This is a genomic window from Kribbella italica, from assembly GCF_014205135.1.
In the GTDB taxonomy this organism is placed as follows: Bacteria; Actinomycetota; Actinomycetes; order Propionibacteriales; family Kribbellaceae; genus Kribbella; species Kribbella italica.
The window spans coordinates 7,492,717-7,549,607 of sequence record NZ_JACHMY010000001.1 but is presented as its reverse complement, the minus strand read 5'-3'; the positions used below and the strand labels follow the sequence as shown (position 1 = coordinate 7,549,607).

Sequence of the window (56,891 nt, the reverse complement as noted above, 5' to 3'; positions counted from 1 at the left end):
TCGCGCAGCAGGATCCAGACCGCGCCGGCGGCGTACGTGACGACCGCCCAGGCCAGGAAGTAGCCGAGCATCGGCCGGATCCCCGAGCGCGCGACCAGGCGGAACGCGTCCCGCACCGGCCGCCAGCGGTCGCGCCAGTCGGACACCATCGAGTTGCCGGCCACCTGGACCAGCCGCGGCGTCCGCTGCCAGCGGTTGCTGATCCGGTCGAAGCGCCAGCGCAGCTGCTCCACCCGCGCGGCCTTCGGCATCGCCCGGCCGTAGATCACCGCGGTCATCGTGATCCACATCAGCGGCAGCACCGCCGCGCTCCACAGATCACCGATGCCCGCGGCAACAAAACCGGTGACGGCGTCCCAGATCTCCCGGATCCGCTCGACGCCGAGCACGTGGTCGAGCACCCAGCCGTACGCGTCCTGGCCCCACTCCCACAGCCGCCGCTCCTCCAGCCAGCCCTTGGGCGACGGCAGGTACGCCGAGGCCTGGTACGCGACGACGAAGATCCAGAGCGCCTCGAGATAGGTGACGAACAGCTTGCGCACCGGCCCGCTCTTGCGCTTGTTCTTGAACGCCAGCCGCAGCAGGTACGCCGCGACGCCGAGCCCGATGAACAGCCAGGTCGACAACGCCTGCAACCCGGTCGGCGCCTGCGTGACCGTCCCACCGCTGAACGCGGTGGCGGCGTCGTCCATCAGGTTGTGCACGGCCAGCTGGTACTCGTAGTTCAGCGCCTCGGCCTGCAGGAACTTGTACGCCGCGTAGAAGGCCAGGAACGGCAGCAACGCCGACGCCAGCGCGTCGACCGCCCCCGCCTCCTTGCCCGGCTCGACGCCGTCCGGTGCGAGCACCCCCTCGGACACGGCCCGCCGGTGGTACGGCAGCTCACGGCGCAGCACCAGGAACATCGCGACGTACATCGCCAGCGAGATCACCACCAGCAACGCCAGCACGGCGATCCCCGCCGCCTGAGCCTGCGCCCCGGCCCGCACCGCAACCCACAACACCCCGCGATGCAGCAGCTCGGCGACCAGGAAGACGGCCAGCAGCCGAGGCCAAGCCCGCCCGAACAACCCCGCCGCCCGGCCCACCGTAGTGAGCAGGGTCCCCGTGTCCTGTGCCACAACCGCGCAATCTACCGGCCAGGGAGGCCTTCCCTACCGTAATCGGGTAGCCGCGGGACGTTTCGGTTGGCACGATCAGCCGGTGAACGAACGCGCCTTGAGCTTCGGATCCGTCGCAGCCACCTACGAGCGCTACCGGCCTGGGTATCCACCTGAGCTGGTGAACGCGGTGCTGGAGTACGCAGCGACGCCGGGCGCGGGCCTGGGCTCGCTTGAGGCCGGCTCCGGCTCGGTCGGCGCAGTCCTGGGCTCGCTGGACGCCGGCGCGCTCGACGCCGGCCCCGGCTCCCGCCGTACGCCGGTCCGAACGGCGCTGGAGATCGGTGCCGGGACCGGCAAGGCCACCCGCGCGTTCACCGCCCGCGGCATCGCGGTCACCGCGACCGATCCCGACCCCGCGATGCTCGCCGAGCTCCGCCGCCAACTCCCAGCAGCGTCCAGCTACCAGAGCGCCTTCGAAGACCTGCCCCTCGGCACGACGTACGACCTGGTCTTCGCAGCCGCCGCCCTGCACTGGACCAACCCCACCGCCCGCTGGGAGCGAGTCTCAGCACTCCTGAACCCGCAGGGCGTCTTCGCCTCCTTCGGCGGCTCCCTCGACCTGGCCGACCCGGACGTGGCGCAAGCAGTCCGCACCATCACCCTCCGCTACCTCGAGACCGACAACATCCCGTCCCCCGACGGCACCCCCGAAGACAGCCCGATGCAATGGCCCGGCACCGAACTCCTCCGCTCCCCACTCTTCACCGACATCCGCCAGTCGACCATCGACCGCCGAGTCACCATGCCCGGCCACGAGTACGTCGCCCACCTGTCCACCATCTCGGCGTACCTGCAACTCCCCGAGCCCACACGCCTCCAGGCCCTCACCGAAGTCCTCCAGATCCTCCCCCTAGAGGTAACGATGAACGCCGACCTAACCCTCCACCTGGCCAGGCGCACCACGTAGCCCACGCCGACCACCAACCTCACCCCTGACCCGCCCGCCCAAGCCGCCCCAGTCACTCACAGGCCCCAAGCACCCCCACCCGCCCAAGCCGACCCAGCCACTCACAGGCCCCAAGCACCCCCACCCGCCCAAGCCGACCCAGCCACTCACAGGCCCCGAGCACCTCCACCCGCGCACCCCGCACCCCGCCACCGGCCCCCAGCCCCCACACCCACCAGGCACGCCCGCACCCCACACTCTTGTCACCCGGCCGCCGCGGCCTCAGCCCACGCCGAGCTCCCCGGCCGCATCGCAGGCAACCTCCACCACAGCGGCGTACCGGAAAATCAGCCGCCGGCCGACCAGCAGGGCAAGCGACTCCAGCCACCGGCGCACCCCGCCGCGGCCATCGGCTCAACCGGCCATCGGCTCAGCCGGCCATCGACTCAGCCCCCGGCGAACGGCGGCAGCGCGTCAACCAAAGCACCGTCCTCGAGCGCCGCAGTGAGCTCCACGCGCTCGCCATCGACCAGGAACGTGCAGATGCCGAGCACCCGCGCCAGCTCCGGGCGGTCGGCCGAGACCGTGCCCACGAGCTCCTTGACCGAGTCGGCCCGCGCCGTCGCGGTCGACTCCCCGGCCGCGGCGCGCGCGGCGGCGAAGTATCTGATCGTCACTTCCGGCATGTGGGAGACGCCTCACTCATCGAAGGGTTCCTGGAGTATTATGTCAGCTTGCTGTTCCACACCAGTGTGTCTCGGGCCCCCGGCAATGACGCCGTTGGGGCCTGACGTGCTTCAGGACCGGATCGCTCACCCGCGCTCCGCCGACCCGCACAAGGAGACAGCGTGAGCACGTTGTTGCTGCTGACGAACGCGCTGCAGGCCTCCACCGAGGTCCTGCCCTCTCTCGCCCTGCTCCCGCACCAGATCAGGATCCTTCCCTCCGAGGTCGCGGCGCTGGTGGACGCACCCGACGCCGACGCGGTCCTGCTCGACGCCCGTCGTGACCTGGTCACGGTCCGCGGTGTGGCACGGCTGATCCGGACCACCGGCATCGACGTACCGCTGTTCCTGGTCGTCACCGAAGGCGGCCTGACCGCGGTGAACGCCGACTGGGGTGCCGACGACGTCCTGCTCGACACGGCCGGCCCCGCCGAGATCGAGGCCCGGCTGCGCCTCGTCATCGGCCGCCTGGCCGCGGCCCGCAACGAGGACCCCGAAACGACGCTGATCCGCAGCGGTGACGTCGTCATCGACGAGGCGTCGTACACGGCGAAGCTGAACGGGCGCGCGCTCGACCTCACGTACAAGGAGTTCGAGCTCTTCAAGTTCCTGGCCCAGCACCCCGGCCGCGTCTTCACCCGCGAGCAGCTGCTCCAGGAGGTCTGGGGCTACGACTACTTCGGCGGCACCCGCACGGTCGACGTCCACGTCCGCCGCCTCCGCGCCAAACTCGGCCCCGAGCACGAGTCCCTGATCGGCACCGTCCGCAACGTCGGCTACCGCTTCGTCATCCCACCCACCACCAAAGACCGCGAACCCGCCGACTCCAGAGCCTGAGCCCTCGCTGCCTGCCTAGCAGGCTAAGCCGGACTCCCTCGGCTCTCGGCCGCTGCCACCAGCTCCCGCCCTCAGCGGCACCCGTACCACCGCCTGTCGCCTCCCCGGCTCCTGGCACCCTCGGCTCGCAACTGTCGCTTGGCTCCGCCCAATCGGCACCGGGCTACGGTTCTCCGACGCCCGACTCCCGACTCCCGCCGTACGACTCCCGCCGCCCGACTCCCGGCTCCCGCCGCCCCGCCGCCCCGCCGCCCGGCACTCGAGCTCTTCTCCGGCCGCCGCGGCCTCAGCCCCTGCGGCGTGACCGGCCGGGCCAGGCCTCCCGCACCACAGCCGTCCGATCAACCTCAAAAACCACAGCAGCCCCACCAGCCCCACGGCACCTACTTCCCACCCCAGCAACGGATCTGGCCCCGACCGCCTGCACAAGTTCAGGCTTGGACCGGCGTGTAGCCAGGGTGCTACCTTGCGTATTCGGTCTGTTCACGAAAGGTGACCGATGGCGCACGCTCCGACTTCGCACCGCCGCGGTGGTGGTGCTCACGCAACGCATCGCAGCGATCCGTCCGACGGACCGATCCAGACGACCACCTGGCTCGGCCTGACCTTCGCCCTGGCTCTCGGCCTGCTGCTCAGCAGCCGCGAGCACGTCGGCGTCCACGCGGCAGGGATCACCCTGCTGGTGATGCTGGTCCCCCTCACCCTCGCCGTCTTCGCCACCGGTGTCCGCCGCGGCATCGGCTCCGGCCGCGCCGCCATCGCAACGGGCGTCGCCCTGGCCTTCGTCGTCCTCAAGTTCGTCCTCTGACCCGAGCCCTGTACGCCGTCACTCGGGACAGGGCCGGGTAGCCACCACCACGCCGTACGCCAACGCCCAGGAACACACCCGCCCGGATCACCTTCGCCAGAAGGCGACCCGGGCGGCCGTCGTACCGGGCCTCACTCAGCAGCAGGCCCGGTCATCGTCAGGAAATGCTGATCCGGTCCGTCGGGCCGGGGGTGTACGGGTCGTGCGCGGCCAGGTACGCCGCGAACGCGTCGATGTCGAGCCCGCCGAAGAACTTGTTCGTCGCCGTGGTGAACGCCGGGAACCCGTCGCCACCGTCGGAGAGGAAGTTGTTCGTCACGATCCGGTACGACGTACCGTCCACGATCGGCTGACCGGCGATCTTCACCGTCGCAGCGTCCACCTTCGCGCCCGGCGTACCGGCCGGCTTGTAGGTGTAGGTGATCCCGGCGACCTGCAGCACCTTGTTCGCGGCCTGGTTCGCCCCCGAGAACTGCTGCTCCAGCAGCGCCTTGATCTGCGTCCCGGTCATGTCCATCGAGACCAGGTAGTTGTTGAACGGCTGCACTGTGAACGCCTGCCCGAACGACACCGCGCCACCGGTCGAGGCCAGGTCGGCCCGGATCCCGCCCGGGTTCATGAACGCGACCACCGGCGTCTTGCCGCCGGTCACCGTCGAGGGATCGGCCAGCTGCGCGTCCGCGATCAGGTTGCCCAGCGGGGACTCCTGCGAGTCGTCCGGCGTACGGACCACCGACGGCGTCGTGATGTGCCCGATCACCTTGGACTCGATCGGCGCGACCAGGCCCTGGTACTTGGTGATCAGCTTGGTCAGGTCACGGTTCTTCGGCACGTCCTGGGTGACGATCAGGTTGTTGGCCAGCGTGTTCAGCCGGTCGACGTCCTTGGTCGCGTTGTTGATGCTGAGCCGCACCTGGGTGACGACCTTGCCGAACGACGACGCGCTGGTGACGAGCCGCGGCTTGCCGGCCGGGTCGTTGATCGAGCAGTTGTACGCCGTGTGGGTGTGGCCGGAGATGACCGCGTCGATCGCCGGGTCGAGGCTCTTGGCGATGTCGGTGACCGGGCCGGAGATCCCCGGGCAGCTGTTGAACGCGCGCGGGTCGCTCGGGAACCCGCCCTCGTGCAGCAGCACGACGATCGACTCGATGCCCTGCCTGCGCAGCTTCGGGACCAGCGCGTTCGCGGTCTCGACCTCGTCGGTGAACGTCAGCCCCTCGACACCGGACTTGGTGACGATGTCCGGGGTGGCCTCGAGCGTCATACCGATGAAGGCGACCTTCTGGCCGTTCTTGAACTTCTTCACCGTGTACGGGTCGAGCAGCGTCTGCCGGGTGTTCTCGAAGAACACGTTGGCCGACAGGTAGTCGAAGTCGGCGCCCTTGAACTTGGCCTTCTTGTCCGGGCAGGAGTTCTGGTTGTTCTGCCCGTCGCCGTCGTTCAGGCAGCCGCCGGTCTGCATCCGGAGCAGCTCGTGCCAGCCCTCGTCGAACTCGTGGTTGCCGACCGAGGCGGCGTCCAGGCCCATCTCGTTCATCGCCTCGATGGTCGGCTCGTCGTGGAACGCGGCCGACAGCAGCGGGGACGCGCCGATCAGGTCACCCGCGGCGACCGTGACGCTCTCCTGGCCCTGCGCCTTCGCCGCGGCGCGCAGGTTCTCCAGGTGGGTGGCCAGGTACTCCGCGCCGCCGGCCGGAGTCCCGTTGACGTTGCCGCCGGAGCTCGTCGCCGGGTTGGGCGCGAGGTTGCCGTGGAAGTCGTTCAGCGCCAGCAGGTTGATCTGGGTGTGCGTCGGCTTCGGTTTGGCCGGCGCAGCCTGGGTCACGGTTCCCCCCGTGGCCAAGCCGAGTGCCACCGCGGCACCGGCAGCCAGCAGGGCAACCGCCCGCGGACCCCTGAACCACGTCTTGTCCCGTCCTGTGAAGGCCATGTCTACTCCGTTGTAGTTTCGGTCCGCAGTGGATGCGGTGCCGCGAAATTACCCGACACGGAGTGGACCGTCCAAGGACCTGGCGATGAACTGGGTAGGACCTTTTACGGTATTCACGTGACCCTCGACGCAGTTCCCTCACCGTTGCCCTCGGCCACCGCGGCCGCCGTCACCGAACTCGCTCGCCTGGCCGCGCAGAGCGACGACGTCAATCCGCTGTCCGAACAGACGCTGCTCCACCTCGACGGCGAGCATCACGGCGACCTGCACGTCCTCGCGTACGCCGGCGAGCCCGGCACCCTGGACGTCGCCGGCCTGGCCACCACCCCCGGCGACCTGGTCGGCTACGCCGCCCTCGGCCCCGACGGATCCGCCGAACTCGTCGTCGCCCCGGCGGCCCGCCGCCAAGGAACCGGTACGGCGCTGCTGCGCACCCTGATCGACCACGGCGGCGACAAGCTCCGCGTCTGGGCCCACGGCCGCCTCCCCGGCGCCGACGAACTGGCCGCGCTGTTCGACCTGAAGGTCACGCGCGAGCTGTACTTCTTACGCCGTACGAGCGCGCCTCTGCCCGAGATCACCTGGCCGGACAACGTCGACGTACGCGCGTTCGTCCCCGGCCAGGACGACGCCGCCTGGCTGAAGGTCAACGCCGCCGCCTTCGCCTCCCACCCCGAACAAGGCGCCTGGACCCAAGCCGACCTCACGGACCGCTTCCACCAGGACTGGTTCGACCCCGAGGGCTTCTTCCTCGCCGTCGACCGCACCACCGGCGAGGTCGCCGGCTTCCACTGGACCAAGATCGAGCACAACGAGGGCGAGGTGTACGTCGTCGGCGTCTCCCCCACCCACCAGGGCTCCGGCCTCGGCAAGGCCCTCACCCTCCAGGGCCTCCACCACCTCCAGGAAACCCGGTCCCTCGACGCCATCACCCTGTACGTCGACGGCACCAACACCCCAGCCCGCCGCCTGTACGAATCCCTCGGCTTCACCACGACCGCCCTGGACGTCCAGTACGCCCTGTGAACGGTGTCACACCGAAGTCATCCACTCACATCGCGTCATAAACCCGCCCCACCCCCGTCCCACCACCAACCAGGAGCCGTCCGAGCCTCTCACCCCCCAGCCGGGCGGCTCCTGGCCCCACCCGGTTTTCCACAGCTGCAGCTTTTGCCACCGCACCCGTCCCCCACGGACAGTTACGATCGACCAGTCGACTACGGAGGGCTGACGAACGTGACATTCCGCAACAGACTGGCTGCCACCATGACAGCGATCTGCATGACCGCTGCCCTCTCAGCCTGCTCGAACGACAGCCCCGAGGCGGGGCGCCCTGAGACAGCTCCGCCCGTGCCGACTGGATCCATGACCTCAGAGGGCACTGCGCCGACCTCAGGTCCGTCTGAGCAGTCGAGCGCTCCTCCGGACCGTCCTGCGACGGCTGAGGGCCTCTCGTTGTCTGCTGCCGAGGCGTTTCTGGGGCACTACCTCGCCTTGCTGAACTTCGCGTACACGACCGGCGACACCTCACCACTGTTGGCTGCCAGCGACAAGGGTTGCGTGGGGTGCAAGGGGACAGCCGACTATCTCGCCAAGGTCAACGGAAAGAACGGTGGTCTTTCCGGCGACTACGCCGACCGATTGGTCGAGGTCAAGGAGATCTTCAAAGGCGCGTCCGGCAGGATCGGCGGGTCCTTGGCTGTTCAGTCCGGAAACTACGTCGAGCGAAGCTCCCCGTCGGCTTCGCCGGTCCAGAAGAAGGCCCACACCGAGACATGGCAGTTCACACTCAGCGCGGCCGGCAACGCTTGGGTGATGTACGAAATAGAGGCTGACGGATGACTGTCAAAGCCATCGGAGCGGTAGCGGCGTTCGCGACCGTTCTCTCGGGGACCGTCTGGACCGCGACGGTCACGTCCGCGACTCCGAACCAGGCGATGACGATCGGGCTCGACGAGCGGGCACTGACCAGAACGCCGCCGCCGAAGCCCAAAGGCAAGATGAAGCTCATCAAGTCCGGTGGGACGGTCACCCTCAGCAAGAAGGAGCAGGACCGCCAGGAACCCAGACCTGACTCGAACAAGAGCGATTCCAAGAAGTCAGAGTCGAAGATCCGTACGCCGGCCGCGCAGAAACGCATCACGCCGTTCCGCCTGAACATCGGGATCTGCGGGTTGCCCGCAGCCGATGGGGGTGGGCGGATCGGGCCTGCTCGTTGTGAGGAAGCCGAGCGGTTGGAGCCGGAGCAGCCGACGCCTTCGGTGGGGGTTCGGCGGGATTTGCCTCGGCCGGAGGATGTCACCTGGGAGCAGGTGCTGGCAGAGACCAAGAACGTTGCGTTTCCCGGGTTGGAGGTGAAGGTGCAGCCGGCCGGGAAGACCTTGGTGAATCTGGACACGATCGTCTACACCGACCAGGCCAAGGTCTCGAACACGACGGTGACGTTGCTGGGGTTCCCCGTTCTGGTCGAGGCGACGCCGATGAGTTACACGTGGCGGTTCGGGGACGGGACGACCGTGACGACCGAGTCGCCGGGGAAGCCGTACCCGGCGAAGGAGATCACGCACAAGTACCTGAAGCGCGGGTCGGTGGGCATCACGCTGACGACCAACTACGCAGCCCGCTTCAACGTCGACGGGACCGGGTGGCAGTACATCGCGGGCACCGTCCCGATCACCGGACCCGCGACACCCCTGCAGATCCAGGAAGCCGTGCCGGTACTGGTGGATCCGCCGAATTGATGAACAGTCGGCGGACCCGGATGGCGGCTTGCGTCCCTTTCCTGACCGCGGTTCTTGCGGCCTGTTCGACTGCCGGCCCGGAGGCAGGCTCCGCGAACACAGGCGCGCCGTCGAGGAACAACCCGACACCTTCGAGTACGTCGGCCGCGAGCCCACCTTCTGTACCCGAGCGCCCTGACAGCGCTAACGGCCTGAGCCTCGCCGCTGCCGAAGGGTTCGTTCGGTACTACAGCAGTCTCTTGAACTACGCGTCCGCCACCGGGAACGCCGCGCCCATGCTGGGCGCAAGCGATCCCGGCTGCGAGAACTGCAAGGGGTACGCGGACTTCGTCAGGAAATCCAACGGCGCCAACGGCCTGATGAAGGGCGACTACGCCGAGAGGGTCGGCGAGGTGGCCGAGCTGGTCCAGGGCGAGAGCGGGCGGGTGGGCGGCTCGGCGACGATTCAGGTCGGCCTTTACGTGAGCCGCCGGACGCCGACAGACACGCCGTTCACGAGTAAGGCGACGACGTACACCCGTGAGTTCGCGCTGTCGGCACGGAGCGCGAACTGGGTCATGTACGAGATGAAATTGGTCGAGCGATGATCCACAACAAAGCGGCAGCATCCGTTGGCATCGCGTTCGCGGCCGCGGCTCTCGCCGCCTGTTCGCATGGAGGGCCTGTGGCAAGCGGACCGGGCACCGCACCGCTCGGTTCAACCGACTCATCTGCCACGCCCAAATCCAGCAAGCCAGCGCTGAGCACGCCACCTCCCCGGCCTGCGCCGGCAGCAGGCACCAGCTTGGCTGCTGGGGAAGCGTTCATCGCCCACTACCTAGACCTGCTGAACCACGCGTCCGCCACCGGCGACCCTGCACCGTTTCTCGCGGCGAGCGACAAAGGTTGCCTTGGATGCCAAGGGCTGGCCGACTACACCCGCAAGGTCAATGTGAAGAACGGCGCCGTCAAGGGCGACTACAAGGACAAGTTGATCGCCGTGAAGGAGATCTATCGCGGCGAGTCCGGCCGATTGGGCGGATCGGCGACGATCAGGTCGGGGATCTACGAAGAGCGGCTCACGCCGACCGCATCCCCGGTTCTTCAGACGAGCGCCGACGGCACTCTGGAGTTCACTTTCTCGAGCAGCGCGGGGAACTGGGTGATGTACGAGATGCAGATCACCTGACTCCACGGAGCTAGGGGTTGAGGACCGACTTCACATAAGCGTGGATGCGCAGCTGCGCGGCCCGTGTGGCGCCGCCCAGGGTGAGCATGTTGGTGAAGCCGTGGATGAGGGTGGGTTCTTGGTGGTGGGTCGTGGGGACGCCCGCGGCGGTCAGCGCGTCGGCGTATTCGTTGCCTTCGTCGCGGAGGGGGTCGAAGCCGGCGGTGACGACGTACGCCGGGGCCAGGCCTTCGAGTGGGCCGAAGAGGGGGGAGACGCGGGGGTCGGGGCGGAGGGTCGGGTCGGGGGTGTAGTGCTCGCGGTACCAGAGGATCTCTTCCTCGGTGAGGAAGAAGCCTTCGCCGAAGAGATCTCTGGACGGGCGGCGGCCGACGAGGTCGACGGCGGGGTAGATGAGGAGCTGCAGCGCCGGGGCAGGGATGTCCCGTACGACGCACTGCTGGGCGACGACCGCGGCGAGGTTGCCGCCCGCGGAGTCGCCGCCGACCGCGACCAGGGCAGGGTCGGCGCCCAGGTCTTCGGCGTGCTCGATGGCCCAGCTGAAGGCGGCGACGGCGTCCTCGGCGGCGACCGGGGCGGGGGCTTCGGGGGCGAGGCGGTAGTCGACCGACAGGACCCGTACGCCGGTCTCGGCCGCGACGTCGCGGCAGTACGCGTCGTGGGTGTCGAGGTCGCCGACGACCCAGCCGCCGCCGTGGAAGAAGACGAGGAGCCCGCGGCCCGCCGTACGGGGGACGTAGAGGCGGGCGCCGAGCTGGCCGTCGGCGCCCCGGACGGTGAGTTCGGTCACGCGCTGGACCTCACGGAGTGGTCCGGACACGAGGGCGGTCCCCCGCAACAGACCCGCGCGCGCCGCGGCAACGGACTTCGGGAGGCCGCCGCTGCCGGGGAGCAGAGCCTCGAGCCGGAGCAGCAGCTGCAGGTCGGGGTCGAGAACGTTGCCGTCGATCTCGATCGGAGCGCCGGCCAGGCGGCGGCGGACCGCCGGGGGCAGGGCGTAGACCGGGGTCAGGGCATGGCCCTGGACCGCCTTCTGGACAGCGGTCAGTCCGGTCCGCAGCAACGCGTCCACTCGTGGGTTCACAAAGCGTGACGCTAGCAACAATCAGCGAGATCGCGCAGAGACGACCCTGACATGCGTCCAGCCACCTACCGTTCACCAAAGGATGGGATGCTGGTCAACGTGGCAGGAGACTTGTTGGCGTCGCACAACCGGGAGTACGACGTCGAGCCCCCGTACGACATCACGGAGGCCGGCGACCTTCCCGAGGACCGGTTCTCGGACCGCGAGCTGAGCTGGCTGGCGTTCAACCAGCGCGTGCTCGAGCTGGCCGAGAACGACCGCGTGCCGTTGCTGGAGCGGGCCAAGTTCCTGGCCATCTTCGCCAGCAACCTGGACGAGTTCTACATGGTCCGCGTGGCCGGCCTCAAGCGCCGCATCGCGGCCGGCGTTGCTGTCAAAGCCGCCAGCGGCCTGATGCCGCGCGAGGTGCTCGACCGCAGCCTGAGCCGCAGCCGCGAGCTGATGGACCGGCAGGCCGAGACCTGGCGCAAGGTCGTGCTGCCCGCCCTGGTCAAGGAGGGTATCGACATCCTCCGCTGGGACGAGCTGGAGCACGCCGAGCGCGAGGCGATGACCCAGTTCTTCAAGGACCGGGTCTTCCCGGTCCTGACCCCGCTCGCGGTCGACCCGTCGCACCCGTTCCCGTACATCTCCGGCCTGTCGCTCAACCTGGCCGTCGTGGTCCGCAACCCCGACTCCGGCGGCGAGCACTTCGCCCGGGTGAAGGTGCCGCCGCTGCTGCCCCGGTTCGTGAAGGTCGCCGAGGGCCGGTTCGTCCCGCTCGAGGACGTCATCGCCACGCACCTCGGCCAGCTGTTCCCGGGCATGGAGGTGACCCAGGTCCACACCTTCCGGGTCACCCGCAACGAGGACCTCGAGGTCGAGGAGGACGACGCGGAGAACCTGCTCGCCGCGCTCGAGAAGGAGCTGCTGCGGCGCCGGTTCGGCCCGCCGGTCCGGCTCGAGGTCGAGGAGTCGATCGACCCGAAGGTCCGGGCGTTGCTGGTGTCCGAGCTGGGCGTCACCGAGGCCGAGGTGTTCGAGGTGCCGGGTCCGCTGGACCTGCGCGGCCTGTTCGACATCGCGTCGCTGGATCGGGCCGAGCTGAAGTACCCCGGCTTCGTCCCGTCGACGCACCCGCACCTGGCCGAGGTCGAGACCTCCAACCCGGCCGACATGTTCCACGCGCTCAAGCAGCGCGACGTACTGGTCCACCACCCGTACGACAGCTTCTCGACGAGCGTGCAGCGCTTCATCGAGCAGGCCGCGGCCGACCCGCACGTGCTCGCGATCAAGCAGACGCTGTACCGGACCAGCGGTGACTCGCCGATCGTCGACGCGTTGATCGACGCCGCCGAGGCCGGCAAGCAGGTGCTGGTCCTGGTCGAGATCCAGGCCCGGTTCGACGAGCAGGCCAACATCAAGTGGGCCCGTCAGCTCGAGCATGCCGGCTGCCACGTCGTCTACGGCGTGATCGGCCTGAAGACGCACTGCAAGCTCTCGATGGTGGTCCGCGACGAGCCGGACGGCCTGCGTCGCTACGCCCACATCGGCACCGGCAACTACCACCCGAAGACTGCCCGGATGTACGAGGACCTCGGCCTGCTGACCAGCGACAAGGTCGTCACCGAGGACATCGCGCACCTGTTCAACCACCTGTCCGGCTTCGCCCGCAGTACGGGCTCGCGCCGGCTGCTGGTCGCTCCGCAGTCCGTACGTCGGGGCCTGCTGGACCGGATCGAGCGCGAGGTCCAGCACCACCTGGCCGGTCGCCCGGCCCGGGTCCGGATCAAGGTGAACAGCCTGGTCGACGAGGCCCTGTGCGACGCCCTGTACCGTGCGTCGCAAGCCGGTGTCCCGGTCGACCTGTGGATCCGCGGCATCTGCACCATCCGTCCCGGCGTACCGGGGCTGTCGGACAACATCCGCGTCCGCAGCATCCTCGGCCGGTTCCTGGAGCACAGCCGGGTCTTCTGGTTCGACAACGGCGGCGAGTCCGAGGTGTGGATCGGCTCGGCCGACCTGATGCACCGCAACCTGGACCGCCGGGTCGAGGTGCTGGTCCAGCTCAAGCAGCAGGACCAGATCACCGAGCTGCGCGAGCTGTTCGACCTCGGCTTCGACGAGCGGACCGGCTCGTGGTGGCTGCAGCCCGACGACACCTGGCAGGCCCGGCTCACCGGTCCGGACGGCGAGCCGTTGCGTGACCTGCAGGAACGCCTGATCGCGACCCGCGGCAGGCGCCGCCAGGCCGACACCCCGTAGGTCGATCGAAGGCTGGAGACGATGAGCAACCCGGCGACCGTGATCGCCGCGGGTGGTGTCGTGTGGCGGGAGCGCCGCGGCACGCGCCAGGTCCTGCTGGTGCACCGCCCCAGGTACGACGACTGGTCCCTGCCGAAGGGCAAGCTGACCGCGCACGAGCACGTGCTGTCCGCGGCGCGGCGCGAGATCGAGGAGGAGACCGGTCTGCGGGTCGTGCTCGGCCCGTCGCTCGGCATCCAGCGGTACGACGTCCGCAAGAACGGCGGGACCGTGCCGAAGCTGGTGCACTACTGGTCCGCCGAGACCCGCGGCGACGGCGAGTTCGTCTCGAGCGACGAGGTCGACCGGGTCGAGTGGCTCGAGGTCGACCAGGCCGCGGCGCGGCTCAGCTACCCGCGCGACGTGGACATCCTGCGCAACCTCGAGCCCGCCGTACCGGTGGTCGCGTCGCTGGTCCTGATCCGGCACGCGGAGGCGATCAGGCGCAAGGACTGGGACGAGGACGACACGGACCGCCCGCTGACCGATCGCGGCCGGGGCACCTCCGAGCGGCTGGTCGACGTACTGGCCGCGCTCGGGGTGGACCGGGTGCGCAGCAGCGACGCGGAGCGGTGCGCGACCACGCTCACGCCGTACGCCGCGGCGATCGGCCGCAAGATCCACCTGCACCCGGAGATCTCCGAGCGCGGGTTTGAGGCGGACCCGCAGGCGATGGAGGGCCTGGCCGGCACCGCGTGGAAGCACGGCCACGTGACCGTCATCTGCTCGCACCGCCCGGTGCTGCCCGCTCTGGCGCGTGAGCTCGGGCTCCCCGTCGGCAAGTACTCCCCCGGCGCGTTCGTCGTCGCGCACCTGCTCGCCGACGGCCGCGTCGCCCACGAACGCTTCAGCGCGCCGTAAGGGGGTGTGACTCCGAGCGACCCCGCCAATGCAAAGAGATCGTCACAGTCGGGGTCGCCGCCGAGTGCGGCGGGCCCTGCCGGGTATGTTCCTACCGAGGAAACCGGCGCCCTACCGGGAGCCGGCGGCACGGAGAGGCCGGGACCGCACCATGACATCGATGCGCGAACTGACCCTGATCGGGATCCGGATGGAGTCGCCCAACCGGGCGCCCGTGATGATGCTGCGCGAGACCGAGGGCTACCGCTACCTACCGATCTCGATCGGTTCGGTGGAAGCGACCGCGATCGCGTACGAGGAGCAGGGCCTGCGCCCCTCCCGGCCGCTGACCCACGACCTGATGCGCGACCTGATCGAGGCGTTCGGCGTGCACATCGAGGCGGTGGAGATCGTCGAGTTGCGCGACGCGGTCTTCTACGCCGAGCTGGTGCTGGCCAACGGCGCCCGCGTGTCGGCCCGGCCGAGCGACTCGGTCGCGCTCGCGGTCAGACTCGGTACGCCGATCCGCTGCACCGAGCAGGTGCTGCGCGAGGCCGGCGTTGCCACGCCCGAGGAGGAGCAGGCCGAGCTCGAGCGCTTCCGCCAGTTCCTCGACGGCGTGGCGCCGGAGGACTTCTCCAGCTGAAACAAGCCCGCGGCGTACCGGTTCTTCATCCCCAGTACGACGTACGGCGGCCGCGCGATCACCTGGCCGTCATCGGCATCCCTTGCGCTGGTCGTGCGCTGATACCGGACCGTGACCAACAGGCGCTTGAAATCACTCAGCGTCACGGCTCTTAACTCAGTTCACCTGCTGGCCTCCTGACGGCACGCCAGTCGTCGCGAGCACTACCGAAACCGTTCACCGCTCGTTCATCCGCGACGGACCAGGCGGTCACCTGCTCTCCCTACCGTCTGTGGAAGTTCACAAAGTCTGAATTCCCGCAGAAGGGCAACACTCTCGTGTCCGTCAATCGCCTGCTCCGCGTCGGCACCGTCGCCGTGGCTTCCCTCGGCGTTCTCGCTCTGAGCGCCTGTGGCAGTGACCCGGAGCCGTCGGGCTCCTCGACCCCGTCGGGTGACAGCTCGGCCTCCACCGGCACCGCCGACTGCCCCGAGGGCACCCTGAACGCCGAGGGATCCTCGGCGCAGAAGAACGCCATCGAGGAAGTCATCGCCAAGTACAACGAGAAGTGCGCCGATGCCACGGTGAACTACAACGCCACCGCGTCCGGTGCGGGCATCAAGCAGTTCAACGCCAGCCAGGTCGACTTCGCCGGTTCCGACTCGGCGCTGAAGACCGAGGGCTCCGACGGCGGCGAGTCCGAGGCGGCCGCCGCGGCCAAGCGCTGCCAGGGCAGCCCGGCGTGGAACCTGCCGATGGTCACCGGGCCGATCGCCCTGGCCTACAACATCGACGGCGTGAGCAAGCTGGTGCTCGACGGACCGACTGCCGCCGCGATCTTCCAGGGCACGATCAAGACCTGGAACGACCCGGCCATCGCCAAGCTGAACCCGGGGACGACGCTGCCGTCGGCGGCCATCGCCGTCTTCTTCCGCTCCGACGAGTCCGGCACCACCGAGAACTTCACCAAGTACCTGGCCGCGGCCGGTGGTGGCGCGTGGAAGGGCAAGCCGGCCAAGAAGTGGTCCGGGACCGGCAACGGCAAGGAGAAGTCCTCCGGTGTCGCCGAGGGCGTGAAGAGCACCAAGAACGCGCTCACCTACGTCGAGTGGTCCTACGCGATCGACAACAAGCTCGGGGTGGCGCAGGTCGACAGCGGCGCCGGAGCGGTCGAGCTGACCGGCGAGTCGGCCGGCAAGGCGGTTGCCGCGGCGAAGGTCGCGGGCACCGGCAACGACCTGGCGCTCAAGGTCGACTACGCGACGAAGGCGGCCGGGGCCTACCCGATCGTCCTGGTCACCTACGAGATCGTCTGCAGCAAGGGCCTGCCGGCCGAGAAGACCGCGCTGGTGAAGAGCTTCCTGTCCTACTTCGCGAGCACCGAGGGTCAGTCCTCGCTGGCCGAGCTGAACTACGCCCCGCTGCCGGACGAGATCCGGACGAAGGTCGACGCGGCCGTCCAGGCCATCAGCTGATTTCATCCGGTCGCAACCGGCCGTGATGCGAGCCCCGGTCCTTGCCCTCGGCAAGCGACCGGGGCTTGCCTCATGACCACCCCGGACAACGACCCCGTCGCTTGGAGCCACAACGATGAGCAGCACAGACGGCACGGCCCCGCCCGATCGGCCGGCTGACGAACGCACGATGGACCTCGGTCCGGTCGGCCACCTCGGTGATCGGCTGTTCTCCGGTCTGGCCCGCGGTTCGGGTGGGCTGGTAGTCCTGATCGTCGCCTTCGTCGGCATCTTTCTGCTGGCCCTGGCGATCCCTTCCCTGGCCAAGAACGACAGCAATTTTCTTTTCTCCCGGATCTGGGAGCCCGGCGCGGTGCCGCCGAAGTTCGGTATCGCCGCCTTGTTCTACACCACTGTCGTCAGCTCGATCATCGCGATGGCGATCGCCGTCCCGATCGCGGTCGGGGTGGCGCTGTTCACCACGTACTACGCACCGAAGCGGCTGGCCGCGCCGGTGTCGCACGCGATCGACCTGCTGGCCGCCGTCCCGTCGATCATCTACGGCCTGTGGGGGATCCTGCTGTTCGCCCCGCTGCTGAGGCCGGTCATCAACGGCCTGGGGACGGCGCTGGGCTGGATCCCGATCTTCGAGAAGCCACCCACCGACAACGTCGGCGTGGTGTTCACCGCGTCGGTCGTGCTGGCGATCATGATCCTGCCGGTCGTCACCGCGATCAGCCGGGAGATCTTCGCCCAGACCCCGATCGCGCACCGCGAGGGCGCGCTGGCGCTCGGGTCGACCCGCTGGGAGATGATCCGGATGGCCGTTCTGCCGTACGGGCGCTCCGGCGTGGTCAGCGCCTCGATGCTCGGCCTGGGCCGCGCGCTCGGTGAGACCGTCGCCGTCCTGATCATCTTGTCGGTGCCGAACGGCAACGACCCGTGGAACTCCTCGATCTTCGCCGGCGGCGAGACGTTCGCCTCGAAGATCGCCAACAACGCCGCCGAGTTCGACTCGCCGGAGAAGACCGGCGCGTACATCGCGGCCGGTCTGGTGCTGTTCGTGGTGACCTTCCTGGTCAACTCGATCGCCCGGATCATCGTGGACCGCAGCACGCCCGGCGGCAAGCGGACGCGCAAGGTCAAGCGAGTCGGCGACAAGCCGCAGAGCGAAGGAGCGACGCTGTGACGACCCTCGCGGCGAACCGGCCGGCCTACGACGGCAAGACCCTGGACCTGACCGGCAAGTCCGGCAACCGGGCGTTCAAGAACACCTTGGCCAGCGTGCTGATCACGTTGTGCTTCCTGGTCGCGCTGATCCCGCTGGTGTGGATCCTGTGGACCGTGATCAGCAAGGGCTACGGACTGCTGGCGGACGCCGGCTGGTGGAGCGAGTCGCAGCGCGGCATCACCGTACGGCGCGAAGGCGGCGGCGCGTACCACGCGATCATGGGCACGCTGATCATGTCCCTGATCACCGCGCTGATCGCCGTCCCGATCGCGATCATGGGCGCGGTCTACCTGGTCGAGTACGGCCGGGGCACCAGGGCGGCCCGGGTGGTCAGCTTCATGATCGACATCCTGACCGGTGTCCCGTCGATCGTCGCGGCGCTGTTCATCTACGCCGTCTGGATCACCGTCTTCGGGTTCAACCGGGTCGGTTTCGCGGTGTCGCTGTCCCTGGTGCTGCTGATGCTGCCGGTCGTGCTGCGCTCCACCGAGGAGATGCTCAAACTGGTCCCGGACGAGTTGCGCGAGGCGTCGTACGCGCTCGGGGTGCCGAAGTGGAAGACGATCCTGAAGGTGGTCGTCCCGACCGCGTTCGGTGGCATCGTCACCGGTGTGATGCTCGGCCTGGCCCGCGTGATGGGTGAGACCGCGCCGCTGCTGATCCTGGTCGGCTACTCCAAGAACATCAACCTGAACCCGTTCGACGGATTCATGGGCGCGCTGCCGACGATGATCAACCAGGACCGGACCGAGCTGGCGCTGCAGCCGGCCGCGGACCGGGTCTGGGCGGCCGCGCTGACGCTGATCCTGCTCGTCCTCCTGCTCAACCTGCTGGCCCGCCTGGTCGCGCGGTTCAGCACGATCAAGTCCAAATAGTCGAGAGGTACTGAACCGATATGGCAAAGCGCATCGAGGTCAGCGGCCTCAACGTCTACTACGGCGACTTCAAGGCCGTCGAGGACGTGTCGATGACGATCGAGCCCCGCTCGGTCACCGCGTTCATCGGCCCGTCCGGCTGCGGCAAGTCCACCTACCTGCGGACCCTGAACCGGATGCACGAGGTGATCCCCGGCGCCCGGGTCGAGGGCAAGGTGCTGCTGGACCAGCAGGACCTGTACGCCACCGGGATCGACCCGGTCGCGGTCCGCCGCGTGGTCGGCATGGTGTTCCAGCGGCCGAACCCGTTCCCGACCATGTCGATCTTCGACAACGTCGCGTCCGGCCTGAAGCTGAACGGCGTCAAGGACAAGAAGAAGCTCACCGAGGTGGTCGAGCGGTCGTTGCACGACGCGAACCTGTGGAACGAGGTGAAGGACCGCCTCGACAAGCCGGGCGCCGGCCTGTCCGGTGGTCAGCAGCAGCGGCTGTGCATCGCGCGGGCGATCGCCGTCGAGCCCGAGGTGATCCTGATGGACGAGCCGTGCTCGGCGCTGGACCCGATCTCCACGCTGGCGATCGAGGACCTGATCGAGAAGCTGAAGGACAAGTTCACCGTCGTCATCGTGACGCACAACATGCAGCAGGCGGCCCGGGTCTCCGACCAGACCGCGTTCTTCAACCTGGCCGCGACCGGCAAGCCCGGCCGGCTGATCGAGATGGGCCCGACCAAGCAGATCTTCTCGAACCCGACCGAGAAGGCGACCGAGGACTACATCACCGGCCGCTTCGGCTGAGCCGCCGGTGTCGGCGCCGCGGGCAAGCACTTCGGCCCGCGGCGCTTTCCCTTGCCTGGAAGGGATCTAGACCAGATTCCGCAGTACGCCGTACGCCGCCATCACGGCCAGGAACGCCATCGGCGCGACCCGCGTGAACCGCGCGCCCGGACGCGGACGCGGCAGACGGAACCGGCCGAGCCGCTCCAGCGTCCATGCCAGCAGCAGGTAACCGACCACCAGCGCGACGACCGGGAGCACCACGAACATGGGCGGGTTGTACGGCCAGGCACGCGCCACGTCGCCCTCGAGCAGGGCGGCGGCCATCCGCGTCGTCCCGCAGAACGGGCAGTTCAGCCCGGTGACGGCGTGGAACGGGCACGGCAGCCCGATCCGTCCACCCGACAGTCCGTTGACCGCGGCAAGCACTGCGCCGCCGGCCAGGACCGCCGCCAGGCCACGCACCCGGCGGTCCAACGGCTCGGGCGTGGCGCGCCCGCGCTCGTTCCCTCTAGGGTGTGCCGGATGCATGGCTCCACGGTAGACCGTCATCCGGACTCCCCGGTGCGGTGCGTGGCCGGTGAGCCTCAGACTCGCTAGCCTGCAATGACTCCTCAACGAAGATCAGAAGGGATCGTCGTGAGCACTCCGACGCCACCACCGGGTTTCGACCCCCAGGACCCGAACCAGGGCAACGGGGATCAGACGCCGGACCAGCCGGGCCAGTACGGTCAGCAGCCGGGCCAGTACGGCCAGCCGACCCAGGACCAGCCCGGCGGTTACCCGGGTCAGCCGGGCCAGTACGGCCAGCAGCCTGGGTACGGTCAGCCGCCGGGTCAGCCTGGGTACGGTCAGCCGCAGCAGCCGGACTACGGGCAGCAGCCCGGGCAGTACGGCCAGCAGCCCGGTCAGTACGGGCAGCCGCAGCAGCCGGGTGCGTACCCGGGTCAGCCGGGCGGCGGCCAGTACGGCCAGCAGCCTGGTCAGCAGCCGGGCCAGCCGGGTGGGTCCTCCTACCCGTCGTACCCGCAGGGCGGCGCGACGCCGTACGGCTCGCAGCCCTACGGCGGCTACGGCTACGGCAACCCCGGCGGTGAACTGGCCACCTGGCCGGTCCGCGTGGGCGCCTCGCTGATCGACGGCATCATCATCGCGATCCCGTCCTGGATCGGGAACCTGATCTCCGGCGTGGGCGACGGCGGCGCCGGGACGACGATCATCGGCCTGCTGCTGAGCCTGGTCGCGCTGGGTCTGTGGATCTACAACCGCCTCGTCCTGCAGGGCCAGACCGGCCAGAGCTGGGGCAAGAAGGCGCTCGGCCTCAAGCTGGTCTCCGCCGACACCGGACAGAACGTCGGCGTGGGCAAGGCGCTGCTGCGCGAGATCACCCACATCCTGGACGCCCTGCCGTGCTACCTGGGTTACCTGTGGCCGCTGTGGGACGACAAGAAGCAGACCTTCGCGGACAAGATCAACACCACGTACGTCGTCAAGCTCTGACCTCGTACCGTCTGCGTTCCGAGCGCCGTGGCCTGTCGAGGCCACGGCGTTCTGCTGTCCTCGCCGGTGTCGTAGAAAGGACTGTCGTGAGCACCCCTCCGTTCGACCCGAACCGCCCGCAGGACCAGCCGCCGTACCCGGCCGTTCCTGGGCAGCAGCCGGGCTATCCCAACCAGCCGTCGTACCCGAACCAGCCGGGCAACTACGCGCCGCAGTACAACCCGTCGCAGCCGGGCTACAACCCCTACTCCGGCGGTGGTGGCGGCTACGGCTACAACTACTCGCTGCCGGGCCAGCTCGCCGGCTGGGGCTCCCGGGTGCTCGCGTCGATCGTGGACTCACTCCTCGCGATCGTCCTGATCGCGGCCGGCGCGATCACCGCGCTCGCGCTGAGCGGCGACCTGGAGGAGATGAGCGACGCCGGCGGTGCCGCGATGGTGATCGGGTACCTCGCCTCGATCGTCTACCAGATCTGGAACCGGGTGATCCGGCAGGGCCGCACCGGTCAGTCGCTGGGCAAGAAGGTCGTCGGTCTCAAGATCGTCTCCCCCGAGACCGGCGAGCTGATCGGTGTGGGCCGGACCTTCGGCCGCGAGCTCTGCGCGCTGATCTTCAACAACATCTGCTTCCTGAACGTGCTCTGGCCGCTGTGGGACGACAAGCACCAGACCTGGCACGACAAGGTCGCGTCGGACATCGTCATCAAGCTCTAGGGTGTGTCTCTCGATTCCCGCCGTAGCGAGCAGGTGCTCGGTGCGGTAGCTCGGAGTGCTGGAGTGAAGGCCTCGATGTTCTTCCATCGTGGTCTTTGCTCCAGTGCTTCGAGGTGCCGTGCCGAGTGCCGCGCAGTAGGCGGGAATCGAGAGACACACCCTAGCTAGCGCGACAGCAGCAGGCCCGCGCAGGTGACCGACCAGAGCACACTGGTGAACGTGCCGATGATGAACCGCTCTGCCACCGCCTGCGGCGTAACGGATGCCGGCTGGTCCGGACTGCGCAGCTCGGGGTACCGGGCGAGGCCCTTGATGGCCAGCACGATCGCCAGTCCCTCCGGCCAGCCGGCCACCATCGAGCCGTAGATCGCACCGCGCTCCAGCGCACCGATCAGCGCGCCACCGCGCAGCACCTCACCGGCCTGCTGGGTCGACTGGGACCTGGTGTTGTTGCGGTCCACCAGGGAGAGGACTGACGTCGTCAGCGGGCCACCGCCGGCGACAGCCAGGGCGCCGGACACCAGGAGCAGGACGTTCCACCCGCCTTCGCCCCAGCCGGTGACGCCGTCACCGGCCAGCAGGATGATGCCGTCCGCGACCAGGCAGGCCAGCATGAAGCCGCTGACCACGATCTCGCTGATCTCCCCCGCCGGCAGGATCCACGCCACTACGGCAAGGATCAACCCGGCCGCGGTCAGCGCGAGGACAGCCGCCGTAATGCAGCGGCACCCGGTGCGAGCAGCTCCGCGGCCAGCAGCCGCCCTCGTTGTTCCTCGGCGAACCCGGCCGCCTGTGCCCGCTGGGTCACCGCCGACTGACTGATGCCGAGCTTCACGCCGATCTCCCGGCGGGTCAGCCCTTCCGCCAGCAGGTCGGCCACGGCCCAGCCGCGCTCGCTACGGCGTCGCAGTACGGAGGCCATCAGCCAGAGCACGCTCTCCACCTGGTCGGCCACCCGCGGGTCGTCGCCGACGACGTTCACGTGGTGCGGACTCGACTTGGCCTTGGTGACGGCGGTCCTGGCGTTGAAGAACGCCGTACCGCTGCCGGCCCGGGTACTGCGCGGGAGCGGCTGCTCGACCGCGCCGATGCCCAGACCGATGTGCCAGTGGTCGGCGCGGATCAGCTGCACGATCACCTCGACCGTCGCACGCGCCTCGGACAGCACACCCTGCACCTCGTCGCCCGCCGTGCGCTCGAACTTGCGCAGCAGACCGGTCCGGCGCGGCCGCCGGTTCAGCGTGTTCAGCAGCTCGGGTACGAGATCACTCGCGCCGCCGCTGCCCCGCTGATCTACCGTCAGAACGAAGACCACCGCCCTGCACCTCCTTCTCGACGCAAGATTAAGGCTACAGTCTTATTCACGTAGAGTGAAGGAAAAAACCTGAACCGGTTCGCCCGATCACTCCCCGTGATCACTCCGCGAACTCACCGATCCCCCAATTCTCCGCTGAAAACGGTCCGGTCCGCCCACCGACTCACCGTCGGACTTCACTCCGCGTCAAGGCGTTTCGCACAGGAACGGCGGGCGCTGACCGCCTGAGTGGTACTCGTAGGTGCGGCCGCCGGCACTGAGGATGATGCGGCTTCCGCTGGTGAGAACCTGGGCGTACATCATTCCCGGCTGCGGGCACCCGAGGCTGCTGTCGGGCCAGGTGACCTCCTCGGAGCTGACGAGCGTGATCTCGTCGACCGTGACACCGGCGCGTTCGGCGAGGTCCGACTTCGCGTGGTCCAACGGGGTCATGGCGGGCTCCTGTGCGGCCGGGGATAGGAGCTGCCATCGTAGGGCGGCCCCGGACAGGTTGCCCGGGGCCACCACACTGCGATCAGTCCGCGAGCGGCAGGTACAGCAACTTGTCGTGGGACTTGAAGGTCTCCGACATCTCGGCGAAGCCGGCTTCGATGGCTTCCTCGGAGTCCAGGCCCTTCTCCTCGGCGTACTTGCGAATGTCGGCGGTGATGCGCATCGAGCAGAACTTCGGCCCGCACATCGAGCAGAAGTGGGCCGTCTTGGCCGGCTCGGCCGGCAGCGTCTGGTCGTGGTACGAGCGCGCCGTGTCCGGATCAAGCGACAGGTTGAACTGGTCCTCCCACCGGAACTCGAAGCGGGCCGTCGACAACGCGTCGTCCCAGTCCTGGGCCCCGGGGTGTCCCTTGGCCAGATCAGCCGCGTGGGCAGCGATCTTGTACGTGATCACGCCGGTCTTCACGTCGTCGCGGTCCGGCAGCCCGAGGTGTTCCTTCGGCGTCACGTAGCAGAGCATCGCCGTCCCGAGCCAGCCGATCTGCGCCGCGCCGATCGCGCTGGTGATGTGGTCGTACGCCGGAGCGACGTCGGTTGCCAACGGCCCCAGTGTGTAGAACGGCGCCTCGCCGCACAGCTCCTCCTCGAGCCGCACGTTCTCCGCGATCTTGTGCATCGGAACGTGCCCGGGACCCTCGATCATCACCTGGACGTCGTGCGCCCACGCGATCTTCGTCAGCTCGCCCAGCGTCCGCAGCTCCGCGAACTGCGCCGCGTCGTTGGCGTCCGCGATCGATCCCGGCCGCAGCCCGTCGCCGAGCGAGAACGTCACGTCGTACGCGCGCAGGATCTCGCACAGCTCCTCGAAATGCGTGTACAGGAAGGACTCCTGGTGATGCGCGAGGCACCACGCCGCCATGATCGAGCCACCGCGCGACACGATCCCGGTGATCCGCCGCGCGGTCAGCGGCACGTACCGCAGCAGGACACCGGCGTGCACGGTCATGTAGTCGACACCTTGCTCGCACTGCTCGATCACGGTGTCGCGGTAGACCTCCCAAGACAGCTCGGACGGGTCGCCCTTCACCTTCTCCAGCGCCTGGTAGAGCGGCACGGTCCCGATCGGGACCGGGGAGTTGCGCAGGATCCACTCCCGCGTCTCGTGGATGTTCTTGCCGGTGGACAGGTCCATCACCGTGTCCGCGCCCCAGCGGCTGGCCCAGACCAGCTTCTCGACCTCTTCCTCGATCGAGCTGGTGACGGCGGAGTTGCCGATGTTCGCGTTCACCTTCACCAGGAACTTCTTGCCGATGATCATCGGCTCGGACTCCGGGTGGTGGTGGTTGGCCGGGATCACCGCGCGGCCGCGGGCGACCTCGGACCGGACCAGCTCCGGGTCGACACCTTCCCGTACGGCGATGTACCGCATCTCCTCGGTGATCGTGCCGGCCCGCGCGTGCGCGAGCTGGGTCAGCCGCTCGCGCCCGCCGACCCAGTCCTTGCGGATCGGCGGCAGACCGGTCTGTACGTCGATCACGGCTGCCGCGTCGGTGTACGGCCCGGAGGTGTCGTACAGGTCGAAGTGCTCGCCGTTGGTGAGGTTCACCCGGCGGCCGGGGACCCGCAGCTCGCCGGTGTAGATCTTCTCCGAGCCCGAGATCGGGCCGGTGGTGACGGTCGGGCGAACGGAGTTGTTGCCGATGGTGGTCACGATGCTGCTCCCTACGCCGGAATTACCCGGACAGGTTCGGCGGTCGGCGGCACCGGTTCGCCCAGCCTGACCGTTCCGTCAGGGGTGCGCAGTCCAGCCGCCCTCTCAGCCCGCTACGGTGCGAGCTCCCGCGTTTCGACTTTCCGCCGCCCACGATAGCGAACCCGCGGTGTACTGCGTACGGGATCCCGCGCGTCGCCGGCGCTCAGGTGGTGCAGGTCATTGACGGCGGCCGGTAGCGTCGAGCCATGCCAGACATTGTCTACCCGCCGGTGATCGCCTTCGCGAAGACCGCGTTCAAGGTGCTCGACCTCAAGTTCGCGATGGTCGGCACCGAGCACGTGCCGCGGACCGGCGGGGCGGTGATCGCGCTCAACCACATCAGCTACGTCGACTTCGTGATCGGCGGCTTCGGCGCCCAGCCGAGCAAGCGACTGGTCCGGTTCATGGCCAAGGAGGTCCTGTTCCGCAACCGGTACTCCGGGCCGCTGATGCGCGGGATGCGCCACATCCCGGTCGATCGCGCGGCCGGCTCGGCGTCGTACCGGGAGGCCCTGACCCAGCTCAAGGCCGGCGAGATCGTCGGGGTCTTCCCGGAGGCGACGATCTCGCGGTCGTTCGAGCTGAAGGAGTTCAAGTCCGGCACGGTCCGGATGGCCGCGGCGGCCGGCGTACCGGTGATCCCGATGATCCTGTGGGGCACCCAGCGGATGCTGACCAAGGACCACCCGAAGGACTTCTCCCGGCACCGGAACGTCTCGATCACCGTCGGGGCACCGATCTCGGTGACCCGCCAGGACGACGCGACCGAGGCGACCGAGCACCTGCGGACCACGATGGCCGGGATGCTCGACGAGACGATCCGCGCCTATCCCGAGCAGCCGGCCGGCGCCTGGTGGCTGCCGGCGTCGTACGGCGGGGGCGCGCCGACGCCCGAGGAGGCCGAGCGCCTCGACCAGGAGGAGCTCGCCCGCCGCCGCAAGCGCTGACCCACCCCTCACCGCCGAAAGGGCAGCCGGTACGGCGTACCGGCTGCCCTTTCGGCCGTGGACAAGACCTTGACCCCGGGCGCACGCGGGAGTACGAAAGGCCTTTGATTGTCGTGCTGGACCTGGGGGGTCCCTCTCGGCGACGGTCGACGGTTCCCCGGGCGGGGGCGCCGGCCGACGGTTCCAGGCGGGTCGGGGGAAGGTTTGTGGTGTTCGATTCCGAGGAGTTGCATCTCTTCGAACCGGGGCGGTTGAAGGTCGCTCCTCATATCGCGGAGGAGATCCCGGACGCCGGGGTGTTCTTCCTGTCCTGGGCGATCCAGGGACTGCGACCGGAGCAGGCCCGCGAGGTCGAGTCCGCGGTGAACGGCCGGCGCTGCACGAACGGCTGGTTTCCCCTCGGCAGTCTGAGCAACATCCCGCTGCGCGGTCTCCGGCCGGGCCCGCTGACCTACCTGGCCCGGATGACCGCCGAGGACCCGGAGATCCTGCGCCGCTGGGCGACCCGGGCCCTGCCCGACCACGGCCGGACGGGCGAGTCCAAGCGCCGGATCGACGACACGTCGAACCACCTGCTGCTCACCCAGGGCCACGCGGCCGCGGCGACCTGGGTGGTCGCCGTACGGCCGCAGGCGTACCTGGACGTCGGACTGCTCGGCGACAAGCTCTACGCGACCTGGGACGCGTACCTGAACTCCCTGCGCCCCAAGGACATGGTCAAGGCCGTACGCCGCTGGAACCGCTAGCTAGTGGAATTGCGGGATGATCAAGTACAGCCCGTAGATCACCGCTGCGACGCAGGCCAGGAAGCAGAGCCCCGCCACGGCCGTGTCCACCGGGGACACCGCCCGCTTCTCGTCGGCAGCCACCGCTCGCCGCGACAGCGCCGTCACGCCGAACGAGAACAGCACTGCCAGCCCGACTCCGAAGATCAGGCTGACCACTGCGACCTGTCCGAGTGCGCTCCAGTCGATGTGCATCCGCTGACTCCTCTCAGGCCACCGGCACCGAGGTGCCGGGGTACTCGTTCACGTTGCCGGCCGTGACCGGCTTGCGGCGCGAGGCGACGTAGATGCCGAGCCCGGCAGCTGCGGCGGCCACCGCGATGATGGCAACGCCCGCGTTGCCCGAGTTGGCCACCCGGCCGGCCAGTGCGCCCACCACGGCGGCAGCCGGCAGCGTGAACAGCCAGGCGAGCGCCATCCGCCCGGCCACCGTCCAGCGGACCTCAGCGAGTCGCTTGCCGAGCCCGGCGCCCAGGATGCTGCCCGAGCAGACCTGAGTGGTCGACAGCGGGAAGCCCAGGTGCGACGACGCCAGCAGTACGGCGGTGGAGCTGGTCTCCGCGGCGAACCCCTGCGGCGACTCGATCTCGGTCAGGCCCTTACCCATCGTGCGGATGATCCGCCAGCCGCCCAGGTAGGTGCCCAAGGCAATCGCCAGGCCGGCCGATCCGATCACCCACAGCGGCGGCCGCGAACCCGGCGCCAGGCTGCCCGAGGTGATCAGCACCAGCGTGATGATGCCCATCGTCTTCTGCGCGTCCCCGGTGCCGTGCGCCAGCGAGACCAGCGACGCGGACGCGATCTGCCCGGCCCGGAAGCCGTCGTCGACGGTCTTCTTCCGGCCGCGCTGGGTGATCCGGTACGCCAGGTAGGTGCCGAGCAGCGCGATGACGCCGGCGATGATCGGCGCCGCGACGGCCGGGATCACGATCTTCTGGACCACGGTGCCGAAGTTGACCGCGCCGCTGCCGGCCGCGATCCAGGTGGCACCGATCAGGCCGCCGAACAGGGCGTGCGACGACGAGCTCGGCAGGCCGACGTACCAGGTCAGCAGGTTCCACAGGATCGCGCCGACCAGACCGCCGAAGATGATCGGCACGGTCACCTTGGCGTCGTCGACCAGGCCGCTGGAGATGGTCTTGGCGACCTCGGTGGACACGAACGCCCCGGCCAGGTTCAGTACGGCGGACAGCCCGACCGCGACCTTGGGTCTGAGCGCTCCGGTGGCGATGGAGGTGGCCATCGCGTTGGCGGTGTCGTGGAAACCGTTGGTGAAGTCGAACACCAGTGCGGTGGCGATCACCACGACGACGAGGAACGACAGGTCCATCACGATCACATCCCGGAGAGGGCGGCGTCAGGAACGTATCGGACGCTAATCCTTCTGGGTGAACTGGCCGTGAACTGCTACTCGAGGATCAGGTGAGCCAGCCAGTAACAGCACGCGGCGACCACACCGGCGGCCGGAATGGTCAGCACCCAGGCGGTGACGATGCCCTTCGCGACCCCCCACCGGACCGCGGACAGCCGCTTGGTCGCGCCGGCCCCCATCACCGCGGAGGTGATCGTGTGCGTGGTCGACACCGGCGCGTGCAGGCCGATCGCCATCACGTAGAGCACGGTCGCGGCGACCGCCTCGGAGGCGAAGCCACGGGCCGGGTCCAGGTGGATGATCCGGCGGCCCAGGGTCCGCATGATCCGCCAGCCACCGGAGTAGGTGCCGAGCGAGATCGCGGTCGCGGCGGAGATCTTCACCCAGATCGGGATGCCCTGGCCGGGCTGGACGTGCCCGGTGGTGAGCAGGGCCAGGAACATCACGCCCATCGTCTTCTGGGCGTCCTGCAGGCCGTGCCCGAGCGCCATCGCGGCCGCGGACAGCGACTGGGCCAGGCGGAAGCCGCGGGTGGTCCGGCCGGGGTTGCTGCGCCGGAAGATCCACAGGATCGCGGTCATCACCGCGAAGGCGCCGAGGAAGCCGATGGCCGGGGACAGGACCATCGGGATGACGACCTTGTCGACGATGCCCGACCACAGCACGACGCTGGTCGAGGCCAGACCGGCACCGACCAGGCCGCCGATCAGCGCGTGCGACGAGGAGCTCGGCAGACCGAAGTACCAGGTGATCAGGTTCCACGTGATGGCACCGATCAGGGCCGACAGCACGATCACCAGTCCGTGCTGGCCGCTCGGGGTGACGATGATGCCCTTGCCGACGGTGTCGGCCACCTCCGTGCCCAGGAAGGCGCCGACGAAGTTCATCACCGCCGCCATCACCAACGCCACCCTGGGCGTCAGCGCCCGGGTCGACACGGAGGTGGCGATCGCGTTGGCCGCGTCGTGAAAACCGTTGGTGTAGTCGAAGATGAGCGCGATCGCGATGACCGCGATGACGAGCGCGAGCTCCACGCTCAGCTCTCCTTGACGGCGATCTGCTCGACCGTGTTGGCGACGTGCTCGAACGCGTCGACGGCGTCCTCCAGCAGATCGATCACGGTCTTCACCTTCATCACCGTCAGCGCGTCGAACTCGCCGCTGAACAGCTTGGCGATGATGCGGCGGTGCACGGCGTCACCGGTGTTCTCCAGCCGGTTGATCTCGATCCAGTACTCGGCCAGGTCCTTCATCGTGCGCAGCCGCGGCATCGTCTCCGACGTCAGGGCGGCCATCCGCTGCAGAACCTCGATCTGCTCGGCCACCTCGCCCGGCAGCGACTCCAGGTTGAACAGGTGGATCGAGTCGACGGCCTCTTCCATGTAGTCCATCACGTCGTCCAGGTCGGACGCGAGACGGTAGATGTCCTCGCGGTCGAACGGCGTGACGAAGGTCGAGTTCACGCGGCGGATGATCGAGTGGGTGGTCTCGTCGGCCGCGTGCTCGGCGTCCTTCATCTGGGCGGCGATCTGGTGGCTGGCCGCCAGACCCGTTCCGGCGGTGCTGCCGAGCAGGTCGGCCAGGATGCGGGCGCCGTCGACGAGGTGGTTGGCGGACTCCGTGAAAAGGTCGTAGAACGTCGGGTCGTTCGGACGCAGACGTAACGGCACTTCAAGCTCCGGGTGAACGAGGGACAAACCGTGAACATGCTAGGGGCAACGGACCGTTGAGTTGGCATCCGTCCTGGCAACGTACCGCGAGATTGTGAACACATTGACTCAGTGCGACCAATCCGTGACCAGACGGTGTCAGCGCGTGATCACCGCGTACAGGTCGAAAAGCCCCACCAGCAGGACCAGGCCGGCGGAGGCCTGCAGCACTCTTTGCTGCCCCAGAAAGCCCGGTGGGTGGGACTCTGCCGCCTGCCGGAAGACCGCGCTCACGGCGGCCCAGCACCCCAGGGCCAGTACGACGACCACGATGCCGAGCCCGGTCCGGACTCCCGAGGTCCCGTGGCCGGACGCGAACAGGAGAACACCGTTCGCGATCAGGCCGAGCGCGGTCCGCCGCCACGCGAGCAGCGTGCGCTCGGGCTGCAGACCGGGGTCGCGGGTCATCGCCACAGGCTGAACAGCAGGCCGACCAGCCCGACCACCACGATCGTTGCCCCGAGCATCAACGGCAGGCGGGTCACCGGAAGTGGCCGGCCGCCGCGCATCGCGCTCGTGTTCGCCTGCCAGCGGCGGAACGCACCCGCGGTGGTGACCAGTCCGGCACCGACCAGGACGATGCCGATGATCTTGGCCGGCCAGCGGTCCGGCCCGAGGTCGAGGAACTGGACCGCCGACAGGCCACCGGCATAACAGGCGAGTGATGTCCGCAGGTAGGCGAGATACGTCCGCTCGTTGGCCAGGGTGAACCGGTAGTCGGGTTCCTCGTCGGGGATCACCCGCAGCTCACCAGCCCCCGGCTCTGCTTGAGCGCGAGCACCCGGCGCACGCTGGCCTCGACCTTGGCGGCGAAACCCTTGTCCTGCTGGGCCTTGGCGACCACGGCGTCGATCATCGTCGAGGTCAGCGAGGCCTTCGCGGTGATCACCACGTCACCGCCCGCACCGATGAACAGCGTCGCGCGGTCGCCGGCCGGCACGGAGGCCACCTCGGCGGCGGCGCCGACGTCGTCGGTGATCACCACTCCGTCGTACTGGAGGTCGCCGCGGAGCATGCCCTGGATGACGGTCGGCGAGAAGACGGCCCGGTTGGTCTTGTCGATCTTGGTGTAGGTGACGGTGGAGACCATCACCAGATCGCTGCCCGCCTTGATCCCGGCGGCGAACGGCGCGAGGTCGGCGTCGCCGCGGACCGTGACGGTGTCGACGACACCGGAGGAGAAGTCGGTGTTGCCGCGGACCCGGCCGAGACCCGGGAAGTGCTTGACCGAGGTCATCACGCCGGCCCCGTCCATGCCCTTCACGAAGGCGGCGACGTGCTCGCCGATCGGTCCCGGCGTACTGCCGTAGCCGCGGTCCAGCGCTCCGATCGGCGCGTTGTCGTCACCCAGGGACTTCGGTACGACGTCGGCGACCGGCGCGAGGTCGAGGTTCACCCCGGCCTGCTTGAGCTGCTTCGCCCACACGGTGGCCTGGCCGGTGAGCTTCTGCGGCGACCATCCCGCCTGGACGGTCGCGGCCGGGATCCGGTCGAAGCCGGAACCCTTCAGCCGCTGGATCTTGCCGCCCTCCTGGTCCGCGGCGACGAACGGCTTGATCCCGTCGACCGTGGCCGCGTCCGTCGCGGCGGCCATCGCCGTACGGGTGTTGCTGAGACTGCCGCCGGCGCCCATCAGCAGGACACCGCCCGGTTTACGACTCCGTACGACGGTGCGCTCGTCCGCCGTCATGCCGGTCGCGCTGATACCGGTCATGATCAGCTGGGCCGCCCGCTCGCGCGGCGTGAGCCCGGCCAGCTTCTGGTCGAGGCAGCCGGTCGGCGGAGTGACGGGCGGCGTGCTCGGCGATTGCGTCGGCTGGGTGCTGGGCGGCGGCGTGTCCGTCGGCGGGATCGGCACCGACGACGAGGGAGCGGTGCTGGGCCCTGCCGTCGGTGAACTCGAGTCGGCGCACCCGGCCAGGAGAAGTGCGGCGGCTGTGATGGCTGTGATGCCTCGGACGCCCTGGAAAGTCTTCATCGACGCCCATTGTTACCGACGAGCCTCAGCTGGGCTCCCAGGCGGCGCTGTCCTCGCTGCCACCGGAGTGGCGGGCCAGCGCGGCGCAGATGTCGTGCAGCTGCTGGACCTGCTCGTCGGTCAGCGGGTCGAAGACCGCCGAGCGGACCGTCTCGACATGGCCCGGCGCGGTCTCCTTCAGCTTCTCCCGGCCCGCGTCGGTGAGGATGGCGACCTGACCGCGACGGTCCGACGAGATCCCCTCACGGCGGACCCAGCCGACCTGCTCGAGCCGGTTCACCGCGTGCGAGAGGCGGCTGCGGGACCCGAGCGTGGCGATCGCGAGCTCGCTCATCCGGAGCCGGCCGTCGGTGGCGTCGGAGAGCCGGACCAGGATCTCGTAGTACGTGTGCGGCATCCCGGCGTCGCGCTGCAGCTGTTGCTCGATCCGCCCGTTGACCACGCGCTGCGCCGCGATGAACGCACGCCAGGCCTGCTGCTCTTGCTCGTTCAGCCACCGGGGTTCCGCCATGACCGCAGCGTAGCCATCTCGGGGTCGCTTTGTTGGGGGTTCGGCCAACGAATCAGCAGGACGGCGACCGCGCAGACGACGATCCCGAGGACGGCGAGCCTGCCGATCGTCTCGTGGAACATCAGGTACGCCAGCACCATCGTGGTCGGCGGCACGAGGTAGAGCAGCGAACTCACCCGGGTCGCGCCGGACAGCCGGAGGTTGACCAGGTAGAGGCCCCAGCCGCCGGTGGTCGAGAGGACGACCAGCCAGATCGCGGCGCCGTAGAAGCCGAGTTCGTGCGGGACGGTCAGCTGCCGCGTCGCGGCCGCGAAGGCGAGGAAGAGGACCCCGGAGACCAGGCTTTGCAGGCAGAGCGCGTCGAGAAGGTGGGCCTGTGGCTTGCGCTTGCGTTCGAGGCACGTACCGGCCGCGAGGCCGAGCAATCCACCGAAGGGCAGCAGGAAGAGCAGCGGCGATCCGTGGCCGAGGTAGTCGGCAACCACCAGGCCGACGCCAGCGAGACCGACCAGCAGTCCGGTCCACTGCAGCGGTGACACCCGTTCGCCGAGCAGCGGTCCGGCGACAGTGGCGATCAGGATCGGCTGGAGCGAACCGATCAGCGCCGTCAGTCCGGCGGGGATGCCGTGGTCGATGCCGGTGAAGATCAGGCCGAGGTAGACGAACTGAGTCAGGAACGCCATCGCGCTGTGGGTGATCACGTCCGCGCGGCTGATCCTCGGCCGGCGCATCGCGAGGATCAGGGCGGCCACGGTCCCCGCGAGCAGGAATCGCCAGGCCAGCAGGTCGACCGCCGAGCTGTACGTCGTACCCCAGCGGGCGCCGATGAAGCCCGAGCTCCAGAACACGACGAACCCGGCCCCGGCCAGCAGCGGGATCACCGTGGTGCGGTGCGGGGCGACTTCGGTGACGGTCATGCCACGACGTAACCACACCGGTCGGTATACTGTCAGTATGGTCGACCAGCAGCTGAGACCCACCCTGCTCGTGGAGCGCGCCCTGACTCCGGCCGCGCCGCTCACGCCGGCCGGGGAGCGAATCCTGGCGGCGGCGTCCGCGCTGTTCTACGCCCGGGGCATCCGGACCGTCGGTGTGGACGCGATCGCGGACGCGGCCGAGGTGACCAAGAAGACGCTGTACGACCGGTTCGGCTCGAAGGACCGGCTGATCGCGGCGTACCTGGAACGCCGGAACCGGCAGTGGCACACGTTCCTCGACGACCAGCTCGCCGAGCGTCAGCCGACGTCACCCGAAGAGGTGATCCTGGCGCTGTTCGCGTCCTTGAGCGACTGGATGGAGGAGTCGCAGCGCGGCTGCGGGTTCATCAACGCGAGCGTCGAGCTGGCGGCGCCGGACCATCCCGCCATGCCGGTGATCGTCGGGCAGAAGACGTGGATGCGGGCGGAGTTCGTCGCGCAGGCCGAGCTGGCCGGCTTCGACCAGGTGGGCGAGCTGGCGGATCGGTTGCTGCTGCTGCACGAGGGCGCGCTGGTCAGCTACCGCGTCGCGGCGATGGAGCACGCACCCGCAGTGGCTCTTCGAGCGGCCGGCGATCTGCTCGCTTCCTGGCCGCGCCGTTAGCTCCTAGTTGTTTCTCTTGGCGACCGTGAGACCGACGAGCCGGGAGACCACCATCGCGACGTACCCGAGACCGGCGAGCTGCTCGAGCATGACCACGGATCGCGCCCAGGACTTGATCGGGACGATGTCGCTGAGCCCTGTGCTGGATAAGGTGGTGAAGCTGAGGAACAGCAGCTCCATCCACGTGCGCTCCTGCTGCGGGTTGACCGCGGCGGTGAAGCTGCCCGGATCGAGCGCCTGGACGACGACGAAGATGTACGCGAATCCCCACGCCACCAAGGTGAACGTCGCGCCGGTCGCGTAGAGCTCGTCGACGCTGACGTCGTGGTCGGACAGCATGTACCGCAGCAGGCTGTACGCCGTGTAGAAGTAGAACGCCGCGTGGAAAGCGCCGGAGACCGGCTCGATCACCTCGGTCGGGCGGAACGCGTCGACCAGCGACAGCACCACCGCCGGGATGCCCAGGCAGATGCTGACCCAGGTCAGACCAGGTGTCGAACGGACCGAGAAGACCGCCAGCACCAGCACGATGATGCCCAGCGTCTCGAAGCCGACCCGGCCGCCGCGCGATCCTTCCATCGCCGGGTAGACCAGTACGCCGAGCAGCTGGACCACCAGCAGGACGGCGGACGGGTGCCGCCGGGCGCTAGTGAACAGCGTCATCGAGGTCCTCGCGGGAGGCGATGATCGCCTTGCGCCGGGCCAGCCGGTGGCTGCGCCGGATCTCGGCCTCGCGCATCCGGCGCCGGTCCTCGTCGTTCTCCGGCTCGACCTGCGGCACGTGCCGCGGCTGACCGTCGGCGTCGACGGCCACGAACACCAGATACGCCGTCGCGACGTGCACCTGCGGGCCGACCGAGTCCCAACGGTCCGCGGTGATCCGGACCCCGATCTCCATCGAGCTGCGGCCGGTCCAGTTCACCTGGGCGGTGAAGTGCACGACGTCGCCGACCCGGACCGGGACCAGGAACTGCATCTCGTCCATCGACGCGGTGACCGCCGGACCGCCCGAGTGCCGCGCCGCGACGACGCCGGCGACCGAGTCGACCAGCGTCATGATCACGCCGCCGTGCACCGTGCCGAGCAGGTTCGTCTCGTTCTGCGCCGTGATGTGCGACAACGAGAGCCGGGCCGCCGACGACGGCCGCGACGCCGGGGTGTCCGACATACCTCACACTCCTAGGACTCGACTGCGGGCAGGATAACCGCCGGGTTGTCCACAGCTCGCGAACTCGTCACCTCCGCAGTGACCCAATCCTCGTACTTTCTTTGGCGAGGAGGTACTCATGACCATCCACCATCCACCGGAACGGGCTTCAGGCAACGACCGCGCCCTGCCGCCCTTGACGGCGTCGCAAGCGGCTCATCTCGTCCGGCTGGCCCTCGACGCCGCCGGCGAGCGCGGTTTGCGGGCGACCTTCGACGGCACCGACGCACTACTGCTGGCGCCGGGCCCGCTCCTGCCCCACGTCAGGTCCGGCCTGGTCGCCGGTCTGGGCAACCTCGCCCGCATCGTCGCCCCCGAGCATCCACAGCGCTGGCCCCAACTCGTCAGCGACCACTTCGACCGCCTCGGCGAGCACCTCAGTCACGGCCCACCCCCACCACCCACCGACCCGGTCCGCGACCTCGTCGCGAGACTTGTCCCGACCACCTCCCTTCCACCGGCCTGGACCGCGGGCACGCCCGAGTTCCTGCCCGGTCTGCTCGCCGTACCGGCCACTCACGACGACGGCGTCGTCACTCTTCACCTCGACCCTGCCGACTTCGGGATGACCCGCGCCGAAGCCCTCGACGCGGCCCTGGCCAATCTCCGCCGCCGGACCGACCAGGTCGAGCTCGTCGATCACGAAGGCGCCGCCATCGCGGTGATCGGCGGGTCCAGCTTCGCCGCCTCGCGGGCGCTGGTCCTCGACACCGTGCTGCGCGAGACCCTCCACGTCGAGAACCCGCCGCACGGCGTGCTCGTCGCCCTGCCGGCGCGCAGCCTGCTGCTCGTACACGTCGTCACCGATCTCTCGATCCTGTCCGCCCTGGCCGTCATGCTCGGCCTCTCCCTCCGCGCCCACAGCACCCAACCCGGTCCCCTGACGCCCTGGATTCAGTACGTCGCCGACTCGAGCTGGTATCCCGCCACCACCCAGCCCAAGGACCTCGAAGCCATCCACCTCACGCCCGTTCTCCACGCCCTGACCCGCACCCTCCGCTGACCCGCCTCGATCCGTCTCCTCCACCCCTCGACCGAATGGGACAGTCGGACCATGCAGCCTTCGTCGCTCTCGCACCAGCTCTTCACCCGCGCGGCCACGCACGCCGCCACCTTCCGCGACTCTCTCGCCGAACGCCCGGTCCACGCGGCCAAGTCCTACCCGGAGGTCCGCGCCGGCTTCCGCCGGCCACTCGCCGAGGCCGGGCGACCAGCCTCCGACGTGATCGACGAGCTGATCGCTGTCGCCGACCCCGGAATCGTCGCCAGTGCGGGTCCGCGCTACTTCGGCTTCGTCGTCGGCGGTGCACTCCCCGCCGCGACCGCCGCCGAGATCCTCGCCGCCGGCTGGGACCAGAACGCCTGGAACAGCGTGCTCTCGCCCACCTCGGCCGCCGCCGAGCAAGCGTCCGCCGACTGGCTGAAAGAGCTGCTCGGCCTGCCTCCAACAGCGTCGGCCGGGTTCGCCACTGGCGCGCAGTCTGCGAACACGATCGCTCTGGCCGCCGCGCGGCATCACGTTCTCCACCAAGCCGGCTGGGACGTCGAAGCCGACGGCCTGGGTAGCGCACCGAAGGTCCGCCTGCTCGCGGGAGAAGAACGCCACGCCACCATCGACCGTTCGCTGCGACTGCTCGGCTTCGGTTCCCGGTCCCTCGAGCTGGTGCCCTCCGACTCCAACGGCGCGCTCGACCTCGACGCCCTCCGAGCCCGCTTGACCGGTCACACCGGCCCACTGATCGTCTGCCTACAAGCCGGCAACGTGAACACCGGCGCCACGGACCCACTCGGCGCCGCCTGCGACCTCGTCCACGAGTACGGCGGCTGGGTTCACGTCGACGGCGCCTTCGGTCTGTGGGCTGCGGCCAGCTCCACGCAGCACGAGCAGGTCAGCGGCGTGGAACGCGCGGACTCCTGGGCCTGCGACGGCCACAAGTGGCTGAATCTCCCGTACGACAACGGGTTCGTCTTCTCCGCCCATCCCACGTCGCACGCGAACGCCTTGGCGTACAGCGCGTCGTACCTGGTCGCCTCCGGCGAGCCCGAGCCTGGCGACTACGCCATCGAGTCGTCCCGTCGTGCCCGCGGACTGGCGGTCTGGGCAGGTCTGCAGGAGTTGGGCCGTGCGGGCGTTCGCGACCTCGTCGACCGTTGTTGCGACCTGGCACGTTCCTTCGCCGACCAACTGAAGGCGGCCGGGTTCGAGATCGGCAACGCCGTCGTGCTCAACCAGGTCCTGGTCTCGTTCGGCTCGGACGCCGAGACCGACCGCGTGATCGAGGAGGTCCAGCGATCAGGCGTCTGCTGGATGGGCGGTACGACCTGGCGCGGCCGGCGCTACCTGCGGATCTCCGTGTCGAACCACCTGACCACCGAGGCGGACGTCGCCGCGTCGGTCCGGGCGATCATTGCCGCCGGCAATGGAACTGGGCGGCGCCACCATGAAAGGTGACGCCGCCCAGGTCAGTGGGGAGTTGCGATCAGCTCATCGGAGGCATCAGGACGGTGTCGATCAGGTAGACGGTCGCGTTGGCCGTCTTCACGCCGCCGCAGATGACGTTGGCGTTGTTGACCTTCAGGTTCTGGCCGGAGCCGGTGACGGTCAGCTCCTGCTTCTCGGCCGTCGCGTGCTTGCCGACGACCGCGGTGGCGTCGAGCTGGCCCGGGACGACGTGGTAGGTCAGGATCTTGGTCAGCAGCGCGCTGTCGGTCTTCAGCGTGTTGATCGTCGCGGCCGGGATCTTCGCGAACGCGGAGTCGACCGGGGCGAACACGGTGAACTGGTCGCTGTTCAGCGTCGAGACCAGGTTGACCTTCGGGTTCAGCTTGCCCGACACCGAGGCGACCAGGGTCTTCAGCAGCGGGTTGCCCGCGGCAGCGCTGGCGACCGGAGCGGCGGCCATGCCGTCGATCGAGCCCGCGCCGGTGGCGTTGGCCTTGGCGTAGTCCGCACAGCCCGGACCGACCAGACCGGACATGTTGTCGGCCGACGGGGAGGCGCTCGGGCTGTCGGCCGGCGACGAGGTGCTGGCCGACGGGCTGCTGCCGCTACCGCTGTCGGCGTTGTCGTCGCCGCCACCACAGGCAGCCGTTGCGAAGAGCAACGAAACGGCGGCGGCCGAGATGGTGACGCGCTTCAGGGTGTTCGACATGACGATCCTTCTCCTTTGGATGGTGCTGCTTCGGTACTGAGGGGTGTGGTGCTGAAAGAGGTGGTGCTGAAAGCTCGTGCACATCTCGCGCGATCGAGACCGCCGCTGAGCTGGTTCCGGGCGGCTGGTACGGCCGTCCGGGGGCATCGGTTACTCGACCATCACCACCGTGTTGTGCAGCCCGCTCGACCCGTTGGGCCGGGGAGCGGCACGATCGGAGGTCTGCACCTGTCCGGTCTTGTCGGTCGCGCGGACGGTGAGCGTGTGGTTGCCGGAGGTGGCGTCCCAGCGGAAGGTCCACTGCCGCCAGATGTCGATCCCGGCCTCGTCGGCGAGCTTCGCCTCCTGCCAGGGGCCGTCGTCGACCTGCACCTCGACCTTCTCGATCCCGCGGTGCTGGGCCCACGCGACGCCCGCGGCGACCGCCGGTCCCGGCTTGACGCGGGCGAAGCCCTTGGGGACGTCGATCCGCGACGAGGTCTTGATCGGCGCCTCGACCGACCAGCCGCGGTCGGTCCAGTAGGCGCTGAAGTCGTCGAACCGGGTGACCTCGAAGTCCACGATCCACTTGGTCGCGGACACGTAGCCGTACAGGCCCGGGACGACCATCCGTACCGGGAACCCGTGGTCGAAGGGCAGCGGCTCACCGTTCATGCCGATCGCGAAGATCGCGTCCCGGCCGTCGGTCAGCGCGGCCAGCGGCGTGCCGATGGTGAGACCGTCGACGCTGGTCGACTTGACCGCGTCCGCACCGTCCTGGACGCCGGCCTCGCGCAGGATCTCCGCGATCGGAACGCCGATCCAGCGGGCGTTCCCGACGTACGGGCCACCGACCTCGTTGGAGACACAGGTCAGCGTGATGTCGCGCTCGATCAGCTTCCGGTTCAGCAGATCGGCGAAGTTCAGCCGGATCTCCTTGTCGACCATGCCGTGGATGCGCAGCTCCCAGTTCCGCGGGTCGACCTTCGGGACGGTGAGCAGCGTGTCCACGCGGTAGAAGGACTTGTTGGGCGTGGTGAAGGGGCTGACCCCCGCCGCGTCCGCGGCCACTCCGGCCGGCAAAGCCTTCGCCCGACTCGCGGGGACCGGCAAGCGGATCCCACGCCGCGTCGCTTCGTCGACTCCACCCGGAAGGACTCGGGAGACGACACCACCCGCGGCGCCCACAGCGCCCAGCGCGAAGGTCGTGACCAGGAACTTCCGCCGGTCGAACCCGTCCGGCGCCTCGGCCTCGGGCTTGCTCTCGGTTCCCGCCTCGGGATTGATCCCGGTCCCAGCATCGGGCTTGAGCTCAGTTCCGGCCTCGGACTTGATTCCGGTCCCGGCCTTGTTCTCGGTCCCGGGCTCGATCTCGGGCTGCGCGCTGGTCGGGCTCTTGCGCCGCAGCGAGTAGCCACGGGCTCGGAGCACCAAGTACATGCCGGCAGTTGCCACCAGCAACGTGATGACACCGGGCAGCACCCGGACCACCGCGTTGGTCGCCAGCGAACGCCCGGTCGCCGCGGCGAGAATCGCCAACAGTCCCAGGAGAACCGTCATCCCCAGCGCGACGCGAGGCCGCTTGACCCCGACCGCACCGGCCACCAGCGCGAAGACCGCAACCGCGACCAGCACGCCACCCACCAGGATCGGCTTGTCGGCGGTGCCGAGGTTCTTCACCGCCCAGTCCTTGGCCGGACCAGGGGCGAGGTCGATCAGTTGGGTCCCGACCCCGACCACCGGCGACGTCCCACCGGCGAGGGCGGCGGTCAGCTCACCGAGGCCGAGACCGGCCGCGGCGGCGAGCAAGCCACCCAACGCTGCAAGGATCCGCTGATGCGAAGTCATGCCCGGACTTCGGACCCGTTCCGCTCCCGGATGGGTCGCCGTCGGAGAAAACTTCAGACCCTCACCGGAAATCCCTTACTGATCAGGGATTCCCTGAGGCCCGGCGAGGAGCGCCGGTTCGCGGGACCAGCGTGCGGAGCTCAGCCGCGTCAGTCGGCCTGCCGGTAGTGCCCAGGGTCAGTCGGCCTGCCGGTAGTGCCCAGGGTCAGTCGGCCTGCCGGTAGTGCCGGGGTCAGTCGGCCTGCCGGTGCCCGGGGGGCAGTCGGCCTGCCGGTGCCCGGGGGGCAGTCGGCCTGCCGGTGCCCGGGGGGCAGTCGGCCTGCCGGTGCCCGGGGGTCAGTCGGCCTGCCGGTGCCCGGGGGTCAGTCGGCCTGCCGGTGCCCGGGCCAGTCGTCGTAGCGGATGCGGGTGATGTCGAGGACCTCGCCGATCGTCGACCACTCGTTCCGGCCGAGGCGCGCGAGCGGGCGGAGGCGGTTGATGTCGGGGTGGTCTCCGTCCATCACCTCGGCGGCGATCGCCAGGTGGCGGACCCGGCCGATGACGACCGTGGAGTCGCCGAGCTCGAGAGTGGTGTGCAGGGTGCACTCGATCGCGACCGGGGACTCGGCAACCCGCGGGACCGCGATCGTCGTGGACGGTTCTGTGCTGAGACCGACGGCCTCGAACTCCGAGATCCCGGCGGGGAAGTTGGTGCCGGTGGCATTGACCTGCTCGAACAGCGGCTCGGTCGCGAAGTTCACCACGAACTCGCCGGTCGCCTCGACGTTGTTCAGGCTGTCCTTGCGGCCGACCGAGGTGAACTGCACCATCGGCGGGCGGACGCAGGACACGGTGAAGAACGAGTGCGGCGCCAGGTTCAGTACGCCGTCCGCGGAGACCGACGAGACCCAGGCGATCGGCCGCGGCACCACCACCGAGTTCAGCGCCGCGTAGAACTCCCTGCCACCGACCACGTCCGGATCCAGATCAACTCGCACCCAGCCAGTATCCCGCCCGAAAACCGGTGGGCCCGCGCGGGACTCCCCCGCAGACTGGCACCGATGACTCCGATCCAGACCGCAGCCAGAGCAATCGCCACCGCCCACGGCCTCGACCCCGACGACGTCACCGAACTCCCCGGCGGCGTCGCCAACCACGTGTTCCGCCTCGGCTCCACGCTGATCCTGAGAATCCCGCGATCCGCCGCTTTCATCGCCGACCTCCAGAAGGAGGCCGCCGTCATCCCCGTCGCCCGCACAGCAGGCGTCCGCACACCAGCCATCGCGGCCCAAGGCACCATCACCCTCGACAGCATCCCCACGCCCTACGTCCTGATGGACCGCGTCCAAGGCCACGACCTGGCGGACCAACCGCACATCCCGGCCAACCAGGTCCAAGGACACGATCTCGCGGACCAGCCGGACGCCCCAAAAGACCGGGTGCACGACCACCATCCGGCTGACCAACCGCAGACCCCAACCAACCGGGCGCACGATCACCATCCGGTGAATCGGCCGGACGCCCCGAGGGACCGGGTGCACGACCACGGTCCGTCGGACCACCCGCATGCCCCGACCAACGAGGTCCACGACCACCATTCGGCGGACCAACCGCACACCCCAACCAATCGGGCGCACGACCACGATCTGGTGGCTCGGCCAGTTGCCCCGACCGACCGGGTCCACGACCACCACCCGGCAGACCAACCACACACCCCAACCAACCGGGTCCACGACCACCACCTGGTGGCTCGGCCGGTTGCCCCGGCCGACCGGGTGCACGACCACGGTCTCGCGGACCAGCCGCACACCCCAACCAACCAGGTCCACCACCACGAACCGGCGGACCAGCCGCACACCCCAACCAACCGGGTCGACGGCCGCTTTCCGGTGGATCGGCCATACGCCCCGGCGGCTCGGCTCGACCCCGGGTTTTGGGCAGACCTCGGCCGGGAGATCGCGCTGCTCCACCAAGTCCGCAGGGAGCACGGTCGAGCCGTGCTCGACCGTCGGCCCGGGGCGAGCCGTGGCTCAGCAGGCTTCAGCTCCCCCGACGCCTTCGCTGACCCCCTCCCTGGCGGGCGCGCTGACGTCTTTGCTGAGCCCTTCACTGGCGGGCGCGCTGACGCCTCCGCTGGCGGGCTCACTGGTGCCCTGGCTGACGGCCTTAGCGGCGTTCCGGAAGACTCTGGGACCGGTCGTGGGTCTGCCAACGAACTGGTCGAGCGTGGTTATCTCGATGCCGGGACGGGGCGCTGGCTCGGTGCATGGATGGACGGGCTGCGTGGGCGGTTCGACGAGAGGTCGCCGAATGTTCTGCTGCACGGCGATCTGGCCCCGCAGAACCTGATGGTCGACGAGGCCGGGCGGTTCGTGGCGCTGGTCGACTGGGGTGACGCTGCCTGGGGACCGCGTGGGATGGAGTTCGCCAAGCTTCGGCTGGAGGACGTCGCGCGGGTGCTGCCGGCGTACCGAGAGGTCGCGGACGTGCGGTTCGAGACCGGCGAACTGGAGGCAGCGGTGCTCTGGTTCCACCTGCAGTGGGGACTGTCGAACCTGACCGGCCCGCCGCGGACCGGCCAGCGGCACTGGACGGCCACGCCCGGCAGCCGGGTGCTCGGCGTACTCCGCTTTCTGGCCTCGGACCCGCCGGAGCCATGGGACGGCTTGATCAAGAAGGTGGATCTCTGGGTCTGATCGACGCCGGTTGTGCTGAAATACAAGGGGTTCGCGGACTTGTCACGACATGGTGCAGACTGAGTTTCGTGACTGACTACACAGCAGCTGAGAACCGGTACGACGACCAGATGGCCTATCGGCGGACGGGACGCAGCGGACTGCAGCTGCCGGCCATCTCGCTGGGCCTGTGGCACAACTTCGGTGACGACAAGCCGTTCGCGACGCAGCGCGACATCCTGCGCCGGGCGTTCGACCTGGGCGTCACCCACTTCGACCTGGCGAACAACTACGGCCCGCCCTACGGCTCGGCCGAGACCAACTTCGGTACGCACTTCGCCCGGGACTTCGCGAAGTACCGCGACGAGCTGATCCTGTCGACCAAGGCCGGGTACGACATGTGGCCGGGTCCGTACGGTCAGGGCGGCGGCTCGCGCAAGTACCTGCTCGCCTCGCTCGACCAGTCGCTGGACCGGATGGGCCTGGACTACGTCGACATCTTCTACTCGCACCGCTTCGACCCCGACACCCCGCTCGAGGAGACGATGGGCGCGCTCGACTCCGCCGTCCGCTCCGGCAAGGCGCTGTACGCCGGCATCTCGTCGTACTCGGCGGAGAAGACCCGCGAGGCGGCCGCGATCCTGGCCGAGCTCGGGACGCCGCTGCTGATCCACCAGCCGTCGTACTCGATGCTGAACCGCTGGATCGAGGAGGACCTGCTCGACGCCGTCGGCGACCTCGGCGTCGGCGTGATCGCGTTCTCCCCGCTGGCCCAGGGCATGCTCACCGACCGCTACCTCGACGGCGTCCCCGCCGACTCCCGCGCCGCCCAGGGCAAGTCCCTGAGCACCGACATGCTCACCGAGGAAACCCTCAAGCACGTCCGCGCCCTCAACGAGATCGCCAAGCAGCGCGGCCAGTCCGTCGCCCAGCTCGCCCTCGCCTGGACCCTGCGCGACGACCGGGTCACCAGCGCCCTGATCGGCGCCTCGAGCGTCGCCCAGCTCGAGGACAACCTGGCGACGGTCAAGAACCTCGAGTTCAGCCAGGAAGAACTCGACGCCATCGACGCCGACGCTGTAGAGGCCGGCATCAACCTCTGGAAGAAGAGCTCCGACAACTGAGCCCGCACCACTGACACTGGGGGTCACCGGCCGAGCTTGGTGATCCCCAGTTGTCTTTCCACCGCCGCACCCGCATCACCCGACTCAGGTCCAACACCACACTCGCCCTCAGCTGCCCCGATCCCACAGCCGCTTCTACCTTGTCCCGAAGCATCGCTCGGCTCGCCCGGCTGCTCTCGCACCATCCCTACCGCACTCCGGCCCCGACCGCGTGTCAGGCGCTGGGCGGGTGCGAGGTGTCGGATGGCTGGTGCCGCGTGGCCGGCAAGGTGGCGGTGGCGGGCACTTGTGGCGGTGGCCGGTGGTGGCTGGTGGCCCGTGGGGCGACACGGGTGGCGGCCGGTGGCCGGTGTGGCTGGCGGCGCGTGGCGGGCGGCGGCGGCGGGCACTTGGTGGCGCGTGGCCGGTGGTGGCTTGGCGGGTAGCTGGCTGCCCGTGGGGGCGACGGGTGGCAGCGGACGCTTGTGGCCGTGGCCAGTGCTAGGTGGCAGCTGGTGACAGGTGGCGGTGGCGGGCATCCGATGACGGGTGGCCGGTGGTGGCTGGCGGGCACCCGGTGGTCGGCAGGTGGCGGTGGCGGGCACTTGGTGGCGGCGGCCGATGGTGGCTTGGCGGGCGGCACGTGGTCGGCGGCCCGTGGGGCCGACAGGTGGCGGCTGGCGGCACGTGGCCGGCGACAGGTGGCGGTAGCGGGCACTTGATCCCCGGGGGTTGGGCGGGGTTGCTGGTGGTTGGCGGCCCGTGAGGCCGACGGGTGGCGGCCGATGGCCGATGTGGCTGGCGGCGCGTGGCGGGCGGCGGCGGGCACCTGGCGGCGCGTGGCCGGTGGTGGCTTGCGGCCACCCGATGGTCGGCGGCCCGTGGGGTCCGGCGGGCGGCACGTGGTCGGCGGCCCGTGGGGCCGACAGGTGGCGGCTGGTGGCTGGCCGTGCGTGGAGGGCGGCGGTGGCGAGGTCTTGGCGGCGTTTGGCCGGTGGTGGCTGGGGGCGGCGGGAAGCGGTCAGGCGGGCAGCGGGGTGCGCCGAAGGCCGCAGGGGATTACAGGCTGCTCACGTACCGTGCTGGGACGGTTGCTTGTGGTGGGGATCGGGCGCAGGCTGGAGGGAACCCCCCAGGAGGTGGTTTCGATGACCGCTTCTTCTCTTGAAGTGGCGCTCGGGTACGAGCACGGGAAGATTCGCGAGCTGGCGGTGCCGGCGCATCTGCCGGATGCCGGGTTGCCGCATCGGCGGCATGAGACGGACTGGTTCTACGCGATCGCGGCGCAGCATCTGGCGGCGGCTGAGGACGTGTTGCTGCCGAAGGTGCGGCAGCTGCCGGACGGGCGGTACCTGGTGGCGGCGTACGTCGGGAACGCCAAGCAGCTCGAGCGGTCGTTGCGGTTCCTGAAGGCACGGCAGTACGGCGACAGCCGGGTGCTGCACCTGCGGCCGGACGAGGTGTGGCAGGTGATCGACCGTCAGCTCGACGAGCACGAGCGGATGGAGACCGAGTACAGCCGGCAGCTCAGCGAGTCGATGGACGGTGAGGACATCAGTGCGCTGACCGAGCGGCTGCTGAGTGCCGAGGAGGTCGCGCCGACCAGAGCGCACCCGTTCACGCCGCACACCGGGGTGGCCGGGCGGATGGCGCACCGGATGTGGCGCGTCGCCGACACCGCGTGGGACAGCGCCGAAGGGCGCGTCGTACCGACGAACTACCACGCCCATCCCAAGCGCGACTCGGCCCTGTCGCACTATCTGCGCGGCGCCAAGATCCCCGAGGAGAACAACACCTAGAAGCAGGTGGCCGGACCAACCCTTCGGGATGCCTCCCAAAGGATCGGCCCGGCCGGTGCCCCTGCCACTGCGCCTGGTTGTGGCGGGGGCGGTCCCTTCTCCACAGCGCCTGGAAGCGGAGAAGGGGTGTGGCCCGTCCCCGCCGCGCCTACGGACAGGGATGGGACCGACGCTCTCCCCCGCTGCGCCTGGTGTGCGAAGGAGAGCGAGCTATGGAGTTATTTGAGGGAGTCCAGCGCCTTCTTCGCACCGGGGTGCAGCGGGACCGGGTCGGTCTCGGCGGCGGTCTCCAGCGTGATGTCCTTGGCCGCCGCGTTCACCTGGACCAGGGCGTCCTTGTTGTCGAAGATCACCTTGGTCAGCTTCTCGGCCAGCTCGTCCGGCATGTTCTTGCGGACCAGCAGCACGTTCGGAACGATGATCGTCTTCACGTCGCCCGGCTGCTTGTACGCCGCCGCGGGAATGGTGCCCTCGGCATAGATCGTGCCGTACTTCGTGTTCAGCGCCGGCAGCAGGTCCGTGATCGGGATCAGCTTGACGTCCTTGCCGAGGCTCGTGGTCAGGTCGGTGATGCCACCGGTCGGGATGCCGCCGGACCAGACCAGCGCGTCGATCGAGCCGCTCTTCATCGCGTCGACGGACTCGGGCAGACCGAGCCGCTGCGCGGTGACGTCGCGGGCCGCGTCGAGCCCGGCCGCCTCGAGCAGCCGCCGGGCGATCACCTCGGTCCCCGAGTTCGGCGAGCCGGTGGAGACCCGCTTGCCCTTCAGGTCGGCGAACTTCGTGATCCCGGACGACGCCCGGACCGCGACCTGCGTGTAGTTCGGGTAGAGGCGGGTCAGGGCGACGACGTCCTGCACCTGCTGGAAGCTGTTCTGCCCCTTGACCGCGTCGGCGGCGGTGTCGCCGAGCGAGAACGCGATGTCGTAGTTGCCGGCCACCAGGCCCTGCACGTTCTGCACCGAGGCGCCGGTCTCGCTGGCGGTGGCCCGGTAGCCCTCGACCTTGTCCGAGATCACCGAGGCGAGCGCGCCGCCGAGCTGGTAGTACACGCCGGTGGTGTTGCCGGTGGCAATCGTCAGCCGGCCGCCGTCGGTACCGGTCCCACCGGCCTCGGGCTCACGCTGCCCACCACAGGCCACCAACGACACGGCGGCAACGAGCGCGAGTACGGCGGCGGGGAGGCGTCGGGTTCTCATGGAGTGACGGATCCTTCCGGTAGTCCGGCCTGGCGCTGGCGCCGGACCAGGTTGATGACGACGGCAACAAGTAGCAAACCGATTCCGACGGCGATGGTTACGGGCGCCAGGTAGAGGAGCAGCAGCGCGGCCGGGACGCAGAGCGCCCGCTCGACCCAGCTGGTGGCGACCAGGATCCAGCCGCCGGTGACCACGGCCAGCGCCGCGACCGCCAGCATCGACACCGCCAGCGTCCACACCATGCCGACGAACGACCCCTGGCCGAGCAGGTGCGCGCCGTTCTCGGTGAGCACGAAGGCGAACGGCACCAGGAAGGCCGGCAGCGTGTACTTCCAGGCCTGCCACATCGTGGCCATCGTCCGGCCACCGGTGATCGCCGACGTCGCGACAGCGGCCAGCGCGGTCGGCGGCGACACCTCGGACAGCACGGCGTAGTAGAAGATGAACATGTAGGCCTCGGCCGGAGTGACGCCGAGTTGCACCAGGGCCGGCGCGATGATCACCGCGGCGATGATGAACGACGCGGTCACCGGTACGGCCAGACCGAGGATTAGGACGGCGATCGCCGACAGCGCGACGGTGAGGATCAGCACGACGGTCGGGTTGTCGGTGACCCCGCGGCCGGCCTCGACGATGATCTCGGCCAGGTTCAGCCCGAGGCCGGTCTGCGTGGTCACCGCGACGATCACGCCCGCGGTCGCGCAGGTGGCCGCCACCGGCAGCACCGATCGGGTGCCTTGGGCAAGCGCTTTGAACAGCGGCCCGGGGGTCAGCCGGTGCTCCCGGTCGAGGAACGACAGCGCGATCTGCAGCAGTACGGCGTACACGACGGCCTTGAACGGCGGGACGTCGACCGCCATGAAGCCGATGATCACGAACAGCGAGAGGAAGTGGTAGCTGAACCGCAGCAGCAGCTTGCGCGCCGACAACGTCGAGGGCTCGGCCGCCGTCGTGCCGTGCCGGCGGGCGTCGATCTCGATCGCGAGCAGGATGCCCAGGTAGTACAGGATCGTCGGGATCACCGCGAAGCCGAGCACCGTCAGGTACGAGACCTGCAGGAACTCGGCGATGATGAACGCGGCCGCGCCCAGCGTCGGCGGGGACAGGATCGCGCCGATGCCCGCGGCGGCGAGCATGCCGCCGGCCGGTTCGGCCGGGTAGCCCGCGCGGCGCAGGATCGGCCAGGAGACGGTGCCGAGCGACACGGCGGTCGCCGTACCGGAGCCGGAGACGCTGCCGAGCAGGAAGCCGGCCAGCGTGACGGTGCGGCCGGGCGCCGCCTTGCTGCGCTTGAACGCGGCGAAGGACAGGTCGATGAAGAACTTGCCGGCGCCGGAGTAGTCGAGCACCGCGCCGTAGATCGTGAACAGCACGATGTAGCTGGCGGCGACGCCGAGCGGCGTGCCGTAGAAGCCGGCCGTGCCCATCGTGAACTGCGCGATGATCGCGTCGAAGTTGAAGCCCTGATGGGCCAGGGACCACGTGTAGGGCAGGTAGCCGCCGTAGTAGGCGTAGGCGACGAACAGCAGGCTGAAGACCGGCAGCACCCAGCCCGTCGTACGGCGGCAGGCTTCGAGCAGCAGGAGCAGCAGCAACCCGCCGATCAGTACGTCGGTCGAGGTGGGCGCCTGACGGCGTTCCAGAAAGCCGTCGAAGTCGAGCAGCGGGTACAGGCAGACCAGCAGCGAGATCAAGGCCAGCGCCCAGTCCAGTACGCCGGGGTCGTCGTGCGTCCGGCCCTTGAACGGGTTCAGGAACGCCGGCACCTTCCAGCCCCGATAGCACAGCAAAGTGATCGGGAGGACGGCTGCGAGAAAGATCACTAAGTAGTACTGCGTGCCGGCCGACAGCGGGAAGAAGACCTGGAGCAGTACGCCGACGCTGACGACCGCGCACCAGACCGAGATCACCAGATCCAGGGCAGGCCGCAGCCGCCGAGCGGGCTTCTCCTGCTCGTACTCGGCCAGTTCGGTGTCGGAGAGCGCGGCGGTGCCGCCCCCCGAACCAACACTCACAGTCATCTACCGGTTCCCTCCCGTGGTCGGAGACTAGTGTTACCGACCACGGCGCGGAGTCACGTGACTACGTCTTTACCAAGATCTGACACATGTGAGCGTCTCCTGCCCTACGATCACGGCATGAGCGGCGCCGTCAGGATTTTGTTGGTCGAAGACGATCTCGATATCGCCAATGCTCTGATACCTGCGCTGCGCCGGTACGGGCTGATGGTGACGCACGTCCGGACGGCGGCGGACGCGCTCGCGGCGGACCCCGGCGACCTGGTGCTGCTCGACCTCGGACTGCCCGACGGCGACGGCATCAACGTGTGCCGGCAGATCCGTACGGTGTCCGACGTCCCGGTGATCGCGGTCACCGCGCGCGGTGAGGCCGCCGACCGCGTCCGGGGTCTGCGCAGCGGCGCCGACGACTACGTGGTGAAGCCGTTCGCGATCTCCGAGCTGCTGGCCCGCATCGACGCCGTACTGCGGCGGACCGGGCTGCTCCAACCCCGTCCCCGGGTGACCGTGGGCGACCTGACCGTGGACATCGAGGCCCGCACCGTCCAGGTCGCCGACAAACCCATCAGCCTGACCCGCAAGGAGTTCGACGTGCTAGCTGTGCTGGCCGCGCACCACGGCCGGGTGGTGCCGCGTGAGCAGGTCGCGCTGTACGCCTGGCAGTCCGTCTTCGAGGCGTCGTCGCGGACGATGGACGTCCACGTCGCCAGCCTGCGGGCCAAGCTCGGCCGCCCGGAGCTGGTGCAGACCATCCGCGGCGTCGGCTACCGCCTCGGTTCGGACTGACCGTTGCGTCGTCGCCTGCTGCAGTCCCTCGTCCCCCTGGTCGCCATCCTGGCCATCGTCGCGGCCGTTCCGCTGGCCAACTTCATCGCGACCAACACCACCCGCAACCTGTTCCTGTCCCGCAGCAACGACGCCGACTGGTTCGCCACGATGGCCGAGTCGCCGCTGCAGTCGGGTGACATCGCCACGCTGCGCGAGCTGGCGGTGCGGTACCACGAGCTCTACAACACGCCGGTGTTCGTCGTCGACGTGGACCGCCGGGTGGTCGCCACCTCACGGTCCGGTGTCGACGTGAAGGACCCGGACATCGATCTGGTCCTGGCCAGCACGCTGGCCGGCCGGCTGCCGGCCGAGCCGAAGGCGCTGTGGCCGTGGCAGTCCGGCGAGATGGTCGTCTCCCGCCCGGTGGTCAACAACGGCCGGGTTCTCGGCGCCTCGGTGCTGCGGGTCCCGACCGAGAACGGCCGGCACGACGTACAGAACGGCCTGCTCCTGCTGCTCGGCGGTCTGCTGATGGCGGTCGGAGCTGTTGTCATCGGCATCGTTCGCCCGGTCACCCGCTGGGTGCTCCGGCCGCTGAACGACCTCGACAACGCGACCCACCAGGTCACCCGCGGCGCGCTCGACACCCGGGTGTCGACCGACGGCCGAGCGCCCGAGCTGCGCCGGCTCGGCGACAGCTTCAACTCGATGGCGCTGAGCCTGCACCAGGCGCGGCAGCGCGAGCGCGAGTTCGTCGCCGACGCGTCGCACCAGCTCCGGACGCCGTTGACGTCGGCCCGGATCCACATCGAGGGTCTGTCCCGGCTGTCGCCGACCGCGCGGTTCGCGCTCAGCGACATCGACCGGCTGGGCCGGATCGTGCAGCGGCTGTCCCGCCTGGCGGGCTCCGACCGCCCCGGAGACATTGAGGGCAGCGAGGCCCCGCTGGACCTGGCGCAGGCCGTCAAGGAGCGGCTGGTCGGCTGGAAGGCCGTGTACGCCGCGGACGACCTGGAGCTGATCATCGGCGAGATGGTGCCGGGCGGTGTCGCCGCCGAGCTCGAGGTCGACGACATCCTCGACGTACTGCTCGACAACGCCAGCAAGTACGGCGCGCCGCCGGTCGAGGTCTCGGTGACGCGGGACGGCACCGAGGTCGTGATGTCGGTCCGCGACCACGGGCTCGGACTCGGTTCGCGCGACCTGAAGAAGGTCGGCGAGCGGTTCTGGCGCAGCGCCCACCACCGGGAGATGCCCGGGACCGGGCTCGGCCTGGCGATCGTCCGCTCGGAGGCCGCCCGGGTCGGTGGCCGCGTGGTCGCCCGCCCGCCGATCGGCGGCGGCCTGGTGATCGAGGTCAGGGTCCCGCTGCTCGAGGACTACGAGGACTGACAGACGCCAGAAGGGGTGGTGAAGGCCCGTCGGCCTCGCACCACCCCTTCGGCGTACGTCCGGGGATCAGACGTGGTTCTCCTTGTACCAGCGCTCGGCGGCCGGGTGCAGCGGGATCGGCATCGTCGCGATCGCGGACCGGCTGTCCAGGGATCCGGCCTCGGGGTGGATGACGCTCAGCTCGGCCTGCCGGCGGAACATCGTGTTCACCGTCCACCACGCCCACGGGTCGGACAGGCCGCGCCGGGCCAGCAGGTAGTTCGGGATCGCCAGCGTGGGCACCGCGTTGGACAGTTTGTAGACCGACGGCGGGATCGACGACAGCACGTAGCCACCGAAACGCCGGCTCGCGAGCTCCTGGGCGACCCCACCGATGTCGACCAGGCGGAAGCCGACCGTCGACTGGAACTCCAGGAACGGTGCGGTGGGCAGCCCGCCGCTCCAGATCAGGGCCGCGATGCCTTCGCGCGGCTTCTCGATCCCGACCTCCAGGGCCTTCACGGCGGCTTCCAGTCCGAGCGACTTCGCGTTCACCTTGATCCCGGCGGTCTGCAGGATGCGGTTGGCGACCACGCGGGTGCCGGAGCTCGGCGGCCCCAGGTTGACGTTCCGGCCGGCCAGCTGCTTCAGCTCGAAGATCTCCGACGACGTGGGCACCACCACGTGCAGGTAGTTGTCGTAGGCCCGGGCCAGCGCGGTGAACCGCAGCGCGCCGGTGGCGAACGCCGTGCCCGGCGCGCCGTCCCAGGCGTCGAGCGCCGAGTCGGACAGGCTGAAGGCGATGTCGGCGCTCCCGGCGGCCAGCATCTTCAGGTTCTGGACCGAGCCCTCGGTGCGGACCGGCGTCATCGACACCCCGGTCTGCTCGCTGGCCAGCTTGGCCAGGCCGCCGCCGTAGATGTCGTACACACCGCCCGCGTTGCCGGTGGCGATCTTGGCGGGGCCGTCGGGCGCCGCTTCGTCGGAGCGGCCACGCGAACAGCCCGGGAGGAACAGGGCCCCGGAGGCCGCGGCCCCCAGTCCCAACGCGTGGCGGCGGGTCAGCAGGCGGGGACGATCCATGAGGGACAACCTAGAGGGCCGGAGGCGCAGACGCCATCGCGGTCCGGTCTGGACGGGCCCCGCCTTCATGTGACAGCGTTGTCAACACAGTCGGCCTGGATGGCCGCGGAACCCCGTCAGCGGAGGATGATTTCGTGCACGACGACCGACAACTGATCGAGGAGCGGCTCAAGCGCGCCCTGCGGGAGCGGATCCGCCCCGCGGTCTACGGCGCGTCCGTTCCCCTGGCCATCGAGGTTTGGCACGCGCCTGGTGAGCCCGTCTCCCCCGCCGAGGCGCTGAGCCAGGCCTTCGAGCCGGCCGAGATCGGCCTGCCCTGGGGTCCCGCCTGGGGCACCGCGTGGTTCAAGTTCAGCGGCCAGGTGCCGGCCGAGTGGGCCGGCTCCGAGGTCGAGGCCGTGATCGACCTCGGCTTCAGCGGCGGCCCGGGCTTCTCCGCCGAGGGCCTGGTGCACACCACCTCCGGCGTACCGCTGAAGGGTCTGCACCCGCGGCAGACCTACGCGCCGCTGTCGATCCTCGGACCGGACGGTACGGCGGCCTCGCCGGGCGACCGGATCGAGTTCTACGTCGAGGGCGCCGCCAACCCGGAGATCCCGCTCGACAACGCCTACGCCAAGGTCGACATCGGCGCCAAGCGTGGTGAGACCCCGATCTACCAGCTGACCCGCGCCGACCTGGCCGTGTTCAACGCCGAGGTCTGGAACCTGATCCTCGATCTGGAGTCGCTGGACGGCCTGCAGAAGGAGCTGTCCCCGCAGGAGCCGCGCCGCCGGGAGATCCTGCGGGCGCTCAGCCGGGCCCTGGACGCCCTGGACTACGAGGACGTCGCCGGGACCGCCACCGAGGCCCGCGCGCAGCTCACCGACGTACTGAGCCGTCCGGCGCACGCCAGCGCGCACCAGCTCTCCGCGGTCGGCCACGCGCACATCGACTCGGCCTGGCTCTGGCCGCTGCGCGAGACCCGCCGCAAGGTCGCCCGGACCGTCTCCAACGTCGCCACGCTGGCCGAGGAGTACCCGGAGCTCGTCTTCGCGTTCTCGCAGGCCCAGCAGCACGCCTGGGTGAAGGACAACTACCCCGAGGTCTGGGAGCGGCTGAAGAAGGCCGTTGCCGACGGCACCATCGTCCCGGTGGGCGGGATGTGGGTCGAGTCCGACACCAACCTGCCCGGTGGCGAGGCGCTGGCCCGGCAGTTCGTGCACGGCAAGCGCTTCTTCCTGGACGAGTACGGGATCGACACCCAGGAGGTCTGGCTGCCGGACTCGTTCGGCTACACCGCCGCGCTGCCGCAGCTGGTCAAGCTGTCCGGCTCGAAGTGGTTCCTGACCCAGAAGATCTCCTGGAACAAGGAGAACCGCTTCCCGCACCACACCTTCAACTGGGAAGGTCTCGACGGCACCCGGATCTTCACGCACTTCCCGCCGATCGACACCTACAACTCCGACCTCTCGGGTCGTGAGCTGGCGCACGCCCAGCGCAACTTCCAGGAGAACGGCGCCGCGACCCGCTCGCTGGTGCCGTTCGGGTACGGCGACGGCGGTGGCGGCCCCACCCGGGAGTTCGTCGCGACCGCCCGCCGGGTGGCCAACCTGGAGTCCTCGCCGCGGGTGACGATCGAGTCGCCGACGGACTTCTTCAGCGCCGCCGAGGAGGAGTACGCCGAGCACGCGCCGGTCTGGTCCGGCGAGCTCTACCTGGAGATCCACCGGGCGACGTACACCTCGCAGGCCAAGACCAAGCAGGGCAACCGGCGCAGCGAGCACCTGCTCCGCGAGGCCGAGCTGTGGTCGGCCGCCGCCGTGGTCGCGGGCAAGCTGAACGCCTACCCGTACGAGGACCTGGACCGGATCTGGAAGGCCGTGCTGCTGAACCAGTTCCACGACATCCTGCCCGGCTCGTCGATCTCCTGGGTGCACCGCGAGGCCGAGGCGACGTACGCGCGGCTGGCCGAGGAGCTCGAGGCGATCATCGGCAAGGCCCAGCAGGCGCTGGCCGGTTCCGGTGACGCGCAGATCGTGTTCAACGCCGCGCCGCACACCCGTGGTGGCGTCGCCGGTCTCGGCGCCGGCATCGCGGCCGGTGAGGGCCAGGCCGCGACGATCGACGGCAACGTTCTGGACAACGGCCTGATCCGGGTCACCGTCGACGAGCGCGGCCTGATCACCTCCCTGTACGACGTGGCCGCCGAGCGCGAGGTCGTTGCCCCGGGCACCGCGGCGAACCTGCTGCAGCTGCACGTCGACACCCCGAACCACTGGGACGCCTGGGACGTCGACTCGTTCTACAAGAACAACGTCCGCGACGTCACCGAGGTCGACTCGGTCGACTTCAGCTCCGTCGACGGCGTCGCGACCGTGGTGGTGAAGCGCTCCTTCAACCGGTCCACGGTCACCCAGACGCTGCGGCTGCGGCCGGGCACCCGGCGGGTCGACATCGAGACCGCGATGGACTGGCACGAGTCGGAGAAGTTCCTCAAGGCGGCGTACCCGGTCGACGTGCACGCCGACCGGTCGGCCTCGGAGACCCAGTTCGGGCACATCTTCCGGCCGACCCACACCAACACCTCGTGGGACGCGGCGAAGTTCGAGATCGCGGCGCACCGCTGGGTGCACGTCGGCGAGCCGGGCTACGGCGTTGCCGTGGTCAACGACTCGACGTACGGGCACGACGTCAACCGGACCTCGCGCGAGGACGGTGGCACCACGACCACCATCCGGACGTCGCTGATCCGCGCGCCGCGCTTCCCGGACCCGAAGACCGACCAGGGCCTGCACGTGGTCAACCACGCGCTGGTCGTCGGTGCCGGGATCCCCGAGGCGATCGAGGAGGGCTACCGGATCAACCTGCCGGAGCGCGTCGTCACCGGTGCCGAGGGTGCCGCGCCGCTGGTCGAGGTGAGCAACGGCAACGTGATCGTCGAGGCGGTCAAGCTGGCCGACGACCGGTCCGGCGACGTCGTCGTCCGGCTGTACGAGTCGAGCGGTGGCAAGGCGCGGGCGACCGTGACGCCGGGCTTCGCGGCCGGCTCGGTCACCGAGGTCGACCTGCTCGAGCGGCCGCTGGCCGACCGCGAGCTGGCCGGCGGCGGCGTGGCGATCGCGCTGCGCCCGTTCGAGATCCTGACGCTGCGCTTCACCCGCAGCTGATTTTCGGGGCCCCGGGCAGATTGTTGCCCGGGGCCCTTTTCTACTTACGCCGTACGCCGGTGAAGGCCGCGTCGGTGCACACCCCGCAGGCCGTCCCGGTGAACTCCTCCGCGGCGGCGGTATTGCCGGTCAGCTGGTACTTGAACCAGGCGGTCACCACCCCACGGAAGCCGCCGCCGTCGCCGGTCGGCTCGTCGTGGCCGGCGCCCTTCAGCGAGGCGTAGACGCCCTCGGGTGCCAGCGACCACATCGCGAGCACCAGCGGCGCCGGGACCACGAAGTCGGAGGCTCCGGACAGGAACAGGGCCGGCCCCTTCAGCGTCGCCGGCAGCGCGAGCGGCCCGGGCTGCAGCGGGACCGTCGCGTCGATCCGCTCGTCCGCTCCCGCATTGATCGCGCCCTGCCCGCCTTGCGAGTGCCCGGCGGCGCCGATGTGCTGCAGGTCGACGTGCCGGTAGAGCTCGCTGCCCGCCTGCTGGTCGAGCCCGGCGAGCAGGTCGATCCCCGCTCGCATCTCGACCCCGGTCCCCGAGAACGTGGTGTTCGCCGCCGCCACGATGAAGCCGTGACTGGCCAGGTGCCTGAGCAACCCGTCGTAGACCGACGTCTCGGCGAAGGTTCCGTTGCCCCACACAACTACTGGGGCCCGCCCGGAGATGCTCGCCGGGTAGTACAGGGTGTGCGCCGGCAGGACTTGCACCTTCACCGCGCTGGGACCGGGCCGAGCCCACGCCGGATCGACCGCGGCCGCGACTGCCGCGGACGCCGGGGGTGCGGCGAGCGCCGGTTGCACCGACGGTACGACGACGCTCAGCGCGGCTGCGGCTGCGAGCGCTGTCCACGCTCTGCGGCCGGGCATCAGCGGGCTGCCTTGGCGACGATTCCGCCGAAGGCGTGCATTCCTTGGGCCGATGGGTGAAGCGGCGCGGCGATCGAGCTGGGGACCAGACCTTCGAGCCAGCGCTGACCGATGGGAGCGCAGGCGTCGTGGCCGATGCTGGGGGTGCGGAGGTCGACGTACTGGGCACCGTGGGCGGCGGCCTGCGTGGCGAGCATCTGGTTGAGGCGGTCGATGGTGGCCTGCAGGTAGTTGGCGTCGACGCCCCAGACGGGGACGGTCGGCCAGCAGCCGTTCGGGCGGACGTAGGTGCCGTAGCCGGTGACGAGGACCTTCGCGTTCGGGGCGAGCTGACGGATCTTGGCGAGCGCCTGGCCGAACGCCGGTGCGGTGGCCGCGATGCGGGCGGCGAGCTGGTCCTTGCCGCCGGCGGTGAAGCGGCTCTTGCACGACGTACCGGCAGGTGGTGGGAGCAGGTTGATGCAGGACAGCGCGGCCGCGACGAGTCCGGTGTCATTGCCGCCGATGGCGACCGTGACCACGTCGGTGGACGCCGACAAGGAGCGGAACTGCGGCGGCACGAAGCCGAACTGCTTCCCGGTGAAGTCCGGGATCACCGCGCCCGAGCAGGTGACGTCGGTCAGCTTCGCGTTGAGCGCCTTGGCGGCGACGTGCGGGTAGTTGGCCGACGACCGCAGG

The 56,891-nt window shown here is 69.5% G+C and carries 56 protein-coding genes (2 of these 56 only partly in view); 28 read left to right on the top strand and 28 right to left on the bottom strand.

Annotation, left to right across the window (positions count from 1 at the left end; genetic code table 11):
* On the bottom strand, nt 1-1,121 hold the 5' portion of the coding sequence (locus HDA39_RS35215) for a hypothetical protein (protein ID WP_337926035.1). Its footprint begins 262 nt before the window's first position; the window shows 1,121 of its 1,383 coding nt (coding positions 1-1,121); its start codon is at nt 1,119-1,121; the stop codon falls past the left edge of the window.
* Nucleotides 1,122-1,203: 82 nt separating this feature from the next.
* Here HDA39_RS35215 and HDA39_RS35210 point away from each other — a divergent pair, with 82 nt between their 5' ends.
* Nucleotides 1,204-2,070, top strand: coding sequence for a class I SAM-dependent methyltransferase (locus HDA39_RS35210; RefSeq protein ID WP_337926034.1), 867 nt, complete (start codon nt 1,204-1,206; stop codon nt 2,068-2,070).
* A 425-nt stretch (nt 2,071-2,495) separates the two neighbouring features.
* Here HDA39_RS35210 and HDA39_RS35205 read toward each other — a convergent pair whose 3' ends face one another.
* A complete protein-coding gene (locus HDA39_RS35205; protein ID WP_184802655.1) occupies nt 2,496-2,735 on the bottom strand; it encodes a MoaD/ThiS family protein in 240 nt (79 codons plus the stop codon).
* 162 nt (nt 2,736-2,897) lie between these two features.
* On the opposite strand from HDA39_RS35205, the gene HDA39_RS35200 reads away from it, so the two are divergent.
* Both HDA39_RS35200 and HDA39_RS35195 read left to right on the top strand, forming a co-directional pair.
* Nucleotides 2,898-3,611, top strand: coding sequence for a winged helix-turn-helix domain-containing protein (locus HDA39_RS35200; RefSeq protein ID WP_184802652.1), 714 nt, complete (start codon nt 2,898-2,900; stop codon nt 3,609-3,611).
* Between the two features lie 499 nt (nt 3,612-4,110).
* On the top strand, nt 4,111-4,419 hold the full coding sequence (locus HDA39_RS35195; RefSeq protein ID WP_184802650.1) for a hypothetical protein: 309 nt from the start codon (nt 4,111-4,113) through the stop codon (nt 4,417-4,419).
* 157 nt (nt 4,420-4,576) lie between these two features.
* On the opposite strand, the gene HDA39_RS35190 is transcribed toward HDA39_RS35195, so the two are convergent.
* Nucleotides 4,577-6,349, bottom strand: a complete 1,773-nt coding sequence (locus HDA39_RS35190; protein ID WP_184802648.1) for a bifunctional metallophosphatase/5'-nucleotidase — start codon at nt 6,347-6,349, stop codon at nt 4,577-4,579.
* Nucleotides 6,350-6,466: 117 nt separating this feature from the next.
* Here HDA39_RS35190 and mshD point away from each other — a divergent pair, with 117 nt between their 5' ends.
* The 5 genes from mshD to HDA39_RS35165 all read left to right on the top strand — a co-directional run bounded on the left by mshD (nt 6,467) and on the right by HDA39_RS35165 (nt 10,258).
* Nucleotides 6,467-7,375: a mycothiol synthase gene (gene mshD / locus HDA39_RS35185; RefSeq protein WP_184802646.1), complete on the top strand. Its 909-nt coding sequence runs from the start codon at nt 6,467-6,469 to the stop codon at nt 7,373-7,375.
* Nucleotides 7,376-7,615: 240 nt separating this feature from the next.
* On the top strand, nt 7,616-8,191 hold the full coding sequence (locus HDA39_RS35180; RefSeq protein WP_337926033.1) for a DUF6318 family protein: 576 nt from the start codon (nt 7,616-7,618) through the stop codon (nt 8,189-8,191).
* A complete protein-coding gene (locus HDA39_RS35175) occupies nt 8,188-9,090 on the top strand; it encodes a PKD domain-containing protein (protein ID WP_184802642.1) in 903 nt (300 codons plus the stop codon). Before HDA39_RS35180 ends, HDA39_RS35175 begins: the two co-directional genes overlap by 4 nt.
* Nucleotides 9,090-9,677 carry a DUF6318 family protein gene (locus tag HDA39_RS42775; RefSeq protein WP_337926032.1) on the top strand — a complete coding sequence of 196 codons (588 nt, stop codon included), beginning with the start codon at nt 9,090-9,092 and terminating at the stop codon, nt 9,675-9,677. The genes HDA39_RS35175 and HDA39_RS42775 overlap by 1 nt, the downstream gene beginning before the upstream one ends.
* Nucleotides 9,674-10,258, top strand: coding sequence for a DUF6318 family protein (locus HDA39_RS35165; protein WP_184802638.1), 585 nt, complete (start codon nt 9,674-9,676; stop codon nt 10,256-10,258). The genes HDA39_RS42775 and HDA39_RS35165 overlap by 4 nt, the downstream gene beginning before the upstream one ends.
* Nucleotides 10,259-10,268: 10 nt before the next feature.
* Here HDA39_RS35165 and HDA39_RS35160 read toward each other — a convergent pair whose 3' ends face one another.
* On the bottom strand, nt 10,269-11,342 hold the full coding sequence (locus tag HDA39_RS35160; protein ID WP_184802636.1) for an alpha/beta hydrolase fold domain-containing protein: 1,074 nt from the start codon (nt 11,340-11,342) through the stop codon (nt 10,269-10,271).
* Between the two features lie 87 nt (nt 11,343-11,429).
* On the opposite strand from HDA39_RS35160, the gene HDA39_RS35155 reads away from it, so the two are divergent.
* From HDA39_RS35155 to pstB, 7 genes are all read left to right on the top strand, one after another.
* Complete coding sequence (locus HDA39_RS35155; protein WP_184802633.1) at nt 11,430-13,586, top strand: RNA degradosome polyphosphate kinase; 2,157 nt, start codon at nt 11,430-11,432, stop codon at nt 13,584-13,586.
* A 21-nt stretch (nt 13,587-13,607) separates the two neighbouring features.
* Nucleotides 13,608-14,486, top strand: coding sequence for an NUDIX hydrolase (locus tag HDA39_RS35150; RefSeq protein WP_184802631.1), 879 nt, complete (start codon nt 13,608-13,610; stop codon nt 14,484-14,486).
* A gap of 151 nt (nt 14,487-14,637) precedes the next feature.
* Nucleotides 14,638-15,111, top strand: a complete 474-nt coding sequence (locus HDA39_RS35145) for a bifunctional nuclease family protein (protein ID WP_273482675.1) — start codon at nt 14,638-14,640, stop codon at nt 15,109-15,111.
* 317 nt (nt 15,112-15,428) lie between these two features.
* A complete protein-coding gene (gene pstS / locus HDA39_RS35140; RefSeq protein ID WP_184802627.1) occupies nt 15,429-16,565 on the top strand; it encodes a phosphate ABC transporter substrate-binding protein PstS in 1,137 nt (378 codons plus the stop codon).
* 115 nt (nt 16,566-16,680) lie between these two features.
* Nucleotides 16,681-17,733: a phosphate ABC transporter permease subunit PstC gene (pstC, locus tag HDA39_RS35135; protein ID WP_184802625.1), complete on the top strand. Its 1,053-nt coding sequence runs from the start codon at nt 16,681-16,683 to the stop codon at nt 17,731-17,733.
* On the top strand, nt 17,730-18,650 hold the full coding sequence (pstA, locus tag HDA39_RS35130) for a phosphate ABC transporter permease PstA (protein WP_184802623.1): 921 nt from the start codon (nt 17,730-17,732) through the stop codon (nt 18,648-18,650). Before pstC ends, pstA begins: the two co-directional genes overlap by 4 nt.
* A 20-nt stretch (nt 18,651-18,670) precedes the next feature.
* Entirely contained in the window at nt 18,671-19,447 is a 777-nt protein-coding gene (gene pstB / locus HDA39_RS35125) for a phosphate ABC transporter ATP-binding protein PstB (RefSeq protein ID WP_184802621.1), read from the top strand.
* A 66-nt stretch (nt 19,448-19,513) separates the two neighbouring features.
* Here pstB and HDA39_RS35120 read toward each other — a convergent pair whose 3' ends face one another.
* A complete protein-coding gene (locus HDA39_RS35120) occupies nt 19,514-19,978 on the bottom strand; it encodes a DUF2752 domain-containing protein (RefSeq protein ID WP_238356223.1) in 465 nt (154 codons plus the stop codon).
* A gap of 87 nt (nt 19,979-20,065) precedes the next feature.
* On the opposite strand from HDA39_RS35120, the gene HDA39_RS35115 reads away from it, so the two are divergent.
* Both HDA39_RS35115 and HDA39_RS42770 read left to right on the top strand, forming a co-directional pair.
* The gene (locus tag HDA39_RS35115; protein ID WP_337926031.1) at nt 20,066-20,926 is read left to right on the top strand and encodes an RDD family protein; all 861 of its coding nucleotides are present in this window, start codon (nt 20,066-20,068) and stop codon (nt 20,924-20,926) included.
* An 86-nt stretch (nt 20,927-21,012) separates the two neighbouring features.
* On the top strand, nt 21,013-21,639 hold the full coding sequence (locus HDA39_RS42770; RefSeq protein ID WP_184802617.1) for an RDD family protein: 627 nt from the start codon (nt 21,013-21,015) through the stop codon (nt 21,637-21,639).
* A gap of 164 nt (nt 21,640-21,803) precedes the next feature.
* Here the strand turns inward: HDA39_RS42770 and HDA39_RS35105 are convergent, their stop codons facing one another.
* The 4 genes from HDA39_RS35105 to thiC all read right to left on the bottom strand — a co-directional run bounded on the left by HDA39_RS35105 (nt 21,804) and on the right by thiC (nt 25,097).
* On the bottom strand, nt 21,804-22,307 hold the full coding sequence (locus tag HDA39_RS35105; protein WP_337926030.1) for a hypothetical protein: 504 nt from the start codon (nt 22,305-22,307) through the stop codon (nt 21,804-21,806).
* A gap of 26 nt (nt 22,308-22,333) precedes the next feature.
* Nucleotides 22,334-22,954: a transposase gene (locus HDA39_RS35100; protein ID WP_184802615.1), complete on the bottom strand. Its 621-nt coding sequence runs from the start codon at nt 22,952-22,954 to the stop codon at nt 22,334-22,336.
* A gap of 186 nt (nt 22,955-23,140) precedes the next feature.
* Nucleotides 23,141-23,386: a hypothetical protein gene (locus HDA39_RS35095; RefSeq protein ID WP_184802613.1), complete on the bottom strand. Its 246-nt coding sequence runs from the start codon at nt 23,384-23,386 to the stop codon at nt 23,141-23,143.
* Nucleotides 23,387-23,468: 82 nt separating this feature from the next.
* Entirely contained in the window at nt 23,469-25,097 is a 1,629-nt protein-coding gene (thiC, locus tag HDA39_RS35090; RefSeq protein WP_184802611.1) for a phosphomethylpyrimidine synthase ThiC, read from the bottom strand.
* Nucleotides 25,098-25,345: 248 nt separating this feature from the next.
* Between thiC and HDA39_RS35085 the strand changes: the two genes are divergently transcribed.
* On the top strand, nt 25,346-26,086 hold the full coding sequence (locus HDA39_RS35085; protein ID WP_184802608.1) for a lysophospholipid acyltransferase family protein: 741 nt from the start codon (nt 25,346-25,348) through the stop codon (nt 26,084-26,086).
* Between the two features lie 209 nt (nt 26,087-26,295).
* Complete coding sequence (locus tag HDA39_RS35080; RefSeq protein ID WP_337926029.1) at nt 26,296-26,832, top strand: hypothetical protein; 537 nt, start codon at nt 26,296-26,298, stop codon at nt 26,830-26,832.
* Here HDA39_RS35080 and HDA39_RS35075 read toward each other — a convergent pair whose 3' ends face one another.
* The 9 genes from HDA39_RS35075 to HDA39_RS35035 form a co-directional block, all read right to left on the bottom strand.
* On the bottom strand, nt 26,833-27,066 hold the full coding sequence (locus HDA39_RS35075) for a hypothetical protein (protein WP_184802604.1): 234 nt from the start codon (nt 27,064-27,066) through the stop codon (nt 26,833-26,835).
* 13 nt (nt 27,067-27,079) lie between these two features.
* A complete protein-coding gene (locus tag HDA39_RS35070) occupies nt 27,080-28,204 on the bottom strand; it encodes an inorganic phosphate transporter (protein WP_420488767.1) in 1,125 nt (374 codons plus the stop codon).
* Nucleotides 28,205-28,278: 74 nt separating this feature from the next.
* On the bottom strand, nt 28,279-29,277 hold the full coding sequence (locus HDA39_RS35065) for an inorganic phosphate transporter (protein WP_184802602.1): 999 nt from the start codon (nt 29,275-29,277) through the stop codon (nt 28,279-28,281).
* A gap of 2 nt (nt 29,278-29,279) precedes the next feature.
* Nucleotides 29,280-29,912, bottom strand: a complete 633-nt coding sequence (locus tag HDA39_RS35060; protein ID WP_184802601.1) for a DUF47 family protein — start codon at nt 29,910-29,912, stop codon at nt 29,280-29,282.
* Between the two features lie 138 nt (nt 29,913-30,050).
* Nucleotides 30,051-30,359, bottom strand: a complete 309-nt coding sequence (locus HDA39_RS35055; RefSeq protein WP_184802600.1) for a DUF202 domain-containing protein — start codon at nt 30,357-30,359, stop codon at nt 30,051-30,053.
* Nucleotides 30,356-30,691, bottom strand: coding sequence for a YidH family protein (locus tag HDA39_RS35050; RefSeq protein ID WP_337926028.1), 336 nt, complete (start codon nt 30,689-30,691; stop codon nt 30,356-30,358). Before HDA39_RS35050 ends, HDA39_RS35055 begins: the two co-directional genes overlap by 4 nt.
* Nucleotides 30,688-31,929 carry a glycoside hydrolase family 3 protein gene (locus HDA39_RS35045; protein WP_184802599.1) on the bottom strand — a complete coding sequence of 414 codons (1,242 nt, stop codon included), beginning with the start codon at nt 31,927-31,929 and terminating at the stop codon, nt 30,688-30,690. Before HDA39_RS35045 ends, HDA39_RS35050 begins: the two co-directional genes overlap by 4 nt.
* A 25-nt stretch (nt 31,930-31,954) precedes the next feature.
* Nucleotides 31,955-32,440: a MarR family winged helix-turn-helix transcriptional regulator gene (locus HDA39_RS35040; protein WP_184802598.1), complete on the bottom strand. Its 486-nt coding sequence runs from the start codon at nt 32,438-32,440 to the stop codon at nt 31,955-31,957.
* Nucleotides 32,419-33,357, bottom strand: a complete 939-nt coding sequence (locus tag HDA39_RS35035) for a DMT family transporter (RefSeq protein WP_184802597.1) — start codon at nt 33,355-33,357, stop codon at nt 32,419-32,421. The genes HDA39_RS35040 and HDA39_RS35035 overlap by 22 nt, the downstream gene beginning before the upstream one ends.
* A gap of 37 nt (nt 33,358-33,394) precedes the next feature.
* Here HDA39_RS35035 and HDA39_RS35030 point away from each other — a divergent pair, with 37 nt between their 5' ends.
* Nucleotides 33,395-34,021 carry a TetR/AcrR family transcriptional regulator gene (locus HDA39_RS35030; RefSeq protein ID WP_184802595.1) on the top strand — a complete coding sequence of 209 codons (627 nt, stop codon included), beginning with the start codon at nt 33,395-33,397 and terminating at the stop codon, nt 34,019-34,021.
* A 3-nt stretch (nt 34,022-34,024) separates the two neighbouring features.
* Here the strand turns inward: HDA39_RS35030 and HDA39_RS35025 are convergent, their stop codons facing one another.
* Together HDA39_RS35025 and HDA39_RS35020 are read right to left on the bottom strand one after the other, a co-directional pair.
* Entirely contained in the window at nt 34,025-34,684 is a 660-nt protein-coding gene (locus tag HDA39_RS35025; protein ID WP_184802593.1) for a potassium channel family protein, read from the bottom strand.
* The gene (locus HDA39_RS35020; RefSeq protein ID WP_184802591.1) at nt 34,668-35,189 is read right to left on the bottom strand and encodes an acyl-CoA thioesterase; all 522 of its coding nucleotides are present in this window, start codon (nt 35,187-35,189) and stop codon (nt 34,668-34,670) included. The genes HDA39_RS35025 and HDA39_RS35020 overlap by 17 nt, the downstream gene beginning before the upstream one ends.
* A gap of 118 nt (nt 35,190-35,307) precedes the next feature.
* On the opposite strand from HDA39_RS35020, the gene HDA39_RS35015 reads away from it, so the two are divergent.
* Entirely contained in the window at nt 35,308-36,231 is a 924-nt protein-coding gene (locus HDA39_RS35015) for a hypothetical protein (RefSeq protein ID WP_184802588.1), read from the top strand.
* 51 nt (nt 36,232-36,282) lie between these two features.
* On the top strand, nt 36,283-37,680 hold the full coding sequence (locus HDA39_RS35010) for a pyridoxal phosphate-dependent decarboxylase family protein (protein WP_184802586.1): 1,398 nt from the start codon (nt 36,283-36,285) through the stop codon (nt 37,678-37,680).
* A gap of 28 nt (nt 37,681-37,708) precedes the next feature.
* On the opposite strand, the gene HDA39_RS35005 is transcribed toward HDA39_RS35010, so the two are convergent.
* From HDA39_RS35005 to HDA39_RS34995, 3 genes are all read right to left on the bottom strand, one after another.
* Entirely contained in the window at nt 37,709-38,380 is a 672-nt protein-coding gene (locus HDA39_RS35005) for a fasciclin domain-containing protein (protein WP_184802584.1), read from the bottom strand.
* 150 nt (nt 38,381-38,530) lie between these two features.
* The gene (locus HDA39_RS35000) at nt 38,531-40,207 is read right to left on the bottom strand and encodes a molybdopterin-dependent oxidoreductase (protein ID WP_184802582.1); all 1,677 of its coding nucleotides are present in this window, start codon (nt 40,205-40,207) and stop codon (nt 38,531-38,533) included.
* Between the two features lie 362 nt (nt 40,208-40,569).
* Entirely contained in the window at nt 40,570-41,187 is a 618-nt protein-coding gene (locus HDA39_RS34995) for a flavin reductase (RefSeq protein WP_184802580.1), read from the bottom strand.
* 63 nt (nt 41,188-41,250) lie between these two features.
* Here HDA39_RS34995 and HDA39_RS34990 point away from each other — a divergent pair, with 63 nt between their 5' ends.
* From HDA39_RS34990 to HDA39_RS34980, 3 genes are all read left to right on the top strand, one after another.
* Nucleotides 41,251-42,885, top strand: coding sequence for a phosphotransferase (locus tag HDA39_RS34990; RefSeq protein WP_184802578.1), 1,635 nt, complete (start codon nt 41,251-41,253; stop codon nt 42,883-42,885).
* Between the two features lie 68 nt (nt 42,886-42,953).
* On the top strand, nt 42,954-43,988 hold the full coding sequence (mgrA, locus tag HDA39_RS34985) for an L-glyceraldehyde 3-phosphate reductase (RefSeq protein ID WP_184802576.1): 1,035 nt from the start codon (nt 42,954-42,956) through the stop codon (nt 43,986-43,988).
* Nucleotides 43,989-45,115: 1,127 nt separating this feature from the next.
* Complete coding sequence (locus tag HDA39_RS34980) at nt 45,116-45,766, top strand: hypothetical protein (RefSeq protein WP_184802573.1); 651 nt, start codon at nt 45,116-45,118, stop codon at nt 45,764-45,766.
* A gap of 218 nt (nt 45,767-45,984) precedes the next feature.
* Here the strand turns inward: HDA39_RS34980 and HDA39_RS34975 are convergent, their stop codons facing one another.
* Both HDA39_RS34975 and HDA39_RS34970 read right to left on the bottom strand, forming a co-directional pair.
* Complete coding sequence (locus HDA39_RS34975) at nt 45,985-46,965, bottom strand: TAXI family TRAP transporter solute-binding subunit (protein ID WP_184802571.1); 981 nt, start codon at nt 46,963-46,965, stop codon at nt 45,985-45,987.
* On the bottom strand, nt 46,962-48,986 hold the full coding sequence (locus HDA39_RS34970; RefSeq protein ID WP_184802569.1) for a TRAP transporter permease: 2,025 nt from the start codon (nt 48,984-48,986) through the stop codon (nt 46,962-46,964). Before HDA39_RS34970 ends, HDA39_RS34975 begins: the two co-directional genes overlap by 4 nt.
* Nucleotides 48,987-49,103: 117 nt before the next feature.
* On the opposite strand from HDA39_RS34970, the gene HDA39_RS34965 reads away from it, so the two are divergent.
* A complete protein-coding gene (locus HDA39_RS34965; RefSeq protein WP_012918592.1) occupies nt 49,104-49,769 on the top strand; it encodes a response regulator transcription factor in 666 nt (221 codons plus the stop codon).
* 3 nt (nt 49,770-49,772) lie between these two features.
* Nucleotides 49,773-51,143, top strand: coding sequence for a sensor histidine kinase (locus HDA39_RS34960; RefSeq protein WP_184802559.1), 1,371 nt, complete (start codon nt 49,773-49,775; stop codon nt 51,141-51,143).
* Nucleotides 51,144-51,209: 66 nt separating this feature from the next.
* Here the strand turns inward: HDA39_RS34960 and HDA39_RS34955 are convergent, their stop codons facing one another.
* Nucleotides 51,210-52,205: a TAXI family TRAP transporter solute-binding subunit gene (locus HDA39_RS34955; protein WP_184802558.1), complete on the bottom strand. Its 996-nt coding sequence runs from the start codon at nt 52,203-52,205 to the stop codon at nt 51,210-51,212.
* Between the two features lie 134 nt (nt 52,206-52,339).
* On the opposite strand from HDA39_RS34955, the gene HDA39_RS34950 reads away from it, so the two are divergent.
* Nucleotides 52,340-55,354, top strand: coding sequence for a glycoside hydrolase family 38 N-terminal domain-containing protein (locus tag HDA39_RS34950; protein WP_184802556.1), 3,015 nt, complete (start codon nt 52,340-52,342; stop codon nt 55,352-55,354).
* A 40-nt stretch (nt 55,355-55,394) separates the two neighbouring features.
* Here HDA39_RS34950 and HDA39_RS34945 read toward each other — a convergent pair whose 3' ends face one another.
* Both HDA39_RS34945 and HDA39_RS34940 read right to left on the bottom strand, forming a co-directional pair.
* Nucleotides 55,395-56,213, bottom strand: coding sequence for a poly(ethylene terephthalate) hydrolase family protein (locus tag HDA39_RS34945; protein WP_184802554.1), 819 nt, complete (start codon nt 56,211-56,213; stop codon nt 55,395-55,397).
* On the bottom strand, nt 56,213-56,891 hold the 3' portion of the coding sequence (locus HDA39_RS34940) for an SGNH/GDSL hydrolase family protein (RefSeq protein ID WP_184802552.1). It continues 152 nt past the right edge of the window; 679 of the gene's 831 nt are visible here — the last part of the coding sequence; its start codon lies off the right edge, out of view; its stop codon occupies nt 56,213-56,215. The genes HDA39_RS34945 and HDA39_RS34940 overlap by 1 nt, the downstream gene beginning before the upstream one ends.

Coding starts and splice junctions, on each gene's coding strand:
- HDA39_RS35205 (WP_184802655.1), bottom strand. CDS start 2,735: ATGCCGGAAGTGACGATCAGATACTTCGCCGCCGCGCGCGCCGCGGCC.
- HDA39_RS35195 (WP_184802650.1), top strand. CDS start 4,111: ATGGCGCACGCTCCGACTTCGCACCGCCGCGGTGGTGGTGCTCACGCA.
- HDA39_RS35190 (WP_184802648.1), bottom strand. CDS start 6,349: ATGGCCTTCACAGGACGGGACAAGACGTGGTTCAGGGGTCCGCGGGCG.
- HDA39_RS35180 (WP_337926033.1), top strand. CDS start 7,616: ATGACAGCGATCTGCATGACCGCTGCCCTCTCAGCCTGCTCGAACGAC.
- HDA39_RS35175 (WP_184802642.1), top strand. CDS start 8,188: ATGACTGTCAAAGCCATCGGAGCGGTAGCGGCGTTCGCGACCGTTCTC.
- HDA39_RS42775 (WP_337926032.1), top strand. CDS start 9,090: ATGAACAGTCGGCGGACCCGGATGGCGGCTTGCGTCCCTTTCCTGACC.
- HDA39_RS35165 (WP_184802638.1), top strand. CDS start 9,674: ATGATCCACAACAAAGCGGCAGCATCCGTTGGCATCGCGTTCGCGGCC.
- HDA39_RS35155 (WP_184802633.1), top strand. CDS start 11,430: ATGCTGGTCAACGTGGCAGGAGACTTGTTGGCGTCGCACAACCGGGAG.
- HDA39_RS35150 (WP_184802631.1), top strand. CDS start 13,608: ATGAGCAACCCGGCGACCGTGATCGCCGCGGGTGGTGTCGTGTGGCGG.
- HDA39_RS35145 (WP_273482675.1), top strand. CDS start 14,638: ATGACATCGATGCGCGAACTGACCCTGATCGGGATCCGGATGGAGTCG.
- pstC (WP_184802625.1), top strand. CDS start 16,681: ATGAGCAGCACAGACGGCACGGCCCCGCCCGATCGGCCGGCTGACGAA.
- pstB (WP_184802621.1), top strand. CDS start 18,671: ATGGCAAAGCGCATCGAGGTCAGCGGCCTCAACGTCTACTACGGCGAC.
- HDA39_RS35120 (WP_238356223.1), bottom strand. CDS start 19,978: ATGACGGTCTACCGTGGAGCCATGCATCCGGCACACCCTAGAGGGAAC.
- HDA39_RS35095 (WP_184802613.1), bottom strand. CDS start 23,386: ATGACCCCGTTGGACCACGCGAAGTCGGACCTCGCCGAACGCGCCGGT.
- HDA39_RS35085 (WP_184802608.1), top strand. CDS start 25,346: ATGCCAGACATTGTCTACCCGCCGGTGATCGCCTTCGCGAAGACCGCG.
- HDA39_RS35075 (WP_184802604.1), bottom strand. CDS start 27,066: ATGCACATCGACTGGAGCGCACTCGGACAGGTCGCAGTGGTCAGCCTG.
- HDA39_RS35055 (WP_184802600.1), bottom strand. CDS start 30,359: ATGACCCGCGACCCCGGTCTGCAGCCCGAGCGCACGCTGCTCGCGTGG.
- HDA39_RS35045 (WP_184802599.1), bottom strand. CDS start 31,929: ATGAAGACTTTCCAGGGCGTCCGAGGCATCACAGCCATCACAGCCGCC.
- HDA39_RS35040 (WP_184802598.1), bottom strand. CDS start 32,440: ATGGCGGAACCCCGGTGGCTGAACGAGCAAGAGCAGCAGGCCTGGCGT.
- HDA39_RS35035 (WP_184802597.1), bottom strand. CDS start 33,357: ATGACCGTCACCGAAGTCGCCCCGCACCGCACCACGGTGATCCCGCTG.
- HDA39_RS35030 (WP_184802595.1), top strand. CDS start 33,395: ATGGTCGACCAGCAGCTGAGACCCACCCTGCTCGTGGAGCGCGCCCTG.
- HDA39_RS35025 (WP_184802593.1), bottom strand. CDS start 34,684: ATGACGCTGTTCACTAGCGCCCGGCGGCACCCGTCCGCCGTCCTGCTG.
- HDA39_RS35020 (WP_184802591.1), bottom strand. CDS start 35,189: ATGTCGGACACCCCGGCGTCGCGGCCGTCGTCGGCGGCCCGGCTCTCG.
- HDA39_RS35015 (WP_184802588.1), top strand. CDS start 35,308: ATGACCATCCACCATCCACCGGAACGGGCTTCAGGCAACGACCGCGCC.
- HDA39_RS35010 (WP_184802586.1), top strand. CDS start 36,283: ATGCAGCCTTCGTCGCTCTCGCACCAGCTCTTCACCCGCGCGGCCACG.
- HDA39_RS35005 (WP_184802584.1), bottom strand. CDS start 38,380: ATGTCGAACACCCTGAAGCGCGTCACCATCTCGGCCGCCGCCGTTTCG.
- HDA39_RS35000 (WP_184802582.1), bottom strand. CDS start 40,207: ATGACTTCGCATCAGCGGATCCTTGCAGCGTTGGGTGGCTTGCTCGCC.
- HDA39_RS34990 (WP_184802578.1), top strand. CDS start 41,251: ATGACTCCGATCCAGACCGCAGCCAGAGCAATCGCCACCGCCCACGGC.
- HDA39_RS34980 (WP_184802573.1), top strand. CDS start 45,116: ATGACCGCTTCTTCTCTTGAAGTGGCGCTCGGGTACGAGCACGGGAAG.
- HDA39_RS34975 (WP_184802571.1), bottom strand. CDS start 46,965: ATGAGAACCCGACGCCTCCCCGCCGCCGTACTCGCGCTCGTTGCCGCC.
- HDA39_RS34970 (WP_184802569.1), bottom strand. CDS start 48,986: ATGACTGTGAGTGTTGGTTCGGGGGGCGGCACCGCCGCGCTCTCCGAC.
- HDA39_RS34965 (WP_012918592.1), top strand. CDS start 49,104: ATGAGCGGCGCCGTCAGGATTTTGTTGGTCGAAGACGATCTCGATATC.
- HDA39_RS34955 (WP_184802558.1), bottom strand. CDS start 52,205: ATGGATCGTCCCCGCCTGCTGACCCGCCGCCACGCGTTGGGACTGGGG.
- HDA39_RS34945 (WP_184802554.1), bottom strand. CDS start 56,213: ATGCCCGGCCGCAGAGCGTGGACAGCGCTCGCAGCCGCAGCCGCGCTG.